At 72.3% G+C, this 49,053-nt stretch carries 39 protein-coding genes, 1 tRNA gene and 1 pseudogene (1 of these 41 running past the window's edge); 22 read left to right on the top strand and 19 right to left on the bottom strand.

Annotated elements, in window-relative coordinates; all coding sequences use genetic code 11:
* The first annotated feature begins 468 nt into the window (after positions 1-468).
* From Pta02_RS15305 to Pta02_RS15290, 4 genes are all read left to right on the top strand, one after another.
* Complete coding sequence (locus tag Pta02_RS15305) at positions 469-1,008, top strand: MauE/DoxX family redox-associated membrane protein (RefSeq protein ID WP_203875467.1); 540 nt, start codon at positions 469-471, stop codon at positions 1,006-1,008.
* Between the two features lie 10 nt (positions 1,009-1,018).
* Positions 1,019-1,546, top strand: coding sequence for a thioredoxin domain-containing protein (locus tag Pta02_RS15300; RefSeq protein ID WP_203875466.1), 528 nt, complete (start codon positions 1,019-1,021; stop codon positions 1,544-1,546).
* Between the two features lie 62 nt (positions 1,547-1,608).
* Entirely contained in the window at positions 1,609-3,411 is a 1,803-nt protein-coding gene (locus Pta02_RS15295; protein WP_203875484.1) for an ABC transporter ATP-binding protein, read from the top strand.
* Complete coding sequence (locus tag Pta02_RS15290; RefSeq protein WP_203875465.1) at positions 3,408-3,920, top strand: S26 family signal peptidase; 513 nt, start codon at positions 3,408-3,410, stop codon at positions 3,918-3,920. The genes Pta02_RS15295 and Pta02_RS15290 overlap by 4 nt, the downstream gene beginning before the upstream one ends.
* A gap of 35 nt (positions 3,921-3,955) precedes the next feature.
* Here the strand turns inward: Pta02_RS15290 and Pta02_RS15285 are convergent, their stop codons facing one another.
* Positions 3,956-6,787, bottom strand: a complete 2,832-nt coding sequence (locus tag Pta02_RS15285; protein ID WP_203875464.1) for an AfsR/SARP family transcriptional regulator — start codon at positions 6,785-6,787, stop codon at positions 3,956-3,958.
* 199 nt (positions 6,788-6,986) lie between these two features.
* On the opposite strand from Pta02_RS15285, the pseudogene Pta02_RS15280 reads away from it, so the two are divergent.
* Positions 6,987-8,209 (top strand): annotated as a pseudogene (locus Pta02_RS15280) (IS701 family transposase).
* 258 nt (positions 8,210-8,467) lie between these two features.
* On the opposite strand, the gene Pta02_RS15275 reads toward Pta02_RS15280, so the two are convergent.
* Positions 8,468-8,539, bottom strand: a tRNA-Arg gene (locus tag Pta02_RS15275).
* An 81-nt stretch (positions 8,540-8,620) separates the two neighbouring features.
* On the bottom strand, positions 8,621-9,577 hold the full coding sequence (locus Pta02_RS15270) for a C40 family peptidase (RefSeq protein WP_239130597.1): 957 nt from the start codon (positions 9,575-9,577) through the stop codon (positions 8,621-8,623).
* Positions 9,578-9,761: 184 nt separating this feature from the next.
* On the opposite strand from Pta02_RS15270, the gene Pta02_RS15265 reads away from it, so the two are divergent.
* Positions 9,762-10,139, top strand: coding sequence for a response regulator transcription factor (locus Pta02_RS15265; protein WP_239130610.1), 378 nt, complete (start codon positions 9,762-9,764; stop codon positions 10,137-10,139).
* Between the two features lie 174 nt (positions 10,140-10,313).
* On the opposite strand, the gene Pta02_RS15260 is transcribed toward Pta02_RS15265, so the two are convergent.
* Positions 10,314-10,802 (bottom strand): hypothetical protein, encoded by a 489-nt coding sequence (locus Pta02_RS15260; RefSeq protein WP_203875462.1) that lies wholly within the window; start codon positions 10,800-10,802, stop codon positions 10,314-10,316.
* A 149-nt stretch (positions 10,803-10,951) separates the two neighbouring features.
* Between Pta02_RS15260 and Pta02_RS15255 the strand changes: the two genes are divergently transcribed.
* Positions 10,952-11,236 carry a putative quinol monooxygenase gene (locus Pta02_RS15255; protein WP_203875461.1) on the top strand — a complete coding sequence of 95 codons (285 nt, stop codon included), beginning with the start codon at positions 10,952-10,954 and terminating at the stop codon, positions 11,234-11,236.
* A 91-nt stretch (positions 11,237-11,327) separates the two neighbouring features.
* Here Pta02_RS15255 and Pta02_RS41910 read toward each other — a convergent pair whose 3' ends face one another.
* The gene (locus Pta02_RS41910; protein WP_203875460.1) at positions 11,328-14,111 is read right to left on the bottom strand and encodes a helix-turn-helix transcriptional regulator; all 2,784 of its coding nucleotides are present in this window, start codon (positions 14,109-14,111) and stop codon (positions 11,328-11,330) included.
* A gap of 58 nt (positions 14,112-14,169) precedes the next feature.
* Here Pta02_RS41910 and Pta02_RS15245 point away from each other — a divergent pair, with 58 nt between their 5' ends.
* Positions 14,170-14,793: a LysE family translocator gene (locus tag Pta02_RS15245; RefSeq protein WP_203875459.1), complete on the top strand. Its 624-nt coding sequence runs from the start codon at positions 14,170-14,172 to the stop codon at positions 14,791-14,793.
* Here Pta02_RS15245 and Pta02_RS15240 read toward each other — a convergent pair.
* Entirely contained in the window at positions 14,745-15,566 is an 822-nt protein-coding gene (locus tag Pta02_RS15240) for an alpha/beta fold hydrolase (RefSeq protein WP_203875458.1), read from the bottom strand. The two genes, Pta02_RS15245 and Pta02_RS15240, sit on opposite strands and share 49 nt — an antisense overlap.
* An 88-nt stretch (positions 15,567-15,654) precedes the next feature.
* Here Pta02_RS15240 and Pta02_RS15235 point away from each other — a divergent pair, with 88 nt between their 5' ends.
* On the top strand, positions 15,655-16,221 hold the full coding sequence (locus tag Pta02_RS15235; RefSeq protein ID WP_203875457.1) for a TetR/AcrR family transcriptional regulator: 567 nt from the start codon (positions 15,655-15,657) through the stop codon (positions 16,219-16,221).
* Between the two features lie 69 nt (positions 16,222-16,290).
* Here Pta02_RS15235 and Pta02_RS15230 read toward each other — a convergent pair whose 3' ends face one another.
* Genes Pta02_RS15230 through Pta02_RS15220 form a run of 3 tightly spaced genes read right to left on the bottom strand, consistent with a single transcriptional unit; the run spans position 16,291 to position 19,046 of the window.
* Complete coding sequence (locus Pta02_RS15230) at positions 16,291-17,502, bottom strand: hypothetical protein (RefSeq protein ID WP_203875456.1); 1,212 nt, start codon at positions 17,500-17,502, stop codon at positions 16,291-16,293.
* Between the two features lie 31 nt (positions 17,503-17,533).
* Positions 17,534-17,920: a Rid family detoxifying hydrolase gene (locus Pta02_RS15225; RefSeq protein WP_203875455.1), complete on the bottom strand. Its 387-nt coding sequence runs from the start codon at positions 17,918-17,920 to the stop codon at positions 17,534-17,536.
* 13 nt (positions 17,921-17,933) lie between these two features.
* Positions 17,934-19,046: an alanine racemase gene (locus tag Pta02_RS15220; RefSeq protein WP_203875454.1), complete on the bottom strand. Its 1,113-nt coding sequence runs from the start codon at positions 19,044-19,046 to the stop codon at positions 17,934-17,936.
* 232 nt (positions 19,047-19,278) lie between these two features.
* Between Pta02_RS15220 and Pta02_RS15215 the strand changes: the two genes are divergently transcribed.
* Positions 19,279-20,973: a glycosyl hydrolase family 8 gene (locus tag Pta02_RS15215; RefSeq protein ID WP_239130595.1), complete on the top strand. Its 1,695-nt coding sequence runs from the start codon at positions 19,279-19,281 to the stop codon at positions 20,971-20,973.
* Between the two features lie 114 nt (positions 20,974-21,087).
* Here the strand turns inward: Pta02_RS15215 and Pta02_RS15210 are convergent, their stop codons facing one another.
* The 3 genes from Pta02_RS15210 to Pta02_RS15200 all read right to left on the bottom strand — a co-directional run bounded on the left by Pta02_RS15210 (position 21,088) and on the right by Pta02_RS15200 (position 26,461).
* Positions 21,088-24,636 (bottom strand): DUF4153 domain-containing protein, encoded by a 3,549-nt coding sequence (locus tag Pta02_RS15210; RefSeq protein ID WP_203875452.1) that lies wholly within the window; start codon positions 24,634-24,636, stop codon positions 21,088-21,090.
* A gap of 61 nt (positions 24,637-24,697) precedes the next feature.
* Positions 24,698-25,387 (bottom strand): response regulator transcription factor, encoded by a 690-nt coding sequence (locus Pta02_RS15205; protein WP_203875451.1) that lies wholly within the window; start codon positions 25,385-25,387, stop codon positions 24,698-24,700.
* A 132-nt stretch (positions 25,388-25,519) separates the two neighbouring features.
* Complete coding sequence (locus Pta02_RS15200) at positions 25,520-26,461, bottom strand: GNAT family N-acetyltransferase (RefSeq protein ID WP_203875450.1); 942 nt, start codon at positions 26,459-26,461, stop codon at positions 25,520-25,522.
* A gap of 270 nt (positions 26,462-26,731) precedes the next feature.
* Here Pta02_RS15200 and Pta02_RS15195 point away from each other — a divergent pair, with 270 nt between their 5' ends.
* The 5 genes from Pta02_RS15195 to Pta02_RS15175 all read left to right on the top strand — a co-directional run bounded on the left by Pta02_RS15195 (position 26,732) and on the right by Pta02_RS15175 (position 33,828).
* Positions 26,732-28,453 (top strand): serine/threonine-protein kinase, encoded by a 1,722-nt coding sequence (locus Pta02_RS15195; protein WP_203875449.1) that lies wholly within the window; start codon positions 26,732-26,734, stop codon positions 28,451-28,453.
* A 341-nt stretch (positions 28,454-28,794) separates the two neighbouring features.
* Positions 28,795-30,621 (top strand): serine/threonine-protein kinase, encoded by a 1,827-nt coding sequence (locus Pta02_RS15190; protein ID WP_203875448.1) that lies wholly within the window; start codon positions 28,795-28,797, stop codon positions 30,619-30,621.
* A 51-nt stretch (positions 30,622-30,672) separates the two neighbouring features.
* On the top strand, positions 30,673-32,199 hold the full coding sequence (locus Pta02_RS15185; protein ID WP_203875447.1) for a serine/threonine-protein kinase: 1,527 nt from the start codon (positions 30,673-30,675) through the stop codon (positions 32,197-32,199).
* Positions 32,200-32,229: 30 nt separating this feature from the next.
* Positions 32,230-33,534, top strand: coding sequence for a hypothetical protein (locus Pta02_RS15180; RefSeq protein ID WP_203875446.1), 1,305 nt, complete (start codon positions 32,230-32,232; stop codon positions 33,532-33,534).
* Positions 33,535-33,636: 102 nt separating this feature from the next.
* Positions 33,637-33,828 (top strand): tail-anchor membrane protein, encoded by a 192-nt coding sequence (locus Pta02_RS15175; RefSeq protein ID WP_203875445.1) that lies wholly within the window; start codon positions 33,637-33,639, stop codon positions 33,826-33,828.
* A gap of 63 nt (positions 33,829-33,891) precedes the next feature.
* Here Pta02_RS15175 and Pta02_RS15170 read toward each other — a convergent pair whose 3' ends face one another.
* Complete coding sequence (locus tag Pta02_RS15170) at positions 33,892-34,203, bottom strand: DUF3817 domain-containing protein (protein WP_203875444.1); 312 nt, start codon at positions 34,201-34,203, stop codon at positions 33,892-33,894.
* Between the two features lie 48 nt (positions 34,204-34,251).
* The gene (locus Pta02_RS15165) at positions 34,252-35,115 is read right to left on the bottom strand and encodes an SURF1 family protein (RefSeq protein ID WP_203875443.1); all 864 of its coding nucleotides are present in this window, start codon (positions 35,113-35,115) and stop codon (positions 34,252-34,254) included.
* Positions 35,116-35,260: 145 nt separating this feature from the next.
* Here Pta02_RS15165 and Pta02_RS15160 point away from each other — a divergent pair, with 145 nt between their 5' ends.
* Positions 35,261-35,434 carry a hypothetical protein gene (locus Pta02_RS15160; RefSeq protein WP_203875442.1) on the top strand — a complete coding sequence of 58 codons (174 nt, stop codon included), beginning with the start codon at positions 35,261-35,263 and terminating at the stop codon, positions 35,432-35,434.
* 396 nt (positions 35,435-35,830) lie between these two features.
* Positions 35,831-37,288, top strand: coding sequence for a flavin-containing monooxygenase (locus tag Pta02_RS15155; RefSeq protein WP_203875441.1), 1,458 nt, complete (start codon positions 35,831-35,833; stop codon positions 37,286-37,288).
* 110 nt (positions 37,289-37,398) lie between these two features.
* On the opposite strand, the gene Pta02_RS15150 is transcribed toward Pta02_RS15155, so the two are convergent.
* From Pta02_RS15150 to Pta02_RS15140, 3 genes are all read right to left on the bottom strand, one after another.
* Positions 37,399-37,953: a carboxymuconolactone decarboxylase family protein gene (locus Pta02_RS15150; protein WP_203875440.1), complete on the bottom strand. Its 555-nt coding sequence runs from the start codon at positions 37,951-37,953 to the stop codon at positions 37,399-37,401.
* A 120-nt stretch (positions 37,954-38,073) separates the two neighbouring features.
* The gene (locus tag Pta02_RS15145; protein ID WP_203875439.1) at positions 38,074-38,688 is read right to left on the bottom strand and encodes a MarR family winged helix-turn-helix transcriptional regulator; all 615 of its coding nucleotides are present in this window, start codon (positions 38,686-38,688) and stop codon (positions 38,074-38,076) included.
* Between the two features lie 78 nt (positions 38,689-38,766).
* Complete coding sequence (locus Pta02_RS15140; protein ID WP_373872378.1) at positions 38,767-40,548, bottom strand: gamma-glutamyltransferase family protein; 1,782 nt, start codon at positions 40,546-40,548, stop codon at positions 38,767-38,769.
* A 171-nt stretch (positions 40,549-40,719) separates the two neighbouring features.
* Here Pta02_RS15140 and Pta02_RS15135 point away from each other — a divergent pair, with 171 nt between their 5' ends.
* From Pta02_RS15135 to Pta02_RS15120, 4 genes are all read left to right on the top strand, one after another.
* Positions 40,720-41,841, top strand: coding sequence for a sensor histidine kinase (locus Pta02_RS15135; protein WP_203875438.1), 1,122 nt, complete (start codon positions 40,720-40,722; stop codon positions 41,839-41,841).
* On the top strand, positions 41,838-42,485 hold the full coding sequence (locus Pta02_RS15130; protein WP_203875437.1) for a response regulator: 648 nt from the start codon (positions 41,838-41,840) through the stop codon (positions 42,483-42,485). Before Pta02_RS15135 ends, Pta02_RS15130 begins: the two co-directional genes overlap by 4 nt.
* A 464-nt stretch (positions 42,486-42,949) precedes the next feature.
* The gene (locus Pta02_RS15125) at positions 42,950-43,894 is read left to right on the top strand and encodes a sulfite exporter TauE/SafE family protein (RefSeq protein WP_203875436.1); all 945 of its coding nucleotides are present in this window, start codon (positions 42,950-42,952) and stop codon (positions 43,892-43,894) included.
* Between the two features lie 85 nt (positions 43,895-43,979).
* On the top strand, positions 43,980-45,413 hold the full coding sequence (locus Pta02_RS15120) for a tetratricopeptide repeat protein (RefSeq protein WP_203875435.1): 1,434 nt from the start codon (positions 43,980-43,982) through the stop codon (positions 45,411-45,413).
* Positions 45,414-45,567: 154 nt separating this feature from the next.
* Here Pta02_RS15120 and ald read toward each other — a convergent pair whose 3' ends face one another.
* Together ald and Pta02_RS15110 are read right to left on the bottom strand one after the other, a co-directional pair.
* The gene (ald, locus tag Pta02_RS15115) at positions 45,568-46,683 is read right to left on the bottom strand and encodes an alanine dehydrogenase (RefSeq protein WP_203875434.1); all 1,116 of its coding nucleotides are present in this window, start codon (positions 46,681-46,683) and stop codon (positions 45,568-45,570) included.
* A 64-nt stretch (positions 46,684-46,747) separates the two neighbouring features.
* Complete coding sequence (locus Pta02_RS15110) at positions 46,748-48,142, bottom strand: aspartate aminotransferase family protein (RefSeq protein WP_203875433.1); 1,395 nt, start codon at positions 48,140-48,142, stop codon at positions 46,748-46,750.
* A gap of 278 nt (positions 48,143-48,420) precedes the next feature.
* Between Pta02_RS15110 and Pta02_RS15105 the strand changes: the two genes are divergently transcribed.
* Positions 48,421-49,053, top strand: partial view of a dipeptidase gene (locus Pta02_RS15105; protein ID WP_203875432.1) — the start only. The gene runs 717 nt beyond the window's last position; 633 of the gene's 1,350 nt are visible here — the first part of the coding sequence; the start codon lies at positions 48,421-48,423; its stop codon lies beyond the right edge, outside the window.

The raw sequence follows: 49,053 nt of genomic DNA, 5'->3' as shown, positions 1-49,053 counted from the left end.
AACTAGGGCTTGCGGCGAAGGGGGAACCCCTCTACAGAGGGTTCTGGAGATCTTGAACGTGGCTTTCGGCCCGAGACACGGCTCGGTGGGATCGTGCTGGCTTACGCTGCTCGTCAACACATCCTCAACGATCTTTCAACGCCGCAAGTCATAGTCTCCTCCCGCTGGCCACCGGGGCCAGCCACCCCCTCGATGGAGGAAGACATGATCAAGGCAGTCAGTCGGCTCAGCGACCGCCTGCTCGCGCAGGTCCTCCCGGAAGAGAACGCCAGTGCCGCCTGTGGCGGTTGGCGTGTTTGCGGATGCGTCTGGAGTGACTCCTACCGCAGGTACGTCAGGCTCGTGATGAGGTACGACACCGATCGCGGAAACTCCTGCACCAACTGCTACGTGTCCGGTTACTGCTGACGAACGGTGCGGCGTCACCCACGGGGGATCCATGGGTGACGCCGCACCGTAGGGAGTCCCGTGCTGAACTACGTCCCGCTCTTCTGCCGTCTTTTCATCGGGATCGTTTTCGCGCTGTCAGCCGCGAGCAAGATCCGGGAGTTCGAAGAGTTCGTGCGGGCGACGCGCTCGCTTCTGGAGGCGGCACTGCCCCGGTTGCGACTCGGCAGGCGCGGTCTGCGGGCCGTCGCCTCGACGGTTCTCGCGGCCGAAACGGCGATCTGCCCATTTGTCGTGGTGTCGCCCTGGTGGCCGCTCGGGCTGGCCGCCTCCTCGCTCCTGCTGACGCTCTTCACCGCCGCGATCGCATTCGCCCTGCGTCGGGGTGTACGGGCGCCGTGCCGGTGCTTCGGCGGTTCGGCCACGCCCCTGGGAAAGCGGCATCTGTTCCGCAACGCCGCGCTGCTCACCGCGACTGTGGCCGGATTGGCGCTGCCGTACGAGCCGGAAAGCGATCCGGCCGGCCTGGCCGTAGTGATCATGGCGGCGGCCGTGGCGGCGATGGTGACCAGCCGGCTTGACGACATCGTCGGGCTCTTCGCGACCCCTACGACTCGATGAGGTGATTTCGTTGACTACTCTCGCGGTCTTCACTGCCCTGGTAGGCGTGATGTGCCTGCTCAACCTGTTCCTCACCTTCGGCATCATCCGACGGCTCCGGCAGCCCGGAGGTGCCCAGCCCCAGCCATGGGACCTCGGCTCGTCCCTACCCGTCCCGGGTCACGAGATCGGACCGTTCACCGTGACCACCGCCGACGGTCGGCGGCTCTCGAACGACCGGCTCCTCGACGGCACGGTCGTGATATTCCTGGCTCCCGAGTGCACGACCTGCCGGGAGCGCCTGCCGGAGGTGGTCCGGTGGGCGCGGGGAGCCGACCGCGAGCGTGTTCTAGCAGTGATCGACGGCCAGGTGTCAGACGTCTCCGACCTGGTGGAGATGCTCAGTCCGGTGGCGCAGGTCGTGGTCGAGACGAGAGGCGAGTCGCTGCGTGAGCTGTTCGGCGTCTCTGCCTTCCCCGCCTTCTGTGTCGTCTCCGATGGCGCGGTGCGCTCGGCTTCGCTGGATCTCGCCCATCTGCCGACGGCCAGCCGGTCGTGAGGGGGAGCGTGGATCCAGACGTACGGCATGGCGCGCGGGCGTTGACGGGGGCCGCCGTGCGCATGATGTCGCTGGTCTGTACGGCGGCGCCGCTGCCGTTCCTCGGCTACCTGATCACCACGGTGATCGGCGCCGTGTGCCCCGTGGCCCTGGCCTGGTCGATCAAGCTCGTTCTCGACCGGCTGACCCAGACGGGCATGCCCGGTCCCGTCGTGGGGCTGGTTGTGGGGGCGGCAGCCCTGGGAGTGGTGGGCGGGGTCCTCCCGCAGGCGGGCGGCTACCTGCTGGCCGAGATGGGCAGGCGGTCGGGCCTTCAGGCCAAGGACCGGCTGTTCGCAGCCGTGGAGACCTTCAAAGGGCTCGGCAGGTTCGAAGACCCCGTCTTTCTCGACCGGCTGCGCCTGGCCCAGCAGAGCGCGTCGGCGACCCTGCCCGCCATCGAGGCGTCATTCCAGGCCGTGCGCTCCACGGTGACCATGGTCGGATTCATCGGTTCGCTGGCGGTGATCAGCCCGTGGTTCACCGCCTGTGTGGTCATGGCCGGTGTGCCCGCCTTCCTGGTCGAGCGCCGGCTGTCCCACCGGCGCGCGTCGGTCATGTGGAAGGTCAACTCGGTCATGCGCAGGGAGCTGTTCTACGTCAACCTGCTCAGTACGGTCGACACCGCCAAGGAGATCCGCCTGTTCGGGGTGGGCGCCTTCCTGCGCGAGAGGATGAACCGTGAGACACGGGCGGCAAATGCCGAGCAGCGCCGGTTCGACCAGCGTGAACTGCTCGTGCAGGGTGCTTTGACGCTGCTGGCGACCGCCCTGTCAGGTGCGGGCCTGCTGTGGATGGTGCTGATGGCGGCCCGGGGCAGGTTCTCGGTCGGTGACGTGACGATGTTCGTGGCCGCCTCCGGCGGCGTGCAGGCCGGGGTGAACGGGCTGGTCACCGCCCTCGCCTCGGGACATCAGCAACTCCTGCTGTTCGGCCACTACCTGGCCGTCGCCGACGCGGAGCCCGATCTGGCGGTCCCGGCTCGCCCGCGTGCGCTTCCCCCGCTGCGTCGCGGAATCGAGCTGCGCGATGTCTGGTTCCGCTACAGCGACGCGCATCCCTGGGTGCTGCGCGGAGTGAACCTGGTCATCGACCGCGGTACCACGCTGGCGTTGGTCGGTCAGAACGGAAGCGGCAAGAGCACTCTGGTAAAGCTGCTCTGCCGGTTTTACGACCCGACCCGGGGCCGGATCCTGTGGGACGGCGTGGACCTGCGCGAGGTGCCCGTGGAGGACCTGCGTGCCCGGCTCGGCGTGGTGTTCCAGGATTTCGTCAGCTACGACATGAGTGCGGCCGACAACATCGCGCTCGGTGACCTGTCGGCGCTGGGAAACGATGAGCGCATCGAAACCGCGGCGCGCCGCGCCGGCATGCACGAGACGTTGCAGGGGCTGCCGCGTGGCTACGAGACAACGCTGTCGCGGATGTACTTCGGTGACGTCGCCGACGACGACCTCCACACTGGTGTGGTGCTCTCGGGCGGTCAGTGGCAGCGGCTGGCACTCGCCCGGGCTTTCCTGCGGCAAGAGCGGGACATGATGATCCTGGACGAGCCGAGCGCGGGGCTGGACGCGGCGGCCGAGCACGAGATCCACACCCGGCTCAGGGCCGTCCGCGAGGGACGGACCAGCCTGCTGATCTCTCACCGACTGGGGACTGTCCGCGAGGCCGACACCATCGCCGTGCTGGAAAACGGCATGGTGACCGAGGTGGGCGATCACCGGGACCTGGTCGCCTCCGGTGGGACCTACGCCCGTCTTTTCATGCTCCAGGCCGCCGGGTACGGCGATGAGCCTGACCTCGTGGCGCTGGAGGAGCGGTCATGACGGCGCTCGTCCTCGGGGCGATTCTGGTCGCCTTCGCCAGCGGCATGGTGGGCCGGCTGCGCGGCCGCTATGTGGTGGTGACCGTTCACGGTGCGAGCATGAGCCCGACCTATCGAGACGGTCAGCGGCTGCTGGTCCGCAGGCGCGACGGCGGATGCGTGGTAGGCGGCCAGAGTGTCGTCTACATCGACGCCCCTGATCTGTCCATGCCCGCCGCGCTCCGTTCCGAGGCGCCCTATCCCGGGCCGCTCCACCCAGAGACGCTCCATTCCGGGGTGTCCCATTCCGTGGCGCTTCATCCCGAGACCGCTCCGCCTTGGGCGGTCAAACGGGTCGCGGCGGCGCCCGGGGACCCCGTTCCCCGCGATCGCTTCCCCGTGCTCGACGAGGTGGTCCCGGCGGCCCGGCTCGTGGTCGAAGGCGACAACCCGGCATACTCCTATGACTCGCGGCACTTCGGCTACCTGCCCACGAGTCGCGTCGTCGGCGTGGTCATCCGCCGCCTGTGATGCAGCCCATGCCGCTTTGCTGTACCGGAACCTCATCACTCCCCCGGGACGGCGGGCACCTGTCCGTCGAGGGCGGCCAGATACCGCTGGACGCGGTCGGCATCCTCGAGCCGGCGCTGGGTCCTGTACGACTCCAGCGCACGCCGCCAGGCGGAACGGGCTCGATCGAGATCGCCCAGCGCCTGGTGGGTCCGACCGAGGAACTCCAGGACGTCGGCCTGGTGGTAGGTGTCGTGCAGGTCACGGCGCAAGCTGAGAACCCGCTGATAGTAGTCCAGCGCCCGGTGGTAGCAGCCGGTGCGGAAGGCGATGAAGCCCAGGCTGTTCAGCGCCGCGGCCTCACCGGTGCGGTCACCGTGGCAGCCGAAGATCGCCAGGGCACGCTCGCAATGGGCGCGCGCTGGCGTGTAGTGGCTCAGGTGGGCCTCGTACCAGCCCACGGCGTTGAGCGTGTGAGCTTCCCACACCGGGTCGCCGAGAGCGCTGCTCAGGCGCAGGGCGCAGGTCGCGTGCGTCAGCGCTTGCTGCCTGTTCCCCTGCTGTTCCCAGGCGGTGGCCAGGGCAAAGTGATTGTGGGCTTGGACGAGGAGATCCCCGGCCTGTTCGGCCAGGGCGAGAGCTTGTGTCAAATGTGACACGGCCTCGGCATGCATCCCCGCTTTTGAGTAGGCGCCACCGAGAAGCCGATGGGCCAAGGCTTGCGCGGCCGGATCCCCCAGGCGCTGCGTGGCGGTGAGTCCGGCCTGCCACATGGCGAGGTCCTGGTGGTGGCCGCGCCGGTAATGGAAGGTGGTCAGGCACCAAGCCAGTTGCCACACCGGGGTGTGCCAGCCATGTTCGACGGCCAGGTGCTGGACCGCCAGCAGGTTGGCGTGCTCGGCATCCAGCCACGCCGAGGCCGCGGACACGTCGCCCAGGGCGTGAGGCTCACACCCCGGCGCCGGCCGTCCGAGTTCGATGGGCCTGCGAGCCTGCTCCAGCAGTCGCTCCGCGGTGAACGCCGTATGCAGGTAGAAGTCCACCAGTCGGCTGCGTGCCTCCTCCCGGCGGGCGGGAGGAAGACTCTGGGCGAGTTCGGCGGCATACAGGCGGACGAGGTCGTGCATGCGGTAGCGGCCCGGGGCGTGCTGCAGAACGAGATGGGCGGTCTCCAGTTGCCGTAGCACCGTCGTCACCCGTGCCACGGGCAGAGCAGCGAGGGAGGCGACGGCCTGTCGGCTGATGTCCGCTCCCACGGCCAGCCCGAGCAGTGCGAACAGAGCGGCCGCCTCGGAAGACAGGGCGTGGTGGGACCAGGATAAGACGGTTCGCAGACTCAGCTCGGCTTCGCCGACATCGAGGGCGTCCAGTCGGCCGGCGGCCTGCTGGAGCTCCTCGGCCACGACGGTGAGCGGCAGCGTGGCGTGCATGACGGCGCGCGCCGCGACGATCCCCAAGGCCAGTGGCAGGCCCGAGCAGTGCCGCAGGAGCTCGTCGACGGCGGCGGGTTCGGCGGCGATTCGCTCGGCGCCCAGGTGTTCGGTGAGCACTCGCCGCGCCTCGTCCCGGTTGAGGATGTCCAGCGGCAGCAGCCGGGCACCATGCGTGGTGGTCAGCGCGGGGAGCGCGTTGCGGCTGGTGATCACCACCGCGCAGGTGGGGGTGCCCGGTAGCAGCGGCACCACTTGGCCGGTGTCGCGGGCGTTGTCCAGCACGATGAGCAGGCGCTTGCCCGCCACCAGGCTTCGATACAACGTGGCCTGCGTGTCGGTGTCGGCGGGGATCTCCGCCGGAGCCGCGCCGAGGGCGTCCAGGAAACCCCGCAGCGCCGTCTCCACGGTGGTCGGCTGGCCGGTGGGGTCGAACCCGCGCAGATTGACGTACAACTGCCCGTCGGGGAATCGGGCCGTCTGCTGGTACGCCCAGCGCAGGGCCAGCCAGGTCTTGCCGATGCCCCCGCCGCCGCCGATCGCCGAGATCACCACCTTGGCGCCCGTCTCCACATGGGCGTGCAGGGCCGCAGTCAACTCCGCCAGTTCCTTCTCCCGTCCCACGAACAGCGGGGGCGCCGCCGGTAGCTGGCGGGGCACCGACGGTCGGCCGCCCGTCATGCTGGTCGGCGGGCCCGCTGTGGCGGGATCGGCGGTCAGGATATGACGGTGTAGCTGTTGCAGTGCTGAACCGGGATCAGTTCCCAGTTCCTCCGCCAGCCGTTCCCGAATCTGCCGGAAGTGATCCAGCGCATCGGCTTGGCGGCCACTGCGATACAGCGCGAGCATCACCTGGCTGGCCAGCCGCTCGTCCAACGGGTGCGCCCGGGCCAGCGCGGTCAGCTGTCCGAGGAGCTCGGCATGCCTGCCACAGTGCAACCCGGCGTCGAACCGGTCGAGCTGCGCGGCGAACCATTCGTGCTCCCAGAGCGCGCGGGTCTCGGACAACCACGGGCTGTCCAGACCGGCGAACGGCTCCCCACGCCACAGCTCCAACGTTCGCTCCCACAGTGCCAGAGCCCGCGCCCCTTCAGACGCCCGGGCCTCGACGGCCAGGTGGCGGAAGCGATGCACATCGACCGCCAGCTCGTCCACGGCAAGCAGATAGCCGCCGGGGCGCCGTGCCAACGTCACCTCGCCGACGCCGGCGAGGGCCGTGCGCAGCCGGGACACATAGCTGCGCAGGGTGCCGCGCGCCTGCTGCGGCGGCTGTTCACCCCACACCCGGTCCACCAACTGCTCCGTCTGTACCAGTCGGTTGGCCTCCGCCAGCAGTACCGCCAGTACACACCGCTGCCGGGCCGTTCCCAGTTCCAGCAGGCTGCCTCCGGCACTGCCGTCGGCGTCGTCGGTGATGCCTGCCTCTACGGGGCCGAGCACCCGGAACTCCACTGCCATCCGCCGCCTCCGCGTCATCGCTCTTGCGTTCTGGCCTGCTGCTCCCACTGGGCGATCCAACCGTGATCGCAATACCCGTCCCTATCGATCTTGACGGACGACGCCTGCCCCGGCAACGGCAGGCATCCCCTAGTGGCTTGGTTAGGTCGCTTGAAGCCTGCGATCGATCCTGGTGTTGTGGGTTTCAGAGGTGAGTCCCATGACACCGACCGAGCCAAGCGGTGTCCAGGCTCGTCTGGAGGAGTTCCTGACGGACCTGTTCACCGACTTCACCCGCGCTGACCAGCAGAAAAAGGCGAACTCTACGTGCGGGGCCTGATGATGGACGGCCACCGCAAGTCCATGGAGCCGATGGCCCACCGCCTGGGTGTGGACCACCAAGGGCTGCAGCAGTTCCTGACCGACTCCCCCTGGTCGCATCAGCAGGTGCTGCGCAAGGTCGCCCTCTTGATCCACCCGACCGTGTGGGTGGTCGATGACGTCTCCTTCCCCAAGGACGGCACCACCTCGCCGGGCGTGGCCCACCAGTACTGCGGGGCATTGGGCAAGACCGCCAACTGCCAGGTCGCGCCCAGCGTGCATCTGGCCACCGAGGCCGCCTCACCCCCCGGTGAATTGGCTGTTGTTCCTGCCTGCGGAATGGGACCCGGCCCAAGAGGGCTGCAGCGATCCCGACCGCGCCCGCAGGCGCCGGCAACGGGCCCGCATTCCGCCCGAGGTGGACACCGGCCCAAATGACAGCTGGCCTTGGACATGCTCGATGAGCTGCGGAGCTGGGATTGATCCCGCCCCTGGTCGTGGCGGATGAGGGGTATGGCCAAGACGGAGAGTTCCGGCTGGGCCTGCAAGAGCGCGGCATTGCTTACGTGGTCGGGATCCGCTCCGACACCGCGGTGCTGGCCGAGGCGGCCCGGCGCACCACCGTGCCATGGACGGGCACCGGGCGACCACCGCTGGCGCGCTATCGCGACCCGCCGGTCTCGGTCGCGCGGCTCGTCAGTGAGGCCGGGCGCGCCGCCCGGCGCCGGGTGATCTGGCGCACCGGGTCCAAGGGGGGCGTTGGCCTCCTGCTTCGTTGCGCTGCGGGTGCGTGTGGCCGGGCGGCGCATCCGCCAGGCCCATCCGGATGCGGATCTGCCGGTGTGCTGGCTGTCGGCCGAGTGGCCCGCCGGGCAGAAGGCCCCGACGAAGTTCTGGCTGTCCACGCTGGCGGCCGATAGTGCATTGCGGACGCTGGTGCGTGCGGCCAAGGCGCGCTGGCGCGTCGAACATGATTATCGTGAGCTCAAGCAGGCCCTGGGCCTGGCCCATTTCGAGGGACGGACCTGGCCCGGCTGGCACCATCATGTCGTCTTGATCTCGATCGCGCATGCCTTCGTCACCACCGAACGGCTGGCCCCAAAAGCAGGAGCACCGGCCTGAGCACCTACCGGATCACTGCGGAACTGCAGGTGATGTTGGTGTGGTGGGCCGGCCGGTGCCCTACCTGTCGAAGACCGGTGACCAGCGAGAACCGGGAGCGGGCCCCGACCTAACCAAGCCCTACTAGTCATGGTCCGCAACTGGTCCACAGACAGCGAGCGCCAATGAGAACGGGCGGGACTCCGTGAGACTGGAGCCCCGCCCGTTCTGGCGTTCTTCGTGCAGGTCAGCGGCGTGATCCCGCTGGTCCTGCGCGTGTGCCCCCTGCAAGATTCGAACTTGCGCTCCCGGCTCCGGAGGCCGGTGCTCTATCCCCTGAGCTAAGGGGGCCAACGAGTGACTAGATTACCAGCATCCGGAGGGGAACCGACACTCAGTATGGGGAGTGTGTGATCTGGTGGGGTGCGGGCTTCATCGGGGGGTGGGGCGGACGGCTCCGCGGTAGAGGGCGCGGTAGTAGGGGGAGGCGGCGAAGTCGGTGGTCTTGACGACGTCGCCGGACTTGGGGGCGTGGACCATGACGCCGTTCTTCACGTAGATGCCCACGTGGGTGGGGTCACCGGTGCCGCCGCCGAAGAAGACCAGGTCACCGGGGCGGAGCTGGGAGAAGGGCACGCGGCGGCCCTGGGTGAACTGGGAGCCGGTGTAGTGGGTGAGCTTGGCGCCCGCCTTGGACCAGGCGTGCAGGGCGAGCCCTGAGCAGTCGAAGCCGCCGCGGGTCGGTCCGCTGCTGGAGCCGCCGCCCCAGACGTATGGCGTGCCGATCCGGCGGAGTGCGGCGGCCGCCGCGATCTGGCCGGGTGTGGGACGGCGGTCAGGACGTCCGGAGCGTGTGGACCGCCCCTTCGGCCTCCGCGACGCTCCGGGATCTTTCGACGAACCGGGTTTCTGCGATGTCCGGGGTTTCCCCGGTGATCCGGGCTTCCGTGGATCCGGTGCGGGCCGGTCGTCCGGTGCCGTGGCGGGTTGTGGCTGCGGCCCGGGAGTCGGCCGTGCCGTGGATCCCGGTCGCGGTTCCGGCCCCGTGACGGGCTCGTGCCCCGCTGTGGGTTCCGGTCGCGGTTTCGGGACGGGGTGGGGCTCCGGGCCCGGAGTCAGGATGGCGGCGGGCTGGTGGACGCGGATGGGGCGCTGCGGGGGCAGGAGGCCGGCGATCTGTGACGGCACGGCCTCGCAGACCTTGGCGATCAGGGCCTGTGCGTGCCCGGGGATGCGGATGTGGTCGGACAGGTGGGCGAGCACGCGAGAGCAGGGCCGGGATGTCCGATCGGCCGCATCGGGGCCGGTGAGGGCCACGGTGGCTGTGGCAGCGGTGGTCGCCGTCGCGGTGGCGGCGAGGGCGGTGGCGGCGATGAGGGCGACGATCACGTTTGGGCCTCCTGGGCTCGATGGACGATCGAGGCCTCAGGATCGGCGGGGCGGGATGACCGCCGAGGGGCCGAACCCGGTTCTGGGGAAAACCTGGCCGCTGTGGACAACTCCGTGTACACATCCGCCGAAACCCGCGCGCGATCGACCGCAAAGGGCTAGCTTGGCGGCCGTGGGAGAGCTTCTGGGCAAGGTTCTGGTCGTGGACGACGACGAGGTCATCCGGCAACTCATCGCGGTCAACCTGAGTTTGGAAGGATTTCAGGTGGATACCGCCTTCGACGGGCAGAATTGCCTGGATCGGGTGCTGGACGTGAAACCTGACGTGATCACCCTGGACGTCATGATGCCCAGGATGGACGGGTGGATGACCGCCACCCGGCTGCGCAGCGACGACAGCACCAGCCACATCAAGGTCGTCCTGATCACCGCGCGCGCCCAGGAGGACGACAAACGCCGGGGGCTCGGCATCGGGGTGGACGCTTACCTCACCAAGCCGTTCGATCCCGCCGAGCTCATCCAGGTCGTCCGGGATCTCGCCCTGTCGGCACGCAGCAGCTGAACGACCCACAGCAGCCGACGGCGCCCGACAGCCGACGGCACGCGACGGCTGGCGGCGCATTCGGGTCTCTGTGCGTCCTCTTCCTGAGGTCCCGAGATCCCAAGGTCCCGTCTTCTCGGGTACGGCGCGCTCTCGCCGGCGCCCCACATACCGACGCACTCGGGTCCGAGCGCCTCAGGACCCCGTGCCGATCTCCGCGCGGGCCGCCTCCAGGAACTCGTTCTGAGGACCTCGGAGGTGATCCCACATCGAGCCCTCGGCTGTGATCTGCTCCGGTTGTCGCCACAGGACGTGGTCGACCGCGGTCGCGTAGGCCCGGGCGAGCCGGTACATCTGAGGACGGAACAGGACCTGGATCATCCGCTCGGCCACCCAGAGACGGTCGATGACGTTGCGGGCTCCCGCGAACCACTCGGGCGTTCCGGCGGCGTTCCAGTCAGGAGCCTGGTCGCGTTCCTCGGCGATGCGTATGCCTTCCTGCGTGATCGTAATGAACTCGCGCAGCAGTTCCAGTTGCTCCGAACGCCGGGCCTCGGCCCGCTGGGCCGTCTGCCGCCTCTCCTCGTTCCTCCCGGCGAGCCGCACGGTGGTGAACTGAGCCAGATACGACAGCAGGCCCCCCAGGACGACACCGATCAGGGAAGCCCATACCTGCATTTCCATGGCAGTTATGTATCAAAGCCTCATAGGTCCCAACCGGCTGATCACAAAACCGGTGGACGTTCCCGAAACCCTCGAAGTCCTCGAAGTCCTCGAAGCGGTACGACGCGCATCGCGCCGGTTCTGTCGGTGCCGGATCCTACGATCAACACGTGATCATTGTTTCTGGCTGGCTCGCCGTCGATCCGGATGACCGGGACACCTATCTGCGGGGCTGTTCCGCTGTGATCGAGCAGGCGCGCGCCTCCTCCGGGTGCCTCGACTTCACGCTCGGCGCCGACCTGATCGACGCGGGGCGGATCAACGTCTACGAGAGGTGGGAGTCCGAGGAGGCCCTCGACGCCTTCCGGGGCTCGGGGCCGGACGACGGGCAGACGGCGATGATCCGCGACGCCGAAGTGCTCCGGTATTACATATCCGGATCCGGCCCGGCCTGATCCGGGCGACTGCGGCTCCCCCGCCCACACACATCCGGGCGACTACGGCTCCCCCGCCCACCCACATCCGGCCGTCCCGGCCCGCGCCCGCTCAGATCAGCCCCTCCTTACGGGCCACGGCCGCAGCCTGGGTGCGGGACGAGACCCCCAGCTTGCCCAGGATGTTCGAGACGTGCACGCTCACCGTCTTCTGGGCGATGAACAGCCGCTCGCCGATCTCGCGGTTCGCCAGTCCCTCCGCCACCAGCGCGAGCACCTCCTGCTCGCGACCGGTCAGCAGCCCGGTCTCGGCCGAGGTGAACCGCGCCCTGCGGCCGAGCTCGGCCAGGGCCCCGGACAGCGGTACGGCCCCCAGGGACGTGGCGGCCTCGACCGCCCGCTCCCACTCCGCCAGCGCCCCGGCCCGGTCTCCGGCCGTCAGCAGCGCCTCGGCCAGCCGCCACCGCGAGCGCGCGACCTCGTAGACGAACCCGTAGTCGAACATCTCCACCACCGCGCGCCACGCCTCGACGTCCAGCCGGCCGTGGACCCGGTGCCACTCGGCCTCGGCCCGCAGGAGCCAGCCCTGCCCCTCCCGGCCCATCCCGGCCCGGGCGGTCGCCCGCGCCCGGGCGAGCATCTCGTCGGCGCCGTCGGTACGGCCCAGTTCGGCCAGGGCCCACAGGCCGACCGCGGCGATGCGGAGGTTGCCGGGGTCGGAGCGCTCCAGGACGTCGAGGACCGCGGTGACGTGCTCCAGGGCCGTCTCGGGATCTCCCCGCCACAGGGCGTGCTCGGCGGCCAGGCCCCGGGACATGTAGGCCACCAGCAGGTCCGTCCAGAACGGCCGGAGCCAGGCCAGCCGGTCCTCGACCTCGGGCAGGCCCATGGCGACCTCGACGAAGAGCACGAACGAGGAGAGGGTCGCCTCCGGGATCGTGCCGACGCGCCTGCCGAACCCGGCGGCGCGGGCCTGCTCCCACTCCCCCGCGATGTAGTGGATCATGAAACGGTGGAACCGCAGGTCGGTGCCGTACGTGCTCCAGGACAGGCCGGTCTCCGCGGCCAGTTTGATGCCGCTGTCGGCGGTCGCGGCGGCCTCGGCCAGGGCGCCCCGCTCGGCCTGCATGCGGGCGTAGTGGAAGACGGCGCGCAGGTCTATCGCCAGGTTGCCCGACTCCCGGTCCACGATCCGGGACAGGAGCTCCTCGGCCCGCTCGCGGTCCCCGCTGTACTCCGCGCAGGAGGCGAGGATGATGAGCGCGCTCTTCTCCGCGTCCCGCGCCCCCACCTCGCGGGCCACCTTCAGGGCCCGTTCGGCCAGCGGCTCGACCTCCTCGTGCCGGTCGGTCCAGAACAGGGTACGGGCGAAGGTGGCCAGCGCGCGGGCCAGCAGCTTGCCCTCGGGCTCCGCCGCCACGGCCGCCTCGGCGATCGCGATCGGGTCGGTCTCCTCGCCCGCGTCGTACAGGTAGTACGCCAGCCGCTCGCAGACCTCCGCCGACGGCGGCAGCGCCCGCAGGTGGGCGACCGCCCGGTGGTTGTCGCCCATGTCGGCCGCCGCGGCGGCGGTGCGCAGCGCGAGGCGGACGTATTCGGTGCCGGCCAGGCTCTCGGGTTCGGCGACCCTGTCCCACAGGCCGAGCGCCTGCTCGAAGTGGCGGTGGGCCTCCGCCGGCGCGCCGAGCCGCTCGGCCCGGCGCCCGGCCTCGACCGAGGCGGCCAGCGCCCCGGCGAGGTCGTGTCCCGCCAGATAGTGGTGGGCCAGCTCGGCCGCGGCGCCCTCCCGCGCGGTCAGCAGCCGGGCGAACTCGGCGTGCAGGCGGGTGCGCTCGCCGGGCAGCAGGTCGGTGTAGACGGCCTCCTGGAGCAGGGCGTGCCGGAAGGCGTAGCCGTACTCGCCGGAGAGCCGGATGAGCCCGCGCGAGACGATCTCCCGCATCGCCTCCTCGAAGGCCAGGTCGTCCAGGCCGGAGACGTCCCGCAGCAGGTCGTGGTCGACCCGCCGGCCGGCCACCGCCGCTCCGCGCAGCACCCGCTGGGCGGGGTCGGACAGCTGCTCGACGCGGGACAGCAGGAGGCTGGCCAGGCCGTCGGGCATCGAGCAGCCCTCGGTCGCGGCCTCCAGCAGTTCCTCGGCGTAGAACGGGTTCCCCTCGGCCCGGTCGACGACCTCACCGATCATCCGGGCGTCGATCCCGCCGAGCAGGGCGACGTAGTCGGCCATCTCGTGGCGGTCGAGCGGGCTCAGCTCGACGGAGGTCACCGAGGGCAGGCGCTTGAGCTCGGCCAGGACCCGGCGCAGCGGGTGACGGCGGTGCAGGTCGTCGGTGCGGTAGGTGCCGACCAGGCAGACCCGCTCGGTCTGGAGCATCCGGCTGAGGAAGACGACCAGGTCGCGGGTGGACTGGTCGGCCCAGTGCAGGTCCTCCAGGATCAGCAGCACCGGCTGGGTCGCCAGGAAGCCGAGCACCGAGCCGAACAGCTGCTGCTGGGTGAGTGCGGAGTCGGACTCCGGCCCGGCGTCGGCGACGCCGGGCAGCAGCCGGCCCAGCAGGGGACGCGCGTCGAGCGCCGCGCGCAGCTCTCCCTCCGCGCCGCGCAGGGCGTCGGCCAGCGGGAGGTACGGCAGGGCGTCGCCGAGCTCGGCGCACTGCCCGACGAGTACGGCGAAGCCGTCCGCCCTGGCCCGTTCGGCCAGTTCGGTCACCAGCCGGGTCTTGCCGATGCCGGCGTCCCCGCCCACCAGGGCGACTCCCGGCAGACCCTCGCCCGCGGAGCGCAGCACGGCCAGCAGACGATCAAGCTCCGCCAGTCGCCCGACCAGTGTGCTTTGTACTTTTTGCGACCCCACTCGGCGAGTATGCCACGGACCGCCGTCATCCGATTGGTCCATGGGGAACGCCCGGCATTGGCCTTCTCTCCGGAGACCAATCCGTCCCTATGGTGGGGCCATGGTCTCGATGTCGACTTTTCTGGTGTTCGCGGTCGCGTCCCTGGCGCTGGTCCTCGTGCCGGGCCCGAACCACCTCTACATCGCCGCCCGCGGCATGTCCCAGGGGCGGGCGGCGGGAATGGCCAGCGCGCTCGGCGTGGAAGCCGGAACCCTGGTGCACATCGCCGCGGCGGCGGCCGGGCTGTCCTACGTGGTCGCCCGGTCGGCCACCCTGTTCAATGTGATCAAGTGGGTGGGGGTGGCGTACCTGGTCTATCTGGGCATCCGCGCACTGACCGCCGGCAGGCGGGAGGAGGGTCTGCGGGAGACCGCCCCGCAGCCGCTGCGCGAGGTCTTCGCCGAGGGACTGGTCGTCAACCTGCTCAACCCCAAGGTGATCCTGTTCTTCCTGGCGTTCCTGCCGCAGTTCGTGAACCCGGAGGCCGGGGCGGTGCCGCTGCAGATCGTCGTCCTGGGCGGCACGCTGCTGCTCCTCGGGCTGATCTCCGACATGATCTACGCCGCGGGCGCCGACGCGCTGGGCCGGCGGCTGCGCAGCCGCGCCAAGGCGCTCGGCCGGGTCAGCGGGATCATCTATCTGGGACTCGGCGTCGCGACCGCGCTCTCCAGCCGCTCGGTCTGAGCGCCTGCCGTACCCTCCACCCGCTCGGGCCGAACGCCCGCCGCATCCGCCCGCCGCCCGCTCCGGGCGGCAAGGGAGTCGAGGTGGTCCGCCTGGTCGCGCAGGTCGCCCACCAACCGGGCCAGCGATCCGGGGGCGGCCAGCATCCCCAGGTGCCCGCGCCGGGGGACCAGGATCAGCCGCCCGTCCCGGCAGGCGCGCAGGAAGGCGCGCTCGTCGGCGCGGAACGGGTCGCGGGCCCCGTTGACCAGCCACACCCGTCCCGGATACGAGGCCAGCGCCGCGAGCTGGTCGTGCCCGGCGACGGCCTCGACGACCTGGGGCATCACCTCGCAGGACAGGCCTCCCGCCACCATTGCCTCCCCCGCGGGGCCCGGCAGGGTCAGGCGCAGGGCGCGGTCGCTGATCCGGTCGGCGCGAGCGGGGTTGCGCGCGGCCAGACGGGCCATGAACCGATATATCCCGGCATAGTGGCTCGGGGAGGCCGTGCATCCCATGGCCACCAGCCCGGCCACCCGGCCGGGGAAGCGCTCCGCCGCGGCGATCCCGACGTATCCGCCGAGTGAGAGCCCGGCGACCAGCGCCCGTCCCCCGGCCCTGTCGATCGCGTCGGCCACCGCCGACGTGGCCGCCTCCATCGTGAACGGCTCACCGCGCCTGGTCCCGTGGCCCGGCAGGTCGACGGCGACGGCGGACCCGTCCAGACGCGAGAGGACCGGGCCCCACATCGTGGCGCTGACCCGGATCCCGTGGACGAAGACGATCGGCAGCATGAGCGCGCCTCCCTCTGATCAAAGTTCTCTGACCAAAACCCCTTCCGATTAGAACACAACGCACCGTTGCGTTGCTATTCTTTCCCCCATGGCACCGCGCAAGGAACAGGAGATCTTCCGTGCGACCCTCGGGCTGCTCGTCGAGCGGGGATACGAGGGCCTCACCGTCGAGGGCGTGGCCGAGCGCTCGGGCGTCAACAAGACCACGATCTACCGGTGGTGGCCGTCCAAGGCCGCCCTGCTGGCCGCCGCACTGATCGAGGCGGACGCGCTCGCCGTGGACCCCCCGGACACCGGGAGCCTCCGGGGCGACCTGGAGGCGCTGGTCCGGGAGATCTCCGCGTTGCTGACGGAGTCGCCGTCGGCGGAGATCGCGGTGGCCGCGCTCGGCGCCGCCGTCCACCAGCCCGAGTTGGCCGAGGCGACCCGGCGTTTCTTCGCCGACCGGCTGGCCCGCGAGCAGCAGGTCTTCGAACGGGCCAGGCGGCGCGGCGAACTGCGCGAGGACGCCGACCCGATGTTGATCATGGACCTGCTGGGAGGCGCCGTGTGGCTGCGCGCGGTCTTCCGCGGGCTCCCGCTCGGCGACGGCTTCGCCGCCGAGGCGGTGCGGAGCGTCCTGGACGGGGCGGCCCTGCCCGCGCACCCGGCCTGACCGCACACCCGGCCTGACCGCGCCATCGATCCGGCCCGCGCCACCCGGCCCAGGCCGGCCCCGGGCGCCTCAGCCCGACAGCGCGCCGGGGATGCGCTCCAGGATCGGGTACGGCATGAGCCCGTACGCGTAGAAGTCGACCGCGTCCGCGCCCGCCGCCCGGACCGCCCTGATCTTGGCGGCGAGGCGGTCGGCGGAGTCGGTGTCGGGCGGCCCCGGGCGGAGCACGACCCGCAGCTCCCGGTCCTTGCCGGTCGAACGGCGGTAGGCGCCCACGTCGTCGGCCACCCTCGCGGCGTCCCTGGCGTAGGCGAGCACGGCCAGCGAGGGCACCAGGTCACCCAGGGCGACCAGGTCCACGCCGAGCTGCCAGGAGTCGTGCGCGGCCAGGACCGGCGAGGGCCGCCCGTCGGCGTAGCCCTTCACCGACCCGGTGCCGTCCAGGAAGGTCAGCCGCGAGCCCTCGGCGGTGACGGCCGCGGCGACCTCGGAGACCAGGGAGGTCACCGTCTCCGAGCGGGCCCGCGCGTAGGCGACCACCTCCGGCCCGGCGTAGGCGGTCAGCGCCGCGCGGGTCACCTCGCCCTGGGCGGGCGGGTCGCCGTCGAGCACGCCGCCCACGATCCTGGCGCACTCCTGGCGGGCGGCCTGGGCGTTGACGCCCAGGTCGGTGGCGCGGCGCATGCAGAACTCGCAGAAGCACAGCCCGAGCAGGAACAGGTCCATCGGGCCGAGCGGGACGAAGCTGCGCTCGTGGTGGTAGCCGTGCCCGAAGGTGCCGAAGTGCAGCCCCTCGGCCACGACGCTGTCGACCCCCTGGCGGGCCACGGCCCGTCCCAGCGCGACCGAGTAGAGACGGACGTCCGGGTGGGCCGGGCACAGGTCGGCGAGCGAGCCCCGGTCGCCGAAGCAGTTGCGCACGGTGGTCTCGGGGTGGGCGTCGCCGAGGGTGACACTGTGCAGGAAGACGGTCCAGCCGTGCAGTCTCAGGCCCCGCTCGGCGGTGGCCCGGCGCAGCGCGGCCAGCGGCTCCTCCCCCGCTCCCTCCTGGACGGGCGGGACCAGGCGGAGCCCGCCGAACAGATCCTCCGGCGGCGTGAAGTGCACCCCGTCCCGGCGGATCGTCACGCGGGAGGCCCCGTGCGGGGTGACGTCGCGGGTGCGGTGGTAGGCGGCGGCCGCGGTCACGCCGGTCACGCCGTATCCGGCGATCCGGTCAAGGGTCTTGTCCAGTCCCTCACCCCGCACGTCCTCGACGTAGAGGTACAAAGAACTGTCCAAGCCGCCGCCTTCCCACGCCCTGCGTCAGACTCTAACGCGCCTTGTACGCCACGAAGTCGATCTCGACCAGGATGTCCATCAGATCGGAGCCGACGGTCGTGCGGACCGGGTACGGCTTGGTGAAATAGGACTTGTAGGCCTCGTTGTAGGCCGCGAAGTCCCGCTTGAGGTGCTCCAGGTGCACCGTCGACTTCACCACGTCGTCGAAGCCCAGGCCGTGCGCGGCCAGGATCGCCCCGAGGTTGCGCATCACCTGGTGGGTCTGCTCGGCCACGTCCTTGCCGACGACCTCGCCGGTGGCGGGGTCCAGCGGGCCCATGCCCGAGGTGTAGACGAAGTCGCCGATCACCAGGCCCTGGGAGTAGGCCCCGACCGGCGCGGCGCCCTCGTCGGTCCTCAGTTCAACCTTGCCGCTCATCTTCATTCCGTCCTTAGTGGAAGTGCGTGGTGATCAGATCGACGACCACGTAGTCGTCGTCGACCACCGGGATGACCCGCCACTTGTCGAAGGCGGTGCACGGGTGGGAGATCCCGAACGACACCAGGTCGCCGGGCCGCACCGGGGAGTCCGGCGCGAGCCGCAGGACCGCGTGCTGATCCTGGACCTTCAGAACCGTAGCGCCCTCGACCGCGCCGCGTGGCACCGGCAGCCCCTCGTCGAACGGGGCGTCCCGCTTGCCGAACCCGACCACGGCCAGACCCGGCTCGGGGACGGACAGCACGTGCGCCCAGATCTCCAGCGCCGCGCGCAGCTCCCCCTCGATGCGGGTGTACGGCGTGCGCTCGCGGTAGTAGCCGTCGTCGTGGGAGACGTAGGCCCCGCTGCGGAGCATGATCGTGGCCTGGCAGGTGACGAGCTCCCGGCCGATCACGTCGAACCACTGGCTGCCGCCCACCGACAGGATCGGGTCCCTGACCCGCAGGTGCTCCAGCGCCTCCTGCAGCCGGTGCAGGTAACGCCGCACCTCCCCGGCCGACTTCAGCGACCCCTCGTACCCGGCGACTCCGGCGAGCTCCACCCCGGGCGCCGCCTGGGCGGCGGCGGCGACCTGCAGGAGGTGCTCCAGGGTCCGGCTGCCGGAGCGCCCGCCCTCGTGGCCGAGCTCGGCCAGGACCCGGAACGGCCGGGGACCGGCGTGCCGGGACAGGGCCTCCACCCCGGCCGCCGAGTCCACGAAGCACAGGAACTCGAACGACGGGTCCCCGGCCAGCCGCGCGGCCAGGGCGTCGAGCCCGGCCGGGTCGAAGATCTGGTTGGCGAGCATGACCCGGGGCACTCCGAACCCGCACAGGGTGAGCGCCTGGGCGGGGGTGGCGGCGGTGAGCCCCCACGCGCCCGCCTCCAGCTGGGCCCGGACGAGCTCGGGCGACATCGTCGTCTTGGCGTGCGGGACGAGCGTCAGCCCGTGCTCGCGCGCGAAGGTCGCGAGCGTGGCGATGTTGTGCCGCAGCGCGGCGCGGCGGGCGACCATCACCGGGAAGGTGAAACCCCCTCCGAACAGCGACGTCCCCACTGCCTTCGCGGGATCGGCGATCCCCTCCACCCGGCGGCCCCCTTCGTTCGCGGGACGTCCCGTCCCCGTACCTTCCGAGGACCTTATCCTCAGCCGGGCGCCGAACAGGCGGGGATTTGGGCCCCCTTCCCTCTTGACCGCGAGCTGTCAGGAATGGTGGCATCGTCCTCTAGTTAGGAACCTTTCCTAACTAACGATCGCAGAACCCCCGATCCACCGCAGAAACCCAATCGACCCGCAGAGAGGGTTCCTTCCCGTGCATGTGCCACCACGTCTCCGTCGCCCCCCGGCCGTCCTCACCCTCGCCCTCGCCGCGGTCCTGGCCGCACCGGCGCTCGTGCTGGCGGCGCCACCCGCCTTCACCGCCGACTCCCTGCTCTCCCAGGGCCGTCCGGCCACGTCCTCGTCCGTCGAGGGGTCCGGGTTCGCGCCCGCCGCGGCCTTCGACGGCGACACCTCCACCCGCTGGGCCTCGGCCGAGGGGGTCGACCCGCAGTGGGTCCGCGTCGACCTCGGCCGCTCCGCCGCGATCTCCCGGGTCAGGCTGACCTGGGAGGCCGCCTACGGCAGGGCCTACCGGATCCAGGTCTCCGGCGACGGGTCCTCCTGGACCGACCTGTACTCGACCACGACCGGCGACGGCGCCGTGGACGACCTGTCGGTCTCCGGGACCGGCCGCTACGTCCGGATGCACGGCACGGTCCGGGGCACGCCGTACGGCTACTCGCTGTACGAGATGCAGGTGTACGGCACCGCAGGCGGCTCGACGCCCACCCCCGCACCCACCCCCACGCCGACGGCCGGCGGGCCGAAGGTGCCCTTCGGCGGGCACACGATCCCCTACGCCCCGGGGATGCTGCGTCCCGGCGGGAGCCAGGCGACGCTCGACCAGAAGGTGGTCGACTACTATCGGCGCTGGAAGGCCGCCTTCGTCAGGCAGAACTGCGGCAACGGCTGGTACCAGGTCTTCTCCCCCGACGCCGACCACCCCTACGTCGCCGAGGCCCAGGGCTACGGCATGGTCATCACCGCGACCATGGCCGGAGCCGACCCCGACGCGAAGAAGATCTTCGACGGCCTGCTGAAGTACGTCCTGGACCACCCGTCCTCGATCACGCCGGGCCTGCACGCCGCCGAGCAGGACGCCTCCTGCAAGAGCGTCAACGGCGGCGACTCCGCCACCGACGGCGACCTCGACATCGCCTACGGCCTGCTCCTGGCCGACCGGCAGTGGGGCAGCTCCGGCGCCCACGACTACAGGCAGCTCGCGATCAGGCACATCAACGCGATCAAGGCGGGCGAGGTCAACCCGACGACCAGGCTGCTGAAGCTGGGCGACTGGAGCAGCGCGGGCGGCGAGCACTACTGGATCAGCCGCTCCTCCGACTGGATGGCCGCCCACTTCAGGGCCTTCCGCAAGGCCACCGGCGACGCCGCCTGGGACACGATCCGGGCCGATCACCAGAACCTGATCACCTCCCTGCAGTCGCGCCACGCCCCGGGCACCGGCCTGCTGCCCGACTTCGTGGTCGACACGAACACCACGGCCAGACCCGCGCCGGGCGAGGTGCTGGAGGACCCCAACGACGGAAGCTACTGGTGGAACGCCTGCCGTACCCCGTGGCGCATCGGCGACGACGCGGTGACCGGCGGCGACCCCGCCTCGCTGGCCGCGGCGCGCAAGCTGAACGCCTGGATAAAGAGCAAGACCGGCGGCGACCCCGCCAAGATCGTCAACGGTTACCGGCTCAACGGCACCGCGCTCTCCGGTGACAACGACCCCGCGTTCTTCGCCCCGTTCGCGGTGGCCGCGATGACCGACCCGGGCAGCCAGGCCTGGCTGGACGCGCTGTGGAAGCGGATGCTCGCCACCCCGCTCGACACCAGCGGCTACTTCTCGGCCAGCATCCAGCTCCAGGTCATGATCACCGTGACCGGCAACCACTGGGTGCCCTGACCCCGGAGCCGGGGAACCCGCGGCCCGGGATCCACGCGGCGGGGCCCGCACCCGCCGCCTCCCCGGTACGGCCCCCGCCCGCGCGGGCGGGGGCCGTACCGCCCCCTCGGCGGGTCAGTCCTGGTCGGGGATGATGTCGAGGCGTGAGACCTCCGGGCCGCAGGAGACCCCCGCAACCGCCGGCCGCTCGGCGAGCAGCTTCCTGGCCTGCTGCCTGGCCAGGTTCCAGCCGTTCCACGGGTCGGGCCGGTCGAGCTCGTTGGCCTGGACAACCGCCTGCAGCACGCAGCTGCGGGTCGGCTCGGGCAGCCGGTCCAGCGCCGGTACGGCCTCCGCCCCGAGATCGCTCAGGTACGCCTGGTCGAGCCGGTCCACGCCCCGGATGCTGAGCTGGGACTCGGCGACCCGCAGGTCCGGGTTCCAGACCGCGAAGGCCAGCAGGCCCGCCCCGGTCATCACGACCACGCTCCGGGGCAGCCATCCGGCGGCGCGCCGGGTCAGCCGTACCGCGCCGGCCACGAGGACCAGCGCGAAGATCCCGCCCAGCCACCAGATCGCCGCGCCCACCGACGCCCGCAGCCGGGTGTAGCCGTAGGCGTCGACGTAGAGGTCGAGCCGGTACATGGCGGAGATCAGGATCACCACCGTCAGCCCGCACAGCAGGCCGAGCAGCCCGGCCATCAGCCACCGGTCGCGGCCCTCCAGGTCGACCACCCCCGAGGCGAGCGCCACGATCGCCAGCACGAACACGCTGACGACGACCAGCTGGAAGAAGCCCGAGCGGGCGTACTCGGCGTAGGTGAGATCGGTGGTCTCCAGCACGCGGCCGTTGCCGCCGAACAGCACCGTCAGCTGCATCGCCACGAAGGTGGCGAACAGCAGGTTGAGCGCGGTCAGCGGGGTCACCCACAGGCCGCGGCCGACCCGCAGCCGCAGGTCCGGCCCCTTGGGCTCGGCGACCGGCCGCAGGCCGACCAGCACGGCCGAGGCGGCGACGACCCCGAAGACCGCGAAGGTCAGGATCCGCAGCGGCAGGGACTCCGCCCAGTCCTGCCCGGTGAAGATGTTCTCCACGGTCTTGGCGAACACCGCGTCGGCTGAGGCGAACAGCGCGCCGAAGATCGCGACCAGCACCACGGTCAGCCCCGCCCCGATCAGCGCGGGGACCAGCCTGCGGCGGGTCGGCATCCCCTTGAACGGGGCCGCCAGGAACCAGGGGACCGGCAGCAGCCCGAGCACCACCGAGACCCCGCCCCTGAGCACCCCGAGCCAGCCGCGTCCCGCCCCCGACAGAGCCAGCGCGGCCACCGCGAACCCGGCCAGCAGGAGCAGCCCGACGAGCCAGTCGGCGTCCCTGAAGACCGCCATCACGACCATCCCGTACGCGATCACGCCCATCCCGGCCGACCAGGGGGTGATCCGGCGGCGTACGACGGGCAGCGCCACCACGCCCATGGCCGCCGCCACCAGCACGAACCCGAGTCCCACGGAGCTGTACGGCAGCGCGACGGCCGCCAGCAGTCCCACGACCGCGCAGGCCACCGGCACCCAGCGCGGGGTGCCGGGCAGCTGCGGCCGGGGGAACACCGAGGGCGCCACGTACTCGCCCGGCGTCCCCGGCCCCTGCAGCCCGCCCGGCGTCCCCGATCCCTGCAGCCCTCGCGGCTCGCCCGGCGTCCCCGATCCGTCCGGTGCTCCCCCGTGCCCCTCGCGGCCCGCCGGAGCGCCTCGCTGCGCCACCGCTGTCCGGTGTGTGTCCTCCTGCGTGCGGTGCGTCTCCCCTGCGGGCCGGGCGGCGCCCGCCGGGTCACCCGGGCCCTGGGTCCGGCCCGTCCCCGCACCGTCGAGTGCGGGCCCGGCGGGCCGTCCTTCCCGCCCCTGCGCGGAAGGATGCGGCGGCGTGACGGGCGTCCTGGGCGCGGGAACGCCTCCGGCGGGCCGGGAGGACTCCCAGACCCCGCTCGGCGGCGTGGTCGCCCCGATGACCGTGCCGACGAACCCGCCTATCACCGGGGACAGGACGCCCAGGGCGAGGCCCGCCTGGATGCTGACGGCCCCGACGCCGAGACCGAGGAGGACACCGAAGGCCAGCCCGATGAACCCGCCGACGAAGACCCCGATGACGGCTCCCCACCAGTTCCTGAGCGGGACCGGGTAGCCGTGCCCGCCCGCTCCCCCCGTGGCGGGGAAGGGCGCGTGCCCCGGACCGGAGGGACCCGCCGGACCGGGAGCCCCGGAGCCGGGAGTCCCTGAGCCGGGAACCGCGGGGCCGGACCCGTACCCGGCCGGGACCGGGGGTCCGGGCGGCGTGGGAGAGGCTCCGGACTCCGCGGAGGTCTCCGTGACGTCCACGACGGTCGCGCCGGCGCCTGCGGAGTCCGCTCCCGACGCCACGAGGGTCTCCACCGGGTCCACCCGGTCCGCGGAATCCACGGGGTCCGGGGAGTCCACGAGGTCCGCGGGGTCCGCGGCGTCCGCGAGGTCCGGGGAGTCCACGGGGTCCGGCGGGATCGTGGCGGTCGCGCGGGTACCGGCCGGCGCCGCGGTCTCCGGGACCGGGCGGGCGGCAGGAGCCGGGAGCTCTTCGAGGTCCACGGACTCGGCTGGGGAGAGGGGGTCCGGGGAGGAGGTCATGGGATCGCCGGGAGACGGGCCGTCCATCATGGTCCTTTCGGGGAGGTCGACCGCGACGCGGCAGCCGACGCCGTCTTCGACGCGGATGGAGCCGCCGTGGAGCTCGACGATCTCCTTGGTGATGGCGAGGCCGAGCCCGGCGCCGCCCTCGTCGGCCGCCCGGCCCGCGTCCAGCCGGGAGAAGCGCTCGAAGGCCCTGGCCCGCTCCTCGGGCGCGATCCCGGGCCCCTGGTCGGTCACGCGCAGCCGTACGCCGCCCCCTTGAGCGGCGGCGGCGAGCACCACGACCCCGCCCTCCGGGCTGTGCCGTACCGCGTTGTCGAGCAGGTTGGCCAGCACCTGGGCCAGCAGGTCGGCGTCGGCCCGCACGCTCAGCCCCGCGGGCACCTCGCACCGGGCCGTCACCCCGTCGCGGGCGAGCACCGCCTCGCGCAGCGCCTGTTCGCAGAGCGGCCGGAGCTCGAGGCTCTCCGGGTCGATGAGCCGGGCCCCGGACTCCAGCCGGGACAGGTCGAGCAGCTGGGCGACCAGCCGTCCGAGCCGCTCGGTCTGGGCCAGCGCCGTCCCGAGCGTCACCGGATCGGGGTCGGAGACGCCGTCCACCACGTTCTCCAGCACCGCCCGGAGAGCGGTGATCGGCGTACGGAGCTCGTGGCTGACGTTGGCGACCAGCTCCCTGCGCTGCCGGTCCACCTCTCCCAGGTCGGCCGCCATCGCGTTGAAGGCCCGGGCCAGCTCGCCGACCTCGTCGCGGGAGGTGGCCGTGACCCGCAGGCCGTACCGGCCCTTGGCGATCGTCTGGGCGGCGGCGGCCATCTCGCGCAGCGGTTTGGTCATCCCCCGCGCGAGCAGCTGCACCATGATCAGTGCGAGGACCACCGCCACCGCGACGCGCACGTTGCGCGAGTAGCCGGCGTTGATGCCGACCTCGTTGACGACGAACGCCGTCGCCACCGCCAGCAGGATGACGATGCCGAGCTTGACCTTGATCCGGCCCAGGAAGTCGAGAGGTCTCAATGGTTTGCGCATTTCAGTGTTCGAGTGCTCTGCGGCGGGATCGGTTCGGCGGCCCGCCCGGTCCCGGGGGGCCTCACGGCCGGACGAAGGCGTAGCCGACCCCGTGGACCGTTCGCACGACCCCGGAGCCGAGTTTGCGGCGCAGGGCCCGTACGTGGCTGTCGACCGTCCGGGTGGCCGCCGCCTCGGAGAAGCCCCAGACGTCGGACAGCAGGCGCTCCCGCTCGAACACCTGGCCCGGCCGCTCCGCCAGCCGGCGCAGCAGGTCGAACTCGGTCCGGGTCAGCTGCACCTCCGCGCCCCGCACGTAGACCCTCCGCTCGGCGGTGTCGATGTCGACGTCGCCCACGCGCAGGACCGTCTCGTCCACGGCGAGCTGGGAGGCGCGTTCCACCCGCCGCAGCAGCGCGTGCACCCGCGCGACCAGCTCGCGCATGCTGAACGGCTTGGCCATGTAGTCGTCGGCGCCCACCCCCAGGCCGACGAGCAGGTCGGTCTCCTCTCCCAGCGCGGTGAGCATGAGCACCGGCACCGGCCGGGCCGCCTGCATGCGCCGGCAGACCTCCAGGCCGTCGAGGCCGGGCAGCAGCCGGTCGAGGACCACCACGTCGGGCTCGGCCTTCGCGTACGCCGCGAGCGCCTCCTGCCCGTCTCCGGCGATCCGCACGTCGAAGCCCTCCGCGACGAGCCGGTGCCGTACGGCCCGCGCGATCGTCTCGTCGTCCTCGACCACGAGGACGCGGCGTTGCCGGGGAGTAGCCATGCCGCGAGCTTATGCCTGACCTGTGCAGACGGCCTGAGGTGAATTGTGAAGATTCCGCGCAGGCCGGAGCCCCGCGACGACCTCCTCGGGATGCCGGCGCCGGCGGCCCTCCCACCGGCGCCGGCCCGCCCGTCAGGTGAAGATCATCCGATGGCCGGTCACCTCGTAGCCCACCCGGGCGAACGAGGCCGCCATGGGCGCGTTGCCGACGTCGGTGGCGTCGCTCACCTCGGGCTCGCCGTCGGCGGCGAAGATGTGCAGCGCCTCGGCGACGAGGTCGTCGGCGTAGTGGTGGCCGCGGTGCTCGGGCACCACGCCCATGTAGCCGATCGTCGCGAAGTAGCTGTTGCGGGTGGGCATCGTGATGCCCACCGGTTCCCCGGCCGCGTCGTAGGCCAGCCGCCACCGGTCGCGCCCGCCGGGGAAGTCGGCGATCTCCTCCAGTGTGATCTCGGCCGCCCGGCGCAGGCCGTACCGTTCGACGTCGCGCCGGGCGTAGGCGTCCAGGGTGTTCTCGCAGAGTCTGGCCAGCACGTCCACGACCAGCTCGTCGTCGACGGCGGGGACGAAGGTGAGCCGGGCCGAGCGCGGCGGCAGGCCGTACCCGGGGATCCAGCGCAGATTGATCCGCTCCACGAACCGCCGCAGCCCCGCCTTCTCGGCGGCGGTGATCCGGGCCTCGGCGTCGGCCCTGGCGTCCGGGCGCTCCCGCCAGTCGGCGGGCAGGAACAGGTGGTAGTCGGGCCGGTCACCGATGGGCGAGGAGTAACCCGGCGTGACCAGCGCGTCGTAGGCGGCCCGCAGCAGGGCGGCGCCCGCCTCGATCCCGTCCGGGCCGAGGCCCGGGTCGAACCAGTCGAGGCTGAACGGGTGCTCATGATCCTCGGGACCCCAGAAGGCGGCCCGGGAGACGACCTCGTCGCCGCGCACGGCGACCCACACCCAGCCGGAGCGGTATCCCAGCTCCTCGAAGGAGAGCCTGCGGGCGCCCACGCCGGAGGCCGGCGGGGTGGCGTAACCGTGGAACAGGTCGAACTCGTCCGCGGTGAGCGGACGGAAGATCAGATCGGACAAGCGGAACTCCAGAGAGGCATGTGCGCTCTCCGGTCTCAGGCGGCCTTCCGCCCGAGGCGGGAGCGCGTCATCAGGGTGGACATCTGCTCCTCACCTCCTCTTCCTCGAAGGGACGATCAGCCTAACCATCGCGTGATCACGGTTTCAAGCGGTGACCTGACGGGTGATCGGCATCACAGGGATATAACCCCCGAATACGGAGGAACCGTTTCCGTTGGGTCCAGCCCTGCCGAGTGGCTATCTTTTGTGCGCGGCAGGACATCGAACGGAGTGAGCGGGATCGACACACAGGTGCTGGCAGGTCGTTACCGCCTGCTCAACCCCCTCGCCGAGGGCGGCATGGGCACGGTGTGGCTCGCCTCCGACGAGACGCTCCGCCGTGACGTGGCGGTCAAGGAGGTACGGCTCCCGCCGGAGCTGTCCCCCGCCCAGCGGCAGGACCTGTGCGCCGCCGCGCTCCGCGAGGCCAACCTGACGGCCCGGCTCAAGCACCCGTCGATCATCACCGTCCACGACGTGGTCGTCGAGAACGACCGCCCGTGGATCGTCATGGAGCTGCTGACCGGGGAGTCCCTCGACCGGACCGTCACGGGCAGGCGGCCGCTCCCGCCGCACCAGGCGGCCCGCGTCGGGGTGGGCATCGCCGGCGCGCTGGCCGCCGCGCACGCCGCCGGGGTGACGCACCGCGACGTCAAGCCGGGCAACATCTTCCTCACCCGGACCGGCAGAGCCGTCCTCACCGACTTCGGCATCGCCGTCGCCGAGGGCGACGTCACCGGCGAGGTCACCAGCCGCCTGATCGGCTCCCCCAACTACATCGCCCCCGAACGGCTGCGCGGCGAGCGCGGCGGCCCCTACTCCGACCTGTGGTCGCTGGGCGCCGGCCTGTACTTCGCGGTCGAGGGCGTGCCCCCGCACCCCGCCGAGACCCCCATCTCGGCGATCAGCCGGGTGCTCACCGAGCCGCCCCGGCCGCCCGAACTGGCCGGTGAACTGGGCCCGCTGCTGATGCGCATGCTGGACCCGCTGCCCGTCGCCCGGCCGTCCCTCGACGAGGTCGTCCGCGGGCTCCAGGAGATCGCGTCCGGCCATCCCGCGGGCGCGTCCGATCCCGGCGCGGACCGTTCCAGCCACTCCGGTCACTCCGGTGCGCCGCAAAGTCACCCCGGCGTCCCGCAGGGCCGTACCGGCACGTCACAGGGCCGCACCGGCATCCCGCAGGGCCGTACCGGCACGTCGCCCCAGGGGCTTGCCGGCCCGCCGTCCGGCCGCTCCGGCGCCGCCTTGACCGGGCCGACCGTCCCGGCACGGCCGGTCCGCGCCCCGCGCAGGGGCCGCGCGCTGCTGTGGGCCGTCGCCGAGGTGGCCGCGGTCGTGGCGGTGGCCGGGACCGGCCTGGGGGTCGCCCATCTCACCGCCGACCGCGCCGAGCCCGCCGGGCCGGTACGGCTCAGCGAACGGCCCGGCGCCTTCGCCACCCCGGTGGACCTGTGCGGGCTGATCTCCGCCGACCAGGCCGGGCAGCTCCTGCCCCGTCTGAAGGGCCAGGGCAAGGCGACCAACCGGGGCGGCTGCGAGTGGGTGTCCCCCGGCGTGGGGCTGACGGTCGACCCCGCCGACGCCGACCAGTGGGGCAAGAGCCCGCGCCAGGCCCACGAGCTGTTCGTGAACCGGCGCAACGGCACCATCCCCAGCGGTCAGCTCAGTTGGAGCTGGCCGGATATCTCCGCCGGAGCCCGCTCGGCCAGGAACACCGGGCCGCTGCCGGTCAAGCCCGCCGGCGAGGAGGCGTTCGGCTACGACGTCTACGAGAACCGCCGGACCGGCAGGCTCGAACAGAGCTACGTGACTCTCCGCGTCGACAACCTGGTCGTCGAGGTCGGCTACACAGTGGCCGACGGGAGCAAGGACGGCCCCGCGATCCAGAGCGGCGCCCACACCGCCGCCACCTGGGTGGCGGCGGCGTTGAACAGACAGAAGGCATCGGGATGAACCAGGCAGACACCCCCCGCCGGCAGGGCAGGCACGCCGGTCCCGGCGCCGCGACCCCGGCCTCCGGCCACCCCGGAGGGAACACGGGCCCGGGCTCCGCTCCGGGTGGACCGGGATACGGCCCCGGCGAACCGGGTCCGGGGTACGGGCCGGGTGGACCGGGTTCAGGCTCCGCTCCGGGTGGAGCGGGATACGGCCCCGGTGGATCGGGCTCGGGGTACGGGCCGGGTGGGTCGGGCACGGGGTACGGCTCCGGTGGGCCCGGGGCCTCCGGGCCGGGGCAGTCCTCGCTGGAGTCCCTGATCGAGCGGGGCGGTCCGCTGACACCCGTCCGGGCCGCCGTGATCGGCCTGGCCGTGCTGGACCAGCTCGTGGCCGTGCACGGTCACGGGATGCTCCACGGTGACGTGCGGCCGGGCTCGGTGCTGATCGGGCCGTACGACAAGGTGCTGCTGACCGGGCCCGGTTTCCGGTCCCCGGTCTTCACCGCCCCCGAAGGCGTCACCGGCCCGGCCTCCGACCTGTGGTCGCTGGGCGCCACCCTCTACGCCGCCGTCGAAGGCCGTCCCCCCGCGCCGGGCGCCCCGATGCAGTCCGCCGGTCCGATCGGTCCGGTCCTGATCCGGTTGCTGTCCGGCGACCCGTCCCTGCGCCCCGACCCGGCCGCGCTGCGCACGACCTTGCGAGAGATCATCCAGGAGAGCTCCGGGCCCGCCACACCCGCCGGCGGCTTCCCCGTACCACCCGGTGGATTCCCGCCGCCGTCCAGCGGGTTCCCGTCGCCGCCCGAAGGCTTTCCCCCGTCGCCCGGCGGGTTCCCCTCTCCGCACGAAAGTTTCCCCCCCTCGCCCGGAGGCTTCGCCGTACCGGCCGGTGGCTTCCCCCCGCCACCCGGCGCGTTCGCCGCGCCGTCCGCCGGAGGGTCCGCCCCGTTCCGGGATCCGGTCCCCCAGGCCGAGCCCTCCGTCGTACGGCCCTTCGTCCCCACGGCGGACGCGCTCGCGGCGCCGGACGCCACGATGCCCGTCCACGCGGACATGTTCTCGGACCCGATCCTGGACCCGATCCCTGCCCCGGGCCGGGACCCCGTCCATCACCTTGCCCCCCACTCCGTCCCGGACGCCGCCTCGCGGACGGTCGTGGACGCGATCCCCGGCCTGCCCGGGGACACGGGCCGGGACGCCGCTCCCGCCTCGGATCCGGCCGTCGTCTCCGCCCCGGCCACGGTCCCGCCGACCGGCGCGGAGACGGGTGGGACGGACCCCGGCATCCCCGTGTCAGCTGAGCCCTCCCCCACCCTCTCGGGCGCCTCCCCTGCTCCCGCGTCCCATCACCCCGACGGCCCGCCCCCTCACCAGGACCTCGCGTCTCACGCGGACGCCCCGCCCCTTCACCCGGACCTCCCGCCTCCCCATCCGGAGGACCCGCCCTCCCGTCCGGTGCCGGGCGGTTCCACCGCTCCGACCGAGCGCTCCGCCGGCCCCCGGGGCGGTTCCGGCGGCTCCGGCGGCTCCAAAGGTGTCCTCGTACCCCGCTCGATCGTGGCGCTGACCTGCGTGCTGCTCGCCGGAATGGCGGCGACCATCGGCGTGCTGCTCGCCCCCGTACTGAGCGATCCGGACAATGACGAGGCCGCGCCCGCTCCCGGAGCAGGGGCGCTCTTCGCCGCCGCGCCCCGGGCGTGCAGCCTGCTCACCGACCGGCAGGCGGCCGAGGTGGTCCCCGGCTACCGGAGCTCGGAGGTCGAGCCCGCCGAGTGCAACTGGCTCAACAGCCAGGACTGGCGCAAGGCCAACGTGGAGAAGTACGACCTGCGCGTGCGGCTGGTGGCCCAGAAGCAGGACGCCTCGGGGATCGCCCGGGCCAGGGAGTACCTCGCGGGCAAGAAGAAGGACACCGTCGACAAGGCCGCGCTCGCCACGCCCAGGCCGCTGCCGCCGCAGGACATGAGCGGCGTCGGTGAGGAGGCGTTCATCTCGGCCGCCTACAGTCCGGTCAACCTCTACGGCGGGTCCTACAAGGTGACCGTGGTCTTCCGGGTCAGCAACCTGGTCGCCCAGGTCGACTACGAGCAGGGCGGCGTCAAGGGGGACCCCGACGGCAAGATCGCGGAGAACGCCGGGAAGGTCTCCCGCTGGATCGCCGAGGCCCTGAGGATCGGTGGCTGAGGTGCCGGCCGCGCTCACGGCCGCTCGGTCGAGCGGATGCGGGGTCCGCCGATGACGGGCCCCGTACTCCCCGTGCTGGCGGGCCGGTACCGGGCGGTCGAGCGGCTCGGCGCGGGCGGGATGGGCGTGGTCTGGCGGGCGCGGGACGAGCTGCTCCACCGCGAGGTCGCGATCAAGGAGGTCGTGCTCGCTCCGCACCTCCCCGAGGCCCAGCGGGCCGAGATGCGCGAGCGCACGCTGCGCGAGGCCAGGGCCGCGGCCCGGCTGAACCACCCCTCGATCGTCGCGGTGCACGACGTCATCGCCCAGGACGGGCGGCCCTGGATCGTGATGGACCTGGTCAGGGGGCGTTCCCTGGAGCAGGTCGTGCGCGCCGGCGGGCCGCTCGCGCCCGGCCGGGCCGCCGCGGTCGGGCTGGCCGTGCTCGACGGGCTGACCCTCGCGCACAGCCGGGGCATCATGCACCGCGACGTGAAGCCCGCCAACATCATGGTCTCCGACGACGGCGGCGTGCTGCTGACCGACTTCGGCATCGCCACCCTGGAGGGCGACGTCCAGCTCACCTCACCGGACGCGCTGGTCGGCTCCCCCGGCTACATCGCCCCGGAACGGCTGCGCGGCACCGGCGACGGCCCGGCCGCCGACCTGTGGTCGCTGGGCGCGACGCTCTACGCCGCCGTCGAGGGCAGGGGGCCCTTCCAGCGCGGGACTCCGGTGGCGACGCTGGGCGCGGTGCTGACCCAGGACACCCCGCCGCCCTCGCGCGCGGGCGGCCTCGCCCCGGTGTTGCTGGCCGTACTGGCCAAGGACCCCCGCGAGCGCCCCGGAGCGGCGGCGCTGCGCACCGCGCTGCGCGAGGTCTCCCTCGGCAGGCCCGCCGGACCGCTGTCCCCGGCGCCGGACCCGCGGCCCTCTCCCGGACGCCGCACCGGGATCGGTGCCCGGGGCCGCCTCGGGCTGGTCGCCGGAGCCGGGCTGGCCGTCGTGGCGGCCGGAACGGCGGCGGCGGTGTTCCTGACCTCGGGGGACCCCGGGGCGCCCGCCCCGTCCCCGGCCGGCTCGGGCTCCGGGTCCGGCTCGCAGGCCGAGGGTCTGGCCGCCGCCCCCGACCCGTGCTCCCTGCTGACCGAGACCCAGGCCGGGGCCGTCGTCCCCGGGGCCTCGCCGTTCAGGGTGCCGGGCCAGGACGGCGGGGCGGGCTCCTGCACGTGGGAGGGCGCCGGCGGCCGCAAGGTCAGCGTCTCGCTGAACCTGTACCGGGCCACACCCGGCAAGACCGCCCCCGAGACGGCGCACGCCTTCTTCGCCTCCGAGCGGACCAGGATCGACGCCGATCGGGGCAGCGGCCTCCTCGGGTCGACCGGCCCGCTCAAGGACGTCGCCCGTGTCGGCGACGAGGCGTTCGCCTACGACGTGATCGCGCTGGAGCGCGCCCACAGCGTGGTCCGTTTCCGCTCCGCCGACCTGCTGGTCGAGGTGAACCTGTCGATGGATGGTGAACGCGCCGCCCCCGCCCTGCGCAGCCGTACCCTGCGCACCGCGAAGGTCGTCGCCGGGCGGCTGGACCGGCATGGCTGACGCGCGCTCCCCGCGGGCGGAGCGGCGGCCGTGAACGATCCCGGACTGCTCGCCGGGCGCTACCGCCTCCTGGAACGCCGCGACCCGGCGGGCATGAGCCGGCGTGCGCGCGACGAGCTGCTCCAGCGCGACGTCACGGTCACCGAGGTACGGCTGCCGCCCCCGGGCCCGCACCGCGACTGGCTGCTCGGGCAGCTCCGCGCGGCGGCCGAGCTGCGGCACCCCGGCGTCGTCACCCTGCACGACGCGGTCCCGGCCCCCGACCGGATGTGGCTGATCCTGGAGGCGGTCGCCGGGCGCTCCCTGGCGCAGACCGTCCGGGCCGACGGGCCGCTGCCCACGGAACGCGCCGCCGAGGTCGGGCTGGCCGTGCTCGACGCCCTGACCGCCGCGCAGCGGCACGGCGTCAACCTCACCGCCACCCCGGAGACCATCCTGCTCGGCCCCGGCGGGCGGGTCGTCCTCACCGGCGTGGCCGCCGCCCCGGCCGACGAGCTGCGCGACCTCGGCACGGCCCTGTTCACCGCGGTCGAGGGTCATCTGCCGGGGGCCCGCTCCGCCTTCCGTACGGCCGACGGCACCCCGCTGGCCTCCCCGGAGACCGGCTCCACCGGACCCCTCGCCCCGCTCCTGGACGGCCTGCTGTCGGCCGACCCCGCCCACCGCCCCGACGCCGACTCCGTCCGGCTGACCCTGGAGAGCCTCGCGCCCCGGGCCTCGAACGCACGGCGCAGGACCCTGATCGCCGTCACGGTCGCCGTCGTCTGCGCCCTCGTGATCACCGGTGGGGTGATGTGGGGCATGCGCGGCACCACGGCTCCGGCCGCGGCCCCGGCGCCGACGGCCCCGTACGCCGATCCCGGTCCCTTGCGCACGATGCCCCCGCTGTGCGAGCTGTTCACGGCGGAGCAGCTGGCCCGGCTCGACGTACGCGAGAAGCCCTCCGCGTGGGGGAAGGGCTGCATCTGGGGACCCGCGCGCGAGGACGATCCCCGCTCGCTGCAGCGCCAGCTGTCGGTGAACGCGAAGCTGTATCCGGAGGCGGCCGAGGCGACGCGGGCGTTCGCGGCCCGCCTGGACTCGGCGGCCGAGGGGGCGGGCACCCGGGACGGGAGCACGCAGAGCGCCCCCCGCGAGGTCGGCGGGCTGGGGAACGAGGCCTTCACCGGAGAGGTGGTCAACGGCGGTTACAGCGTGACCGCGTTCGTCCGCGTCAGCAACCTGGTCCTCACCCTGCAGTACCAGCGCAACGCGGGCGAGCCCGCCGAGGAGATCGGACAGGGGGCCCTGACCGCGGCTCGGTGGGCCGTCGAGGCCCTCGTCCGGGAAAATTGAGATATATCTCGGATGGAACCCGGCCGGGGGGTCCATCCGTTGGACGGGCGACGCACAATGGCAGAGGCGGGGCACCGGCTCCGTGTTGGGAGGATGTTGAGGATGTCACCCGTCCAGAAGTACGCCCTCGGAGCCGGAGCGGTCGTCCTGCTCTCCTGGATCTTCCTGCCCGGTTGGCTCACGCTGCTGGTCGTCCTGGGCGTCATCGCCGCCCCGGTCGTCGGCTACTTCATGCTCGACCCGTCACAGCGCCAGCGGCTCAACCGCATCCGCAGGCGCGGCATCGGCCGCTGACCCACCGGTACGGCGCCGCCGCGTCGTGCGCCGTACCGCCCGGCCCCGCGCACGAGCGCGGGGTCAGGCGGTCGCGGCGGCGATCTCGTCTTCGACGCGCCGGGTGACCTTGCGCTCGAACACGAACGACAGCAGCGGCACCGTGCCCGCGAGCATCACGCTCAGGATGTACGGCCACGACCAGCGGGCCTTCATGCCCAGGTTCATCGTGGCCACCAGATAGAGCATGTACAGGAAGCCGTGGATGGGTGAGACGACCTTCGACGGGCCTTCGATGCCGAAGCCGTACCTGAGCACGATGCACGCGACCAGGACCAGCAGCATCACGCCGACCACGTAGGCAAGGACTCGGAAGGGCTTGAGGGCGGATTCCACGGTGATCTACCTCGGTCTGGGGTTCGGGACACTCAACGATATGCGGGTTCAGACGGCGGCCGGCCTGGACGGGGAGCCGTCCGGCGAGCCCGTCCCGGCCTCCGGGGCGCGCTCCGCCCCGGCATTGTGATCGGGATCGGGATCGGGATCGGGATCGGGCTCGGGCTCGGGTCCCGATCCTGAGCCGGAGTCCCGTCCGGCCGTACCGCTCCGGACGGCGTCGCGCACGAAGTGCCACCACATGAAGACGGCGAACAGGCCGAAGATCCACCACTGCGCGGCGTAGGCCAGGTTGCGCCAGGTCAGCACCCCGGAGGCGGTGGGGGGCGCGACGGGGACAGGCTCGGCCGCCACCGCCGGGGCCGGGCTCTGGGCGGTGGCCACCACGTAGCCGTCGCGCAGCTTCCCGCCCCGCCACATGTTGATCAGCTCGGCCGACGAGACGGTCTGGACCTGTCCCGCCGGCACCTCGCGCACGCGCTGCACGCTGTCGGTCGGCTCGGAGGCCTGCAGCCGCCCGCTCACCGTGACCCGCCCCTCCGGTACGGCCGTCGCCGGGTCGGAGGCCGAGGGGATCCAGCCGCGCACGACCGGGATCGACGTGCCGTCCCCGAGGTCGAGCGCCGTCAGGATCCACAGGCCGTCGTCCCGGCCGGCCACCAGGAGCTGGCGGGTGGCGTCGAAGGTCCCCTCCGCGGTCACCTTGCGGCCGATCGCCTCGCCGTCCAGGTGGCGTCCGGCCTGGGCGAGCGTGGTCACCGACACCGGGGCCGGGTCCACCGCCGCCTGCGGCCTGCCGGAGTCCTCGAAGACGCCGAGCTGCCAGCGGCCGAGGAAGACACATGCGACGAGCGCTCCGACAGCGAGGAGGTGGAGCGCCACCACGCGGGGAGAGAACAGGATCCGGAGCATGACACCACGCTATCCGCCCGCGGCGGTGGTCCCGTTTCCAGGACCTCACCAGCGCGTCCCCGCCTCATCCCGATCCGGCATGGCTCGCCGGTGAAGTGGTGTGAACCTGTGTTGAAAAGTCACCGCCTATCGCTAAAGTCGGACCATGTCTGATCCCCAGATTGACCCGGCAGGAAACACCCAGCAGTTCCGCGCCTTCGCTCAGCGCAACGAGCCGGAGGCCGCGCCGGAGAAGCGATCCCTGGTCGTCCCCATCTCCATCGCGGTCGCGGTCGTGGTGGTGATCGCGGCGATCGCCGCCTACCTGCTGCTCATGTGACGGGATTCCGGCACCCCGCACAGTTCCGGCACCCCGGAGCCGCGACCCCGTGGAGTTCCGACGTCTACGGAGTCCCGACGTCCCGTGGAGTTCCGGCGCCCGGTGGGCTTGCGGCTCCTGCGGAGTTCCGACACCCGCGGAGTTCTGACACCCGCGGAGTTCTGACACCCGCGGAGCTTTGACGCCCCGCGGACCGCGCGACCCGTCCGGGCCCCCGCCCCTCGACGGGATCGGACGACCGACAGCGCCGAAGGCCTGAGCCCTCGGCGCTTTTCGTGTTCTCCGGGCCCGTTGACATACCGACTGGTCGGTGTGACGCTGCTCACGCCCGGGCAGGTATGGACGGCGACCACGGCCGCGAACTACATTGGACTCCGAGTCCAATAAGGAGAGCGGATGAGCACGCGCCCCGGTCTGACCATCATCGGCTCCGGCTTCGCCGGCATCGGCATGGCGATCAAGCTGAAGGAGGCCGGTTACCACGACTTCGTGATCCTGGAGAAGGCCTCCGACCTCGGCGGCACCTGGCGGGACAACACCTACCCGGGCTGCGCCTGCGACGTCCCCTCGCACATGTACTCCTTCTCCTTCGAGCTCAACCCCGGCTGGTCGCGGATGTTCTCCCCGCAGACCGAGATCTGGGACTACATGCGCGCCTGCGTGGAGAAGTACGGACTGGCGCCCCACTTCCGGTTCGGCAAGGAGGTCGTCGGCCTGGAGTACGACGACGCGGCCAGGAACTGGCAGGTCGGCACCGGCGACGGCGAGACGTTCACCACCAACGCGGTCGTGTCGGGCATCGGCGCCCTGCACGTGCCGTCCTACCCGCAGATCCGGGGGCGCGAGCGGTTCCGCGGCCCGGCCTTCCACTCGGCCGAGTGGGACCACTCCGCGGACCTGACGGGCAAACGGGTGGCGGTCATCGGCACCGGCGCCTCGGCGATCCAGTTCGTCCCCCGGCTCGCCGAGCAGGCCGCGCACCTGACCGTCTTCCAGCGCACGCCCCCGTGGATCCAGCCCAAGCCGGACTTCGCGCTCTCCCCCAGGATGAAGCGGGTCATGCGGCTGCCCGGAGCCGCCCGCACGCTGCGCAACACGATCTACTGGGTGCTGGAGACCCGCGCCCTCGGCTTCACCGTCGACCCGCGCCTGATGAAGGTGCAGGAGGCGGTGGCCAGGCGCCACCTGGAACGGCAGGTCCCCGACCCCGAGCTGCGCGCCAAGCTCACCCCCGACTACACGATCGGCTGCAAGCGCATCCTGCTGTCCAACGACTACTATCCCGCGCTGGGCAGGGACGACGTCGATCTGGTCACCGACGGGGTGGCCGAGATCCGGGAGAACTCGATCGTCGACGCCACCGGCAGGGAGATCGAGGTCGACGTCATCGTCTACGGCACCGGGTTCAAGGTCACCGACGCGCTGAACGAGCAGCGGATCATCGGCAGGAACGGCCTGAAGATCCAGGATGCCTGGCAGAACGGCATCGAGGCCTACTACGGCATCACCACCGCCGGTTTCCCCAACCTGTTCTTCCTGCTCGGCCCGAACACCGGGCTGGGCCACAACTCGGTCGTCTTCATGATCGAGTCGCAGGTGAAATACGTGCTCGACTGCCTGCGGCTGCTGTCGAAGACCGGGGCCAGGGCGCTGGACGTGCGGCCCGGCGCCCAGCGCGCCTTCAACGACCGCCTCCAGGAGCGCCTGCACGCGCTGGTCTGGAACGAGGGCGGCTGCCGGAGCTGGTATCTCGACGAGCACGGCGTCAACCGCACCACCTGGCCCGGCTTCACCTTCGAATACTGGGCGCGCACCCGCAGGGTCAGGCCCGGGGCCTACGAGCTCATCCACTGAAGGCCCACCGGCCTGCGCGCCGTACACCCGCCCCCGCCGCGGAGGCCGTACGGCGCGCAGGACCGCGGTCAGGCGACGCCGGGTCATAGTCGGGCGGACCCGGGTCGCGGTCAGGCGGCGCCGGGCTTGGCGGGCAGCGCCACCGGCGGGAAGTCCAGCTCCGTCTGGCCGACGGAGTTGAAGTAGTTCGTGAACACGTTGAGCGCGACCGCGCCGATGATCTCGCCGATCTCCCCGTCGTCGTACCCGGCGGCGCGGACGTCGGCGAGGTCGGCATCGGAGACGAAGCCCCGGTCGCGGATCACCGCGCGGGCGAAGCGGAGCGCGGCGGCGACGGCCGGGTCCGAGGCGTCGGCGTCGAGCCCGGCCTCCAGGTCGGCCTTGGCGACGCCCGCCCGCTCGCCCAGGACGGTGTGCGCCGCCAGGCAGTACTCACAGCTGTTCTCCACCGCCGCGACCAGCGCGAGCTGCTCGCGGACGGCGGCGGAGAGCCGTCCCCTGGCCAGGGCTCCGCTGAAGGCGAGGTAGGCGTCCAGGACCGCCGGGGAGGCGGCCATCGCGCGCATCATGTTGGGCGTCGCGCCGAGAGCGCGCTCGACCTTGCCGAGCAGCGTGCGGGCCTGCGGGCTCGCGTCGGCCGGGTCGACGACGGACAGACGGGGCATGGGGAACTCCTTCACCGGAATCAACATTTGGCAGTGCCAACTATAGTTGGCACTGCCAAATATTCAACCCCGGCAGGAGCACGAGGATCGGGAAAAGCGGCGGGCCGTACGGCTGCGGGGTCAGGCGGACTCGTGGTCCGGGCAGTCCAGACGCAGTTCCCCGTCCCCGAACGGGGCGTCCACGAACAGGCAGTGATGCGGCCGCGCCGGGTCCTCCGGATGCGCGTCGGGCCGGTAGAAACGGCAGGTCAGGCACATCCGGGAGATCGGGATCGCCCGGTGCTCCTGCAGCACCCGCATCATCGCCGAGGCCCCGCGCAGCATCGCCGCCAGATCGCCGGCATCCAGCGCGGCGACCGCCGCCCGCAGCGGCTCCGGCACGGCGCTCAGCCGCGCCGCCTCCTGCCGGCCGACGCCGGTGAGCGTCAGCACGAACGCCCGCGCGTCGGCGGCGTCCCTGACCTTGCTCACCAGCCCCTTGCCGGTCAGCGCCCGCATCGCGTCGCTGACCGTCGGCGCCGTCGAGGCCAGGGCCGCGACCACCTCCCCCTGCCGCCGGGGCCGGTCGTCCCCGGCGAGGAAGGCAAGGATGTCGGCCTGGAGAGGCGAGAGCCCGTACGGCCCCGCGTTGCGCCAGGCGCTCATCCGCACCGCCTGCCCCAGCTTCGCCAGCCCCGCCAGCAACTGCTCCTCACGCGGCGGCCCCGGCACCTCCACGGGTTCACCTGCGTCCACCGGCCCACCCCTTCAGGAACCCCATCACTGCGGATGCCCGAATCCTAGGCATCACCCGGTGGACGCGGGACCACCCGGTCAGCGCGCCGGAGAGACGACCAGGGCGCTGCCCCCGCCCCGGCGGGACGGCTCGGCCACGGCCTGGAGCCTGCCCTTGCCCAGGAACTCCACGGCGGTGGCCGCGCCGATCTCGGGGTTGAGGGCGAAGCTGTGGCCCCTGGCGGTCAGCTCGGCGCCGTAACGGTCCAGGAAGGCCTGCTCGGCCTGGGTCTGGGCGGTGTTGCGCTGGGTGGCGCGGGGCGCGGCGAGGGCCTCGGGCAGGCTCATGCCGAGCTCCCAGCGGTTGACGAGGATCTGCAGGACGGTGGTGATGATCGTGGACCCGCCGGGCGAGCCGAGGGCCAGCAGCGGCCTGCCGTCGTCCAGGACGATCGTCGGCGCCATGGACGAGCGCGGGCGCTTGCCCGGCCCCGGGAGGTTGGGGTCGCCCGGCGCGGGGCCGAAGGTGAAGTCGGTCAGCTCGTTGTTGAGCAGGAAGCCGCGGCCGGGCACGACGATGCCGTTGCCGCCGGTGGACTCGATGGTGATGTTGTAGGCGACGACGTTGCCCCAGCGGTCCGTCACGACGAGGTGGGTCGTCTCCGGCCCCTCCCGGGCCGGTCCCGCGGTCTCGGGCTGCGCTCCGCCCGCCGGGGCGGGGCACGGGGCGTAGTCGCCGTCCGGCTCGCCCGCGGGCGCCGGGTGGGCCATCGCCCGCTCGCCGATCAGGCAGGCGCGCTCCTTGGCGAACCCGTCGGACAGCAGCTCCCGCAGCGGCACGCCGGGCACGTCCCCGACGTACTTGCCGCGGTCGGCGAAGGCGAGCCTGGAGGCCTCCAGATACTCGTGCACGCCGACGTCGGGCAGGGCCTCCAGGATGTTGAGCGCCTCGCCGACCGTCGAGCCGCCCGAGGACGGGGGCGCCATGCCGTACACGTCCATGCCCTCGTAGGAGATCCGCGTGGGCGGGCGTTCGAGCGCCCGGTAGGCCCGCAGGTCCGACAGTTCCATCAGGCCCGGCCGGACGTTCCTGGTGGATCCCGGGGTGACCGGCGGGCTCTTGACGGTCCGGACGATCTCGGCGCCGAGGCCTCCGCCGTACAGCCAGCGTCCGCCGTAGCGGCCCAGCTTGCGATAGGTGTCGGCCAGCTCGGGGTTGCGGAAGGTCGAGCCGACCGCGGGCGGCGCGCCGCCGGGCAGGTACAGCGCGGCGGTGGAGGTGAAGTCCTTGAACCGGGCCGCGTTGGCGGCGGTCTGGTCGTAGAAGGTCTGGTCGACCGTGAAGCCCTTGGAGGCGACCTCGATCGCGGGCTGCAGCGCCTGCCGCAGCGAGATCGTGCCGAACCGGCGCAGCGCCAGCTCCCACTGGGCCACGCTGCCCGGCACCCCGGCCGACAGCCCGCTGGTGACGGCCTCCTCGAACGGGATCCCCTCCAGGGAGGCCGAGGTCATCGCGCCGGGCGCCGTCTCGCGGCCGTCGATCGTGTGGACCCTGCCCCGCCGCGCGTCGTAGTAGACGATGAACCCGCCACCGGCCAGCCCGGCCGAGTACGGCTCGGTCACACCCAGGGTGGCCGCCGCGGCGATCGCCGCGTCCACGGCGTTGCCCCCGCGCCGCAGCACCTGCAGCGCCGCCTTGCTCGCGTCCAGGTCGACGGTCGAGACCGCGCCCCCGTATCCCTCGGCGACGGGTGTCTTGTCCACCCTCTCCGCCGGCTTCTCCGCCGGCGGTGCGGCCACCGCCGTCGGCGGGGCGAGCAGGACGGAACCTCCGGTCAGGACTGCGGCGAGCGGCGCCGCGAAGCGACGAGTGATCATCATGACCTCCTCCGGACAGCTTTACCCAGCTTGTCAGGATTGTCAGCACTTCTCCCGGGGGAGATTTCCGCCCCACCTACCCCGGGAACACCCCCGGCTACCCCGGAGGATGTAGCGTGGCCTGCCGCACCGGGGGGACGCGCAGGTCACGCCGCCGGACATAAGGTGCTGGACGTGCGAACCCACCCCCGCTGGACCGACCGGATGCTCCCGATCATCGTGGCGGCCGCCCAGGTCGCCACCAACTACGGGGCGCAGGAGAACCAGCCCGACCGGCTGCCGGTGGACCCGGCGGGCAACGCGCTGCTGCTGGCCGGGGGGCTCGTCCTGGCCTGGCGGCGCAGCCGTCCCGTGCTCACCCTGGCCCTCACCCTGGCCACGATGGTCGTCTTCGTCATGCGGGGCCACCCCTACGGCCCGATCTTCTTCAGCCCGGGCATCGCGCTCTACAACGCCCTGGCCCTCGGCCACCGGCGGACCGCCTGGGCGTTCGCGGTGTCGGGCTACGCGTTCTTCGTGGTCTACACGACCTGGCTGGCGCCCGTCCCGAGCCCGGGCCTGTGGCACTCCCTGACGATCGCGGCCGTCATGGGCGTCCTGCTGGCCGTGGGCGAGTTCGCCCGGACCAGGAAGGAGCGCAGGACCGAGCGGGAGCGGATCACCGAGGAGGAGTCGCGGCGGCAGGCCAGCGAGGAGCGGCTGACCATGGCCCAGGAACTGCACGACGTGCTCGCCCACAACATCTCGCTCATCCACGTGCAGGCCTCCACCGCGCTGCACCTGATCGACGACAACCCCGAGCAGGCCCGCACCGCGCTCACCACGATCAAGCAGGCGTCCAAGGAGGTGCTGACCGAGATGCGCTCGCTGATCGGCGTGCTCCGCGACGGCGCGCCCCGCTCGCCCACCGGCGGGCTGGACCAGCTGGACCAGCTGACCGAGCCGGCCGGGCGCAACGGCCTCGACGTCACCCGGCGGGTCACCGGCCGGGCCAGGCCGGTGCCCCCCGGGGTGGACCTGGCCGGATACCGCATCGTCCAGGAGGCCCTGACCAACACCGCCCGGCACGCCCCCGGCTCCACGGTGGAGGTCCTGCTGGAGTACGGCCCCCGCGAGCTGCTGATCCGCGTCACCGACTCCGGCGACGGGACGCCCGCCGAGAGCCTGGGCGGCGGGAACGGCATCCCCGGTATGAAGGAACGGGCCGCCGCCCTGGGCGGCACGCTGACCGCAGGACGCCACGGACCGGGCTTCCGCGTCGAGGCGCGGCTGCCGGTCCCCGCGGAGGAGTCGTGATCAGGATCGTTCTCGCCGACGACCAGGCCCTGGTCAGGGCCGGGTTCCGGGCGCTGCTCGACGCCCAGCCCGGGATGACCGTGGTCGGCGAGGCCGCCGACGGGGCCGAGGCCATCGCGCTGGCCGGCGAGCACCGGCCGGACGTGATCCTGATGGACGTGCGGATGCCCGGCATGGACGGGCTGGAGGCCACCCGGCGCATGCCGCCGGGACCGAGGATCGTCATCCTGACCACCTTCGAGCTCGACGAGTACGTCTTCGAGGCCCTGCGCAACGGCGCCAGCGGCTTCCTGGTCAAGGACACCGAGCCCGCCGAGCTGATCCAGGCCGTCCGGGTCGTCGCGGCCGGGGACGCCCTGCTCTCCCCCGGCGTGACCCGCCGCCTCATCGCCGAGTACGCCAGCCGCGCCAAGGAGCCCGCCTCCTGCCTCGACCTGTCCCCGCTCACCGACCGCGAGCGGGAGGTCCTCGCCCTGGTCGGCACCGGCATGACGAACGACGAGATCGCCGGCCGGCTCTTCATGAGCCCGGCCACGGCCAAGACCCACGTCAGCCGCATCATGATGAAGCTCCAGGCCCGCGACCGCGCCCAGCTCGTGGTCATCGCCTACGAGAGCGGCCTGGTCCGCCCCGGCTGGACCTGAGTCCCTTCCGGGCCGATCGATCTTTGCGATACCGACCGCGTCCACCAGAACACGAAGAGACACGTGATCATGGTCATGACCTCGCAGAAACAGCACGCCGACCTGCGGCCCACCCCCGAGCACGGCTGGATCGCGACACCGCTTTCCCGCGAGCTTCACTCACCGACCGTGGAGCGTGACCGGCGCGCCCATCCCGGCAAAGTCGATGTCCGCATCGACGACCCCCGAGATCCAGTCGAACCGGACTTCGTCCCGGCTCCGGCCGCCTCCCCGCGCCCGTCGACTTCACGCTCGACACCTCCGTCTTCGACAAAGCCCTCCGGCAGACCTGAGCGCACCGCCCCGGCGGGGTGGATGACGAGGCGTGACGGCGGAGGGTGACGGCAATGTCACTGTTCGACCCCGGCGGGAGCCGTTACCGTCGAGCCGTGGGGACCTGGATCGCGGGCCCGGCCGCTCGCTGAGTGGAGCCGGCCGCGCTGTTCGTCGGGGGGCTCGCCGCCGGGATGGTGGCGGGCACCGCTTCGTGCACGGCCGTGCAGGGCGGTCTGCTGACCGGGCTGACCACCCGGGCCACGGTCTCGGGGCCGAAGGTCGTCTCCCTGTTCCTGGCCGGACGGCTCGCCTCCCATCTGGCGGCGGGGGCGCTGCTGGGGCTGCTGGGCTCGGCCGTGCGACTGACGCCGGGGGTGCGGGCCGCGCTGATGATCGTGGCGGGGGTCGCGGTCATCGGGTTCGGGCTGCGCCTGCTCACCGGGAGGTCCCGCGCGTGCCCCTCCCACGGGGGTGGACGGCAGGCCGCACCGGCCCTGGGAAGGGCCGCGCTGCTGGGAGCCTCGACGATCCTGCTGCCCTGCGGGGTCACCCTGAGCGCCGAGGCGGTCGCGGTCTCCAGCGGCTCCGCGCTCGGCGGCACGGCGGTCATGGCGGGGTTCGTCACGGGCAGCGCGCCCGCGTTCGCCCTGCTCGGGCTGGCTCTTCGCCGGATGGCCTCGACCCGCCTGGCGGCGCTGGCGGGGGTGCTCGCGCTGGCCGCCGGGCTGTGGACCGCGACCTCGGGGCTGCGCCTGGGCGGGTGGCTCCCCGGCCCCGCGGCGGCGCAGGCCGTACGGCAGACCTCTGAGGCTCGTCACGATCACGCGCGACCGCCCGGGGCCGGCGATGTGCAGCGGATCGACGTCTGGGCGACGGACCGGGGTTACCGCCCGGGGATCGTCACCGCCCGCGCGGGCGTGCCCGTGGAGATCACCTTCCGCCTGGCGGGGAGTCCCGGCTGCGCACGGTCCCTGACCATCGACGGCCGCGACGTGGCCCTGCCCGCCGTCGTACGGCTCGGCCCGCAGCGTCCGGGGTCGCTGCGCTACGTCTGCTCGATGGGAATGTATACGGGGTTCGTCACCTTCGTCTGAGCACTCCCGGGAATCGAAGCGGCGATTACTCTCCGTCCGCATACGGTTACATGCGACCCTGTGCATTGTCGGCGAGGAGGATGACATGGGGTGGTGGCCGGGTGATCCGGACGCGACCGCGATCCTGGTGCCCGCCCCACGGGGCGCGGAGCACGAGAGTGGCGCGCAGGACCGGACCGATCTGCTGGAGGCGGCTCAGGGGGGCGACATGCAGGCCGCCCACCTGCTGGGCCGCCACTACGCGCAGCGCGGCGACCGCGCGGCGGCGCGGCGCTGGTGGGAGCGGGCCGCCGCGGCGGGAAACGTGGACAGCGCCTACAACCTGGGCCTCTGGCACGAGAAGCACGGCGGCCTCGACGAGGCCGTGCGATGGTACGAGCTGGCCGCCGGCGCGGACGACACCGAGGCCGCGGTGCACCTGGCGATCCTGCTGCTGGAGCAGCGAGGCGACCTGCCCGCGGCCCGGCGGTGGTTCGAGACGGCGGCCCGGGCGGGCTCGCGGACCGCGGCCCGGCGCCTGGCGCTGCTGTACGAGGACGACGGCGAGGCGCGGGCCGCCGGAGAGTGGCACCGCCGGGCGGCCCTCGACGGTGATCTGGCCTCCACCCACGACCTGGGGTTCCTGGCCTACGCCATGGGCGAGGAGAAGGAGACGCTCATGTGGTGGGAGCGGGCCGCCCGGTGCGGTCACGCCGACGCGGCCTACCACCTCGGACTTCTGCTGGCGGCCCATCGCGACCCGGTGGGCGCGGAGGGCTTCTACCGGCTGGCCGCCGGGAGCGAGCATCCCGGCGCCGCCTCGCAGCTCGGCGGGATCGCGCTGTCGCGCGGCGACCTGCGCACCGCCCGCGCCTGGTTCGAGCGCGCCGCCACCGCCGGGCGCGTCGGCGACCAGCGGATGGCCGGGTTCGTCTGCGTGGAGCTGGGCGACTCCGGCGCGGCCAGCCACTGGTTCGGCCGGGCGGCGACCGGCGGCGACCCGGAGGCCGCCTTCAACTTCGGCCTGCTGCTCATCGCCGAGCTGGGTGACCTGCAGGGCGGCCAGCACTGGTTCCGCCAGGCGGCGCGGGCCGGTCACCCGCAGGCGGCCGCCGAGCTCGCCTCGCTGCTGGCGGCGACCGGCTCCGCCCACGGCGCCCACGACGTCCCGGAGCCCCGGGCGGCCGAGCCCGGACCGCCGGCCCCGCCCTGGGAACGCCTCGCCGAACCCGAGCTCGTCGCCCGCGCCGAGCTGACCGCCTCGTCCCTGGCCCGCCGGGGCGGCATCCCGCTACGGGCCTGCGACCTGACCGAGATCCTCGGCACCTGGGACCTGGTCACCCGGCCGATGCCCGAGCACACCGACGCCGCCGGCTGGCTGACCGCGCACAGCGGGCTCCACCGGGGCGCGATAGAGCACCTCGGTTCGGTGCGGGACACGCTGTTGCGGCCGGGCAGCTCCCCCTGGCCCACGGCCGCGGAGGTCGAGCACGTGCTGACCACCGCACGCGACCTGCGGGCCCGTCTCGGCCTGCGCTGACAAAGGCCCGCCCCACGCGGGGAAGTCCGTCCGGCGTGGGGAAGTCCGTCCGGCGTGGGGAAAGTCCGTCCGGCGTGGGGAAAGTCCGTCCGGCGCCGGGAAAACGGCGAGCGCCCCATGCCCCCGGACGGGCATGGGGCGCTCGCCGGCGGGGTCAGTCGGAGACGACCTCGGAGAGCGGCGTGAACGGCAGGCCGAGGGCGACGGCGACCTGCTCGTTGGTGAGCAGGCCCGCGTGGGTGTTGAGGCCCAGGGCCAGGGAGGCGTCCTGCTCCAGGGCGGCCTTCCAGCCCAGGTTCGCGAGCTTGACCGCGTACGGCAGGGTCGCGTTGGTCAGCGCGTAGGTGGAGGTGTTGGCCACCGAGCCCGGCATGTTGGCCACGCAGTAGAAGATCGAGTTGTGGACCGTGTAGGTCGGCTCGGCGTGCGTGGTCGGCCGGGAGTCCTCGAAGCAGCCGCCCTGGTCGATGGCGATGTCGACGAGCACGGAGCCCGGCTTCATGCGGGAGACCAGGTCGTTGGAGACGAGGGTCGGGGCCTTGGCGCCGGGGATCAGCACCGCGCCGATGACCAGGTCGGCCTCCAGGACCTCCTTCTCGATCGCGTAGGAGGTCGAGACGAGGGTCTTCAGGCGGCCCTGGTAGATGGCGTCGATGTGGCGCAGGCGGTCGATGTTGAGGTCGAGGACGGTGACGTCCGCGCCCATGCCGACCGCGATCTGCGCGGCGTTGAGGCCCGAGACGCCGGCACCGATGACCACGACCTTGGCCGGGGCCACACCGGGCACGCCGCCGGGCAGCACGCCGCGGCCGCCGTTGAAGCGCATCAGGTTGTAGGCGCCGACCTGCGGGGCGAGGCGGCCCGCGACCTCGGACATCGGGGCGAGCAGCGGCAGGGTGTTGCCGACCTGGACGGTCTCGTAGGCGATGCCGGTGACCTGCCGCTCCAGCAGGGCCTCGGCGCACGCCTTGCCGGCCGCCAGGTGCAGGTAGGTGAACAGCACCTGGCCGGGGCGCATGCGGTGGTACTCCTCCGCGATGGGCTCCTTGACCTTGAGGATCATGTCGGCCTCGCCCCACACCTCGTCGGCGGTGTCGAGGATCTTGGCGCCGGCCGCGAGGTAGTCCTCGTCGGGCAGGTGCGAGCCGAGCCCGGCGCCGCGCTGGACGACCACCTCGTGGCCGTTGCGGACCAGCTCGTGCACGCCCGCGGGGGTGGCCGCGACGCGGTACTCGTGGTTCTTGACCTCGGCAGGAACACCGATCTTCACGAAGGTTTCCTTTCAGGAGTTCTCGACAGAGAGGGGGGTGGGAGCCTTCAGGGCGTTTTGCGCCCTAGAGCCGGTTCCATGCCTCGGTGAGCACGGAGCGGAGAATCGACTCGATCTCGTCGAACTCCTTGGGGCCGCAGATGAGCGGGGGAGCGAGCTGGATCACGGGGTCTCCGCGATCGTCGGCGCGGCAGTACAGGCCCGCGTCGTACAGGGCCTTGGACAGGAAGCCGCGGAGCATGCGCTCGGACTCGTCGGCGGTGAACGTCTCCTTGGTCGCCTTGTCCTTGACGAGCTCGATGCCCCAGAAGAATCCGGAGCCGCGCACGTCGCCGACGATCGGCAGGTCGTGGAGGCGTTCGAGGGTGGCGCGGAAGACGGGCTCGTTACGGGTCACGTGGCCGAGCAGGTCCTCGCGCTCGAACAGGTCGAGGTTGGCCAGGGCCACCGCCGCGGAGACGGGGTGGCCGCCGAAGGTGTAGCCGTGGGCGAACATCTCGGTGGGCTGCTTGAACGGCTCGAAGAGGCGCTCAGAAGCGATCATGGCGCCGATCGGCGAGTAGCCGCTGGTCATGCCCTTGGCGCAGGTGATGATGTCGGGCACGTAGTCGAACTTCTGCCCGCCGAACATGGTGCCGAGGCGGCCGAAGGCGCAGATGACCTCGTCGGAGACGAGCAGCACGTCGTACTCGTCGCAGATCTCGCGCAGACGCTGGAAGTAGCCGGGCGGCGGCGGGAAGCAGCCGCCGGCGTTCTGCACCGGCTCGACGAAGACGGCGGCCACGGTGTCCGGGCCCTCCATCTCGATGGCGCGGGCGACGCGCTCGGCGGCCCAGTAGCCGTACTGCTCCGGGGTCATGCCGGCCACGCCGGTGATCTCGTCGGCGCGGTAGTGGTTGGTGTTCGGCACCCGCACCGAGCCCGGCACCAGCGGCTCGAACATCTGCTTGAACAGCGGGATGCCGGTGATCGACAGGGCGCCCTGCGGGGTGCCGTGGTAGGCGATCTGACGGCTGATGACCTTGTGCTTGAGCGGCTTGCCGGTCATCTTGAAGTACTGCTTGGCGAGCTTCCAGGCGGTCTCGACGGCCTCGCCGCCGCCGGTGGTGAAGAAGACCCGGTTGAGGTCGCCGGGGGTCTGCTCGGCCAGGCGCTGGGCCAGCTCGGCGGCCTTGGGGTGGGCGTAGGACCACAGGGGGAAGAAGGCCAGCTCCTGCGCCTGCTTGGCGGCGGCCTCGGCCAGCTCGCTGCGGCCGTGCCCGGCCTGGACGACGAACAGTCCGGCGAGGCCGTCGAGGTAGCGCTTGCCGTGGATGTCGTAGACGTACGCACCCTCCCCCCGGACGATCATGGGCACCTCGGCGTCCGCGTAGGAGCCGTGCCGGGTGAAGTGCATCCACAGGTTGTCCTGCGCGGCCTTCATGACCGACGCCACATCGGTGTCTTCCGGGTACGTCATCACAATCTTCCCTCAGTGAGCTGGGCTTCCCACAGTGTGCATGCCGAAGGCACGCTTGCCAAGTGAAAACGTAGATTCATCGTGTAAGAACCTCGGAATCCGCAAAACGGTCTTGTAACGACGACGAAATCCGCGACCCAGCCCTACGAAGATCCAGCGTGTGGCGCGGCCCGTCCCGCGGCGGCGTCCCGGGCGGGAGGATGGGGTGCGGGCGGCGGCACCCGCCGCTGTGCTCCAATTAGTCCGACCACATAGTGAGATAGATGCGAGGGAACGTCGTGACACCTGACGAGATCGAAGGCGCCGTCGCCGCGGGCCTCCCCCGGGCAGTCGAAGACCTCAAGCGGCTCGTCTCCATCCCCTCCGTGGCCTTCCCCGGCCACCCCGAGGAGCCCGTGCACGCCGCCGCCGCGGCGACCGAGGAACTGCTGCGCGGCGCCGGGCTGCCCGAGGTCCGGCAGATCCCGGTCGACGGGAGTTTTCCCGCCGTCTACGGCGAGGCCCCCGCTCCCCCCGGCGCGCCGACCGTGCTGCTCTACGCGCACTACGACGTCCAGCCCCCGGGCGACCCGGCCCTGTGGAACACCCCCGCCTTCGAGCCGACGGAGATCGACGGCGCGGTCTACGGCCGCGGCGCCGCCGACGACAAGTCCGGCGTCATCTCCCACGTCGCCGCGCTGCGCGCCTTCCAGGGCCGGTTCCCGGTGGGGATCAAGGTCATCATCGAGGGCCAGGAGGAGTACGCCGGCGAGCGCCTGGAGGCCTTCGTCGAGCGCCACCCCGAGCTGCTCAGGGCCGACGCGATCATCGTCGCCGACACCGGCAACCCGCGCGTGGGCGACCCGGCGGTGACCACCTCGCTGCGCGGCATGGGCGCCTTCACCATCGAGGTGCGCACCCTGAAGGAGTCG

It is taken from the genome of Paraplanobispora takensis (assembly GCF_016863195.1).
GTDB lineage: Bacteria > Actinomycetota > Actinomycetes > Streptosporangiales > Streptosporangiaceae > Planobispora > Planobispora takensis.
Note: the sequence above shows the minus strand (reverse complement) of the source record. Positions and strands in the feature narration are given on the sequence as shown.

What these genes read in the sequence shown, in the direction of transcription:
- Pta02_RS15295 (WP_203875484.1), top strand. Translation starts at nt 1,609, where the DNA reads ATGATGTCGCTGGTCTGTACGGCGGCGCCGCTGCCGTTCCTCGGCTAC.
- Pta02_RS15290 (WP_203875465.1), top strand. Translation starts at nt 3,408, where the DNA reads ATGACGGCGCTCGTCCTCGGGGCGATTCTGGTCGCCTTCGCCAGCGGC.
- Pta02_RS15285 (WP_203875464.1), bottom strand. Translation starts at nt 6,787, where the DNA reads ATGGCAGTGGAGTTCCGGGTGCTCGGCCCCGTAGAGGCAGGCATCACC.
- Pta02_RS15260 (WP_203875462.1), bottom strand. Translation starts at nt 10,802, where the DNA reads ATGGAAATGCAGGTATGGGCTTCCCTGATCGGTGTCGTCCTGGGGGGC.
- Pta02_RS41910 (WP_203875460.1), bottom strand. Translation starts at nt 14,111, where the DNA reads ATGGACCAATCGGATGACGGCGGTCCGTGGCATACTCGCCGAGTGGGG.
- Pta02_RS15245 (WP_203875459.1), top strand. Translation starts at nt 14,170, where the DNA reads ATGGTCTCGATGTCGACTTTTCTGGTGTTCGCGGTCGCGTCCCTGGCG.
- Pta02_RS15240 (WP_203875458.1), bottom strand. Translation starts at nt 15,566, where the DNA reads ATGCTGCCGATCGTCTTCGTCCACGGGATCCGGGTCAGCGCCACGATG.
- Pta02_RS15235 (WP_203875457.1), top strand. Translation starts at nt 15,655, where the DNA reads ATGGCACCGCGCAAGGAACAGGAGATCTTCCGTGCGACCCTCGGGCTG.
- Pta02_RS15225 (WP_203875455.1), bottom strand. Translation starts at nt 17,920, where the DNA reads ATGAGCGGCAAGGTTGAACTGAGGACCGACGAGGGCGCCGCGCCGGTC.
- Pta02_RS15210 (WP_203875452.1), bottom strand. Translation starts at nt 24,636, where the DNA reads ATGCGCAAACCATTGAGACCTCTCGACTTCCTGGGCCGGATCAAGGTC.
- Pta02_RS15205 (WP_203875451.1), bottom strand. Translation starts at nt 25,387, where the DNA reads ATGGCTACTCCCCGGCAACGCCGCGTCCTCGTGGTCGAGGACGACGAG.
- Pta02_RS15185 (WP_203875447.1), top strand. Translation starts at nt 30,673, where the DNA reads ATGACGGGCCCCGTACTCCCCGTGCTGGCGGGCCGGTACCGGGCGGTC.
- Pta02_RS15175 (WP_203875445.1), top strand. Translation starts at nt 33,637, where the DNA reads ATGTCACCCGTCCAGAAGTACGCCCTCGGAGCCGGAGCGGTCGTCCTG.
- Pta02_RS15165 (WP_203875443.1), bottom strand. Translation starts at nt 35,115, where the DNA reads ATGCTCCGGATCCTGTTCTCTCCCCGCGTGGTGGCGCTCCACCTCCTC.
- Pta02_RS15160 (WP_203875442.1), top strand. Translation starts at nt 35,261, where the DNA reads ATGTCTGATCCCCAGATTGACCCGGCAGGAAACACCCAGCAGTTCCGC.
- Pta02_RS15155 (WP_203875441.1), top strand. Translation starts at nt 35,831, where the DNA reads ATGAGCACGCGCCCCGGTCTGACCATCATCGGCTCCGGCTTCGCCGGC.
- Pta02_RS15150 (WP_203875440.1), bottom strand. Translation starts at nt 37,953, where the DNA reads ATGCCCCGTCTGTCCGTCGTCGACCCGGCCGACGCGAGCCCGCAGGCC.
- Pta02_RS15140 (WP_373872378.1), bottom strand. Translation starts at nt 40,548, where the DNA reads ATGATGATCACTCGTCGCTTCGCGGCGCCGCTCGCCGCAGTCCTGACC.
- Pta02_RS15120 (WP_203875435.1), top strand. Translation starts at nt 43,980, where the DNA reads ATGGGGTGGTGGCCGGGTGATCCGGACGCGACCGCGATCCTGGTGCCC.
- Pta02_RS15110 (WP_203875433.1), bottom strand. Translation starts at nt 48,142, where the DNA reads ATGACGTACCCGGAAGACACCGATGTGGCGTCGGTCATGAAGGCCGCG.